The organism is Saccharopolyspora antiqui (assembly GCF_052246905.1).
GTDB lineage: Bacteria > Actinomycetota > Actinomycetes > Mycobacteriales > Pseudonocardiaceae > Saccharopolyspora.
Genome location: NZ_JBQQBO010000014.1, coordinates 1 through 54769, shown reverse-complemented (window position 1 = coordinate 54769; position 54769 = coordinate 1). Strand labels below are relative to the sequence as shown.

Sequence of the window (54769 nt, the reverse complement as noted above, 5' to 3'; positions counted from 1 at the left end):
GTGATTCGACGTGACCAGTAGCCTTGAAACCCGTGCTTCAGCGCCTCAGGCTTTCCGATGCCGTCGTTGCCGTTGCGGCTGATGTCTTTGATGAGCGCGTTGATGCGCTTCAGGACTTTTCGGTCTTCGGTCTGCCACCAGATGTAGTCGTCCCCGGCGAGCTCATCCCAGATCAGTTTCATTCGGCGAGCTCGCGTTGGGCACCGCCACCGGATTCCAGCCGCTCGATAGCGGTGATCAGACGCCGTGCGTTCGCTGGACTGCGCAGCAGGTAGGCGGTCTCCTTGAGGGACTGGTAGTCGTCCAATGAGACCATCACGACCGGCTCGTGCCCAGCGCGGGTGATCACGATTTCTTCGCGATCATTGACTACCGAGTCCAGGGTCTCGGCGTACTTCGCCCGTGATTCCGAGTAGCTCATCGTCTTCATCGGACACCTCCCTACGTACAAATTGTTGTACGTATCGGGGGTGGTGGGCGCAACCAGTCGCGACGGGGTGATGGGCCACATGTGCACTCGGCGGCACCGCAGCCTCCTGCTCGATGGGCCTCGACGTTCGCGGCCACGGCTGAGCAGCGTTTGCTACGCGGCTTGTGATCGGATTTCTGCGCCAGGCCCGGAGGGTGGGAGCAGCGCGATCGCCCTGCCCGGGGGTGGGCAGGGCGATCGGAGATGCCGGTTCTGCGCTCGCGGATCAGTGTTCGATGCGCCAGACCTGTTCGGCGGAGTTGTCCCTGTCCCGCAGCACCAGGTCGGACGGGTTGGCCGCCGCGATCTGCGGAACCAGCGCCAGGTGCGGGCGCCAAGCGGGCAGGATCTGCACGTCGTCCCGGCCGCCGTACTTCGCGTCGGGGAGGATCCACTGCTGTTCGCCGGAGCCCTGGCTGCACGTCACCTGCCAGATCCGGACGTCGTTGAGGACCGGCGACGGCTGCAGGCACCGGTTGCTCTTCACGTTGCGGATCGTGTAGGTGCGGAAACTGGCCCCATCCATGAACTGCGTGCCCGCCCGGGAGATTGCCCACTCGTGGGTGCTGAGGGAATCCCCTTCCCAGATGCGGACCGGATAGTCGGCCGTGGTGACCCAATCCGCGGGCACCATCCGCTTCCTGGTCTGCTCATGCCGGATGGTGGCGCGCTCGGTGCCGTTCCAGTCGACCCAGTCCCGCGCGGCGACGGCCGTTGCGCCGTCAGGCGCGACTGCGGGGTGCCCCGGCGCGGCCGAGGCCGTTGTCCCGACCAAGGCGAGAAAGCCGGTGAGAACGGTCGCGGCGGCCAATGTCGTGCGTGTCGTCATGCGCCATTTGCGCATCGTGCCTCCTGCTTGGTTGGCGGATCAGGGGAGATCCGACGACAAAATCATGCGAGATCCATTCCGCAGGGGCTGACTTCGAAGAACACGCTTCACCGGTTCGGATTCCCACTTAAAGCGCGTCGAGTGACGAACACATCCCAATCGAGGGTAGAAACTCAAGCCCCACCAGCTCCAACCACCAAGAGCAGGTGTTTCTGCCGTGGAGGCTTGCATTCGTAGTTGCTGGGGGTGCGGCAGTTGGTGGTGAACCGGCCCCGGCTGGTCATCGACTCCCTTGAACAAGGGTGAAGTGCTGGACTGTTGATGTCCGGCCGCGTTCGCGGGTCGTGTTGCAGTTGGTGGCGACCTGGTGGTCGCCGGTGGCTCTGCCCGGAGTCAGGGGTGGGGTTTCTTCGTGCGTCGTTGTGGATAAGGCTGTGGACAGGCGCAACGCTGCAGGCCGTTGGCGGTGCTGGGGCGTGCGCTGAGGGTGCATGCTCGGTCTGTTCGGTAGCGGGAGAAGGCCATGGAAGCTCGAATCAGCACCTATGCGGGCCCGTCGGAACGTCGTGAGGAATTGCTTCACGCTCTTGGCCGGATCGCGCGTGAAATTCAGCAGCTCGATGGATTTCAGGATGCCTATGTCCTCATCGGGCGCAGCTGCGGCCAATTGATGACGATCACGGTTTGGGAGAGCGCGGAAGCCGCGCAGACCAGCAGGGCAGAGGCGAACAAGATACGCACCCAGGTTGCCCAGGAAAGCGGCCAGACGATTGAGAGCGTGGAGAACTACCAGGTCTGGCTGCACCTCAACACAGCCCGATGACCTCACGAGGGGCCAGGTTGACGGAATCGCCGTGCGTGGTGCTGGCCGCGTTCGAGCTGGAAAATCAAGGACACCTGCCGCCTGGACGGCCCGCAGTGCATGAGGGAGAACAAGGCGGAGTTGGCCGACCTGATGGCGGATCCAAAGCTGAAGTCCTCGGACCAACTAGCTCTCCTGTACGAGCAGCTGCAGAACTACGGCTGACTCCCGACGCGGGCCCGTTCGGGAGTGCTCGGCGGATTCTGCTCGGCACCGGTTGGTTCCGTTCGGGCGAGCTACTGCTCGCGGGCTCGTTGGGCTGCGGTTGCTCTCAGCCATTTTCGGGCCTGCGTTGCGAGATCTGAGATGTCGGACCAGCCTTCTTGGCGCACTTCGATCCGTCCGACCCGGTGGTCGTCTTCGTGGGTCGCGTCGACGTCGCCCGCCAGCACGTCCATGTACTGGTCGCCTCTGCCCCAGCGGAAGGTGTGGCCGCCGAGGTACAGCCATGCGCACGGCAGACGTGCCATTTCCGCTCCTGGGGGGAAAGTTGGATGTGACCGGTCGACGCACCTGTGGCGGGGGGTCCTGGGAGGGCACGTCGACCGGTCACGCGGTCCGGTGTCCGAGGTCGGGGCTCAAGCGACACCGAACCGGTCTTGGGGCTCGCGGCGGCGAGCAATTCCTAGTTCGGATCCAGCGGCTTCGGCAGCCGAAGCAGTGGCGTTACGTCGGCCACCCCTTCATCTCCTTCAGCTTCGAGTTGCAGGCCTGGCAGGTGGGCGCGTGAATCCAGTCCACTTCGGACGGAATGGCCAGTGCGAAGGTCTCGCCGCAATACCCGGCGTCCGCCAGGCCAGCTGCCAGGCGGGTACCGGGGAAGGCGTGGCGCGCGAGCCCGTAGGCGCTCGACTCGTCCGGAACCGGCAGCCAGAAGTACCGCTGCGTTGCTGTCCCTGATGTGTCGATCATCTGCGCCTCCGGCGGTGTTGCACGTGTGGTGGAACTGTTTCCGTTGCAACCTGTGAGACATATGATTGATCTTGTGGAAGTTACACGCAACTTTTTTGGAAGTAGTTCCACCGATCGAGTGTGCCTTGATGGTTGGCAGCCAGCGGCGCGCCGAGCAGACTGATCGCGATCACTCACTTCTGGAGGTGTCATGGCCGGGGTAGCCCCGACGATGGGACGGCGTCGACTGGGCGGTGTGCTGAAGGCGCTGCGTCTCAGCGCGGGGTTGAGCAACGAGCAGGCCCGACAACGTGCCGATCTGTCCACCGCGAAGCTCTCCCGGCTGGAGTCCGGCCACAACGTGGTGCTGTTGAAGGACATCCGCGCACTGCTCGACGCTTACAACGCGGACAAGGGGACGCGCGAAAAGGTGCTGAAGCTCGCCCAACTGGCCGAGCAGCACGGCTGGTGGGAGGAGTTCGATGACGTGCTGCCCGCTGACTTCGACCTCTACCTCAGCGTTGAAGAAGCAGCCGCGTCGCTCCTGGTTTTCGAAACCTCCATCATGCACGGGCTGCTGCAAACCGAGGACTACGCGAGAGCCTGGATCCGTGCCGAAGATCCAGGCACGCCGAATGCCGAGTTGGAGCGACTCGTCGGCCTGCGGATGGCGCGTCGGCAAGCTCTCGCCAGGGACGAGGAACCAATCACGCTCTGGGCTGTGCTCGATGAAGCGGTCATCCGCAGGCGCGTGGGCGGTTCCGAGGTCATGCGGGAGCAGCTCGAACACCTGCTCAGCCTCAGCGAACGTCCGAATGTCACGATCCAAGTGCTGCCATTCGGAGTTGGGGCGCATGTCGCCGCCAGCGGTTCGTTCACGGTCGTCGAGTTCGCCGAGCCGACCGATCCCGAGATCGGCTACGTGGACTGCGCGGCAGGTAACGTCTACCCCGAGAAGCCGTGGCAAGTTCGCCGGATGAAGACGCACTTTCATCACCTGACCAGCGCCGCGCTGGAACCGACGAAGTCGCTGTCGTTCATCCGCAAGGCACATAAGGAGTTGACGTGAGCCACGTTGACCGGGCGTCTGATTTAGCAATCCGGTGGCGCAAGAGCAGCCGCAGTGCCCAGGGATCGCAGTGCGTTGAGGTTGGCAGCACGGCGGAGTTCACCGCCGTGCGGGATTCGAAGGATCCGGCGGGGCCCGCGTTGTTGCTCGCGCCCCGCGCGTTCGGTGTTGTGATCGAGTCCATCAAGTCGGGTCGCTTCGACCTGGCCTGAGATCGTCGGCGGGGAGGCTTTCCTGCGGGAGTCTCCCCGCCGTTCGCGGTCTTCCTCCGAGGATCGACCTCGCGGTCAGAGTTCGTGTTGTCGGCCGTAGGTCAGGATGTGGGCTGGTAGGGCTTCGGCTTCGGTCGGGTTTGTGCAGCCGGTCATCATCAGGGTTTGGCCGAGTTCCGCAGTCATCCGGCGCAGGACACCCAGGACGCCCTGCATGCCGCCGCGGGCCAGGCCGTAGAGGACTTGGCGGCCGACCAGCACCGAGGAGGCGCCGAGCGCCAGCGCCTTCACCACATCCGAACCGGTCGTGATGCCGCTGTCGACCAGCACGTCGAAGGGACGGCCGTTCTCCGGCAGCGCGCGCCTGACCCGGGGCAACGCGAGCGCGGTCGGCAGCGCGCAATCCAATTGCCGCCCACCGTGGTTGGACACCACAACGCCAGCCGCGCCCGCCGCATGGGCCCGCTGCGCCGCCTCCGGGGCCAGGATTCCCTTGACGTAGACCGGCAACGACGTCGATTCGACGAGCTGCTCGATGTCCGCCCAACCCAGCGAAGGGTCGATCTCGGTGTTGTCGGTCATGGCCGGTCTGACGTCCCCACCGGGACTGAACTCGGCAGCCCGCTCGCGTTCACTACCGCGCCGCACCGGCGCATCCACCGTGACCACCAGTGCGGCACAACCGGCCTGCTCAGCACGATCGACCAAGTCCCGCCGCACCGCGGAGTCCCGCAACCAGTACAGCTGAAAAGCGCACTGCGCCCCGGATTTCACGATGTCCTCGACCCGAGCCGAAGCCATCGTCGACACCACCACCGGCACCCCCACCTCGGCACAAGCCGCAGCGATCTCCAGATCACCATGCGGCCAAACCAACCCGGACAACCCCATCGGAGCCACCGCGATCGGAGCCTCCGCCGCAACCCCCAACACGACCGCATGGGTAGAACTACGCGACACATCGACCGGCAACTGGTGCTCAACGAACACGCTGTCCCAAGCAAGCCGGTTGGCAACCTTCGCACTCTCCCGCGCCCCAGCAGCCCCACTCACGAAAGCCCAGGTGGGCTCGGTGAGAACAGCCCGAGCAGCAACTTCCTCAGCCTCAGCAGTCAAAGGCGCAGGTGGATTCTCGGTCATCAGCCAACCCCTCTCATCAGCCGACAAACCATGATGACCCCACCCACCCCCCACCAAAAGGTCCAATCAGCTAAACCCAACAACCAAAACGCAAAGCCCAACCAAAACCCACCAATAACGAAACCAACCACCCACAACCAAAACCCGCCAAAAACACGGCCGAAGGCCGCCCAAAACCACAACACGGCCGAAGGCCGCCCAAAACCCCACGGCCGAAGGCCGACCACCACCCAACACGGCCGAAGGCCGACCACAACCGGAACCCACCCCACACGGCCGAAGGCCGACCGACCACCACCCAACATCGTCTTGCGCCCACCCCCAATCCCCTCAACCATCAACCCATGACGGACAACGTATACCGAGTGACAGAAGTAGTCGGCTCGTCAAAAACAGGAGTAGACGACGCAATCAGAAAAGCGGTAAACCGAGCATCCCAAACCCTGAGAAATATAGATTGGTTCGAGGTAATAAACGTAAGAGGTCACGTAGAAAACAACGAACTAGCCCACTACCAAGTAACCCTGAAAATAGGATTCCGCCTGGAAGGCTAGGCGACAGCCGAAGGCTGGAGCCCACACCAAGGGTCATCCGTACGAGGGGCGCTGGTCAATGACCAGGCCGAGAAGCCCAAACCGCAAGGAGCAAAACGAAAGGTGACCACCGCACCGTAGGGGGTTTGGGGGATTCGATCCCCCAAAAAATGACGAGGGGACAAGGTCCACGCCCTCCGTGGACACAAGTCCCCCATCCCCGAGCGGATGACGGGACTCGAACCCGCGACCCTCACCTTGGCAAGGTGATGCGCTACCAGCTGCGCTACATCCGCATCTTCAGTGCCCTGCCGGGCTGTTGGGGACTACTTTAACGCATCGTTTCAACCTTGCTGGCCTGGGGGCGTCATCGGGTGGGGGAGTCGACGGCGCGGGTGAGGGTCAGGCGCAGCAGGACGCGGTGTTCTTCCTGCATGGCTTTGCGGTATGCGGCCCAGTCTTCGTGTTCGCCGGAGATGCTGCGGTAGTACTCCTCCAGGAGCGGTAGTGCGGTGGGGAGGTCGACGATCTCGACGTCGCCTTCGACTTGGATCCAGTGGCCGAAGAACTGGTCGGGTAGGACACACAGCCAGGCGCGGGGGTGGCGGCGCAGGTTGCGGACTTTGGCGGAGCCAGCGACAGTGCTGACGGTGATGTGTCCGGCGCTGTCCGTGGTGGCCAGCACCGGTGTCATCTGGGGTGTGCCGTCGGCGCGCAGGGTGCTGAGCACTGCGCGGTGCTGTTTGCCGATCACTTCGCGGGCTTCGTCGAGATCCACTGCGACCTCCGTGTTGTGCCTGGTACCACCGTGCCTCGGGCACGCCAACGGTAGCGATTTCGCCGGTCTCGCGATATTCGTCGTGCCGGTCTGGGGGGAGATCATGGGGATGATCGATGATGTCGGGGTGGGTCCGCCGCCGGATGACCGGGCGCTGCTGGCGCGGTTGCGGGCGGGTGATGATCTCGCTTATGGCGATCTGTACCGGCGGCATGCGCCTTTGGTGCGGCGGTTCGCGTTGAGCAGGCCGCGGCCGGGGATCGACGTGGATGATGTGGTCGCCGAGGTGTTCTTGCGCACGTTGCGCGCGGTGCGCGCCGGGCATGGGCCGAGGGAGACGATCCGCCCCTATTTGTTGACGGTGGTGCGGCGGGTTTTGGGGGAGTGGTCGGCGGCTCGTCGGGATGAGCCGATGAATGCCGATGAGCTCGGTGAGCACGCGCCGCGGCAGCGTGATCATCAGTTCGTGCAGGCGGAGGGCGAGTTGTTGGCGCGCGCGTTCGACCGGTTGCCCGCGCGGTGGCGGGAGGTTTTGTGGCGCACCGAGGTGGAGGGGCACCGCCCGGCGAGCATCGCTGACCAGCTGGGGCTGACGCCGAATGCGACGGCGGTGTTGGCGCATCGCGCGCGGCGTGGGCTTCGGGAGGCGTACCAGCAGGCTTCGGAGTTGCCGGTGCGGTGTTTGCGTCGCGCTTGAGTTCGCGTTCGGGGTTGGCCGCAACGCCACGCATGATCGACAATGGGTTCGTTCGGCATGACTATCACCCGTCGGGCCCATGACGCGCGCGGTACGGTTGCTTCACGCTCGGTGACCGACGGGATTCGAGTGGCGAGGCGATGTTCCGAGGCGACCAGCCCGGGTGGGCGGGGAGGCGACGATGAACCGGGTGGTGCGGGGCTCCGACGGCCGGGAGTGGACCATCAAGGCGAGCCTGGAGTGGTCCAACCCGATCGCGGCGGATGAGTTCGAACACGACGTCAACGGGGGTCCGGCACCGGCCATCTTGATGGGTGGGGCGTTGTTGTTCCTGGTCGTGATGTTCGTGGTGTGGACGCCCGCCGGGGTGATCGTGCCGAGCTGGTTGATCTTGCTGCTGGTGATCGCCGTGCTGTTCTTCCCGGTCCGCTGGGTTTTGCGGCGGCCGTGGACGATCACGGCGGCGACGCCTGGTGATCAGGATGAGAACCCGCCGGAGACCTGGGTGGGCGTGGTTCGCGGTTTCCTCAGCGTCCGCCAGGAGATGTCCGTGGTGGCGCGGCACATCGAGCTGTACGCGGAGCCGGACATGAACGGCAGCCTCCAACCGGTGGAGTAGCCCGATCAGGGCGAGGTGAAGGGCACCTTTTACCAACTAAGTTGGCGAAAGGTGCCCTTCACCTCTGAAGTGCGCGCGGGTTGTTGCTGGTGGGGCACACTGGTGTGGTGCCGGAACTTCCCGAGGTGGAGGCGTTGGCCCAGCACCTCCGCGATCACGCCGTGGGCCGGACCGTTGTTCGTGTCGATGTCGCTTCGATGAGCGTGTTGAAGACCGCCAGCCCGCCGTGGACGCAGCTGCACGGTCGCACGGTCACCGACGCGGTTCGGCACGGCAAGTACCTCGATCTCGACTGCGACGGGCTGCACCTGGTCTGCCACTTGGCGCGGGCCGGTTGGATGCGCTGGTCGGACAACCTCTCGCCGGTTCCGCCGAAGCCGGGCAGGGGGCCGATCGCGCTCCGGGTGAACCTGGGTGGGGTGGGTTTCGACCTGACCGAGGCCGGTACCCAGAAGAAGCTCGCGGCGTGGGTGGTCGCCGCACCCGAGGAGGTGCCGGGGATCGCGAAGCTGGGTCCGGATGCGTTGAGCCTGGACGTGGCCGGGCTGACCGCGGTTCTGGCGGGTCGGACGGAGCGGCTGAAGACGCTGCTCACCGATCAGTCCGCGCTGGCCGGGATCGGCAACGCCTATTCCGACGAGATCCTGCATGCCGCGAAGCTGTCGCCGTTCGCGACCGCGGGCAAGCTCGACGCCGCCGCGATCGAGCTGCTGCACGCCAGCTCGCAGAAAATCTTGCGGGACGCGGTGTGGCGTTCGCTGAAGCAGGACGCGGCGCGGCTGAAGGCGGAGAAGCGCTCGGGGATGCGGGTGCACGGACGCACCGGGCTGCCGTGTCCGGTGTGCGGTGACACGGTGCGGGAAGTGTCCTTCGCGGACCGGTCGATGCAGTACTGCCCGACTTGTCAGACCGGTGGGAAGCAGCTGGCGGATCGTCGGATGTCCCGGCTGCTGAAGTAGTTGTCCACAGGCTGTGGACAATTCGCCCAGTTGCGCAGTGGCCCATACTCGCTGGTTGAACCACTTTCTTCCGCTGAACGGAAGAGTTGGGTACCGCTCACCGACGGAAAGCGTGCACTGAGCGTAGCTGCCTTGATTCCAAGCGTGTCGGTCGTGAAGATTGATGTTGTGCCCGAGTTGTTGACTGAGCGGACGGTTCTGACCACGCTCGCCGCACTTGCCGTGCTCGGCATGTTCGTGCTGCTGTGCCGGGCGCGTCGGGTGAGCACCTCGGTGGAGGACGCCACCCTGGCGGCCCTGCACCGGGTGACGAGCGCGGCCCCCTTCCTGCGAGCGGGGCTGAACCAGGAATCCGCCGACGAGACCGCCCCGCACCTGCGGGAGCTGCTGGCCTGCGTCGCCGTCGGGATCGTCGACGCCGACGGCACCCTGCTGAGCTGGGACGGCGAGGCCAACCACCACTACGCGGACCTGCGCACCAAGATCGAGCAGGTGCTGCGCACCGGCAAGCGCGAGTTCCTCGACCACGGCGATGTGACCTGCGATCACCGGCCCTGCCCGATGCGCCACGCGGTGGTGGTGCCGCTGGAGGTCGAGGGCGAGAACCGGGGCGCGCTGGCCATCATCGCCGGTGGTGACCGCAAGCGGCTGCTGCGCGGCGCCGCCGAGGTCGCGCACCACGTGTCCACCCAGCTCGAACTGGCCGAACTGCAGGAGTCCAAGGAGCGGCTGGCCAAGGCCGAGGTGCGCGCGCTGCGGGCGCAGATCTCGCCGCACTTCATCTACAACGCGCTGAACACCATCGGCTCGCTGATCCGCACCGACCCGGAGCACGCGCGGGACCTGCTGCAGGAGTTCGCCGATTTCACCCGCTACTCGTTCCGCACCAGCGGGCTCTACACCACGCTGGCCGACGAGATCCGCAACATCGACCGCTACCTCACGCTGGAGAGCGCCCGCTTCGGTCCGGACCGGCTGAACGTGCAGCTCAAGATCGCCCCGGAGGTGCTGCCGGTGGTGGTGCCGTTCCTGGCTCTGCAACCGCTGGTGGAAAACGCCGTCCGGCACGGCCTGGCGAACAAGCCCGGCGGCGGGACCGTGTCGGTGATCGCCGAGGACAACGGCACCGAGGCGTTGATCAGCGTGGACGACGACGGCGTCGGGATGGATCCGGAGCTGCTCGACGCGGAGCTGGCCAACGCGCACCTGACCGGCGCGCACGTGGGGCTGGGCAACATCAACAACCGGATGCGGGCCACCTTCGGCAACGACTACGGCTTGGTCGTGGAGACCGAGAAGGGCGCCGGGATGAAGGTCATCATGCGGGTGCCGAAGTTCGCGCCGGGGGTGCGGCCGGTGCCGCCGCAGGCGATCGACGAGCCGGGCATCGGATTGGCGGCCGGGCCGCAGCTGAGCCGGTAACGTCGAGGTATGGACGAGAAGGCGCCGCAGAAGTTCACCGACCTCCTGACCGAGAAGCTGTCCGCGAAGTTGCCGGGCAAGCTCGCCGAACGCGCCGAGCGCGGGCCGGTGGTCGCCGTCGTCAAGCTGCACGGCGTCATCACGCCCACCCCGTCGCCGATGAGCCGCCCGACGATTTCGCTGCAGACCGTGGAATCCGCGCTGACCCGGGCGTTCGGGCACGACCGGCTCAAGGCCGTGGTGCTGTCGATCAACTCGCCGGGCGGGGCGGCGACCCAGTCGGCGTTGGTGGCGGACCGGATTCGAGGTCTGGCCGAGGAGAAGCAGGTGCCGGTGCTGGCGTTCTGCGAGGACGTCGCGGCCTCCGGCGGGTATTGGCTGGCCTGCGCCGCCGACGAGATCTACGCGCACCCGACTTCGCTGGTCGGTTCGGTCGGCGTGGTCAGCACGAGCTTCGGGCTCACCGGCTTGTTGGAGAAGCTCGGTGTGGAGCGCCGGGTGCACACCGCCGGTGCGCACAAGGTGCGGCTCGATCCGTTCCGCCCGGAGAAGGACGAGGACGTGCAGTGGTTGCGCGGGTTGCAGGACGAACTGCACGAGCAGTTCCGCGACTGGGTGCGCAAGCGCCGGGGCGGCAAGCTGACCGGTTCGGACGACGACGTGTTCTCCGGTGAGGTGTGGACCGGGGTGAAGGCCGACGAACTGGGCTTGGTCGACGGGTTGGGCACCTTGCGGGATGTCGTGAAGAAGAAGTTCCCGGACGCCCACCTGGTGACCGTGGAGCCGCGCAAGGCGTTGCTGGCCCGGCTGGGCATGGCGTCGTCGGTTCGCCTCGGCCGAGGTGGCGCGGACTCGGTGCTGTCCGCCGTGGAGGCGCTGGAGCACCGAGCCATGTGGAACCGCTTCGGCCTCTGAGCCTGTTTCCAGACTCGGTTTGCGGCGGGTGGCCCCCTGTGGGAGTTGCTGTCGCCGTCTCGACGCCGCCGACGTTGGGGGCCGACGTTGGGGGCCGACATCGGGTACGTCCGATGCACCAGGTCGGGGCAGGTCTCGCGGAGAACGCAGAACCCGCCGCGCGAGTGGGCTGGGCGGCTGCGCCGCCCCAAAGGCAAATCCCACTTCAGAGACAGGCTTTGCAGCCCCGAAGCACTCACGGGACTTGACCAGACGGAACCAGCTTGTGGCAAAACCTGTGCGTGGCAAGCGAACGTGTTGTTCAGGGACGAACGAACGCAGGGTAATCAGCATGATCGCGCTGTGTAGGTAGTCGCATTATTGGATCACTCGTTCGGCCGCAGTTGATCGGCTGAACGGGCGAAAATTGGCTCCGCTGAGCGGAATTCGGCGTTGCCTACCCCCTGGTGTCCAGCGCGCTCTGTTAGCAACTAGCTTTGTTGGCAGGCGTGACTGACCTCACTCGTCGGCTGGTGCGGTGCGATGCCGCTTCAGTGGGTGGGAGCCGACTTTTGATCATGGACAGTGCGCCACCGGCGCGGCAGGATATGGCGTTGCAGTGAGTACACGAGAGAATCCAGCGGGTCTCGTCGTTCTGGCCGTCGATGACGAGATGGCCGGGCTGGACGAGATGAAGTACCTGCTCGGCAACAATCCTCGGGTTGGGCGGGTGCTGACCGCGTTCGACGCGGCCGAAGCGCTGCGCCTGCTGCGCAGCGACGACCCCGAGCTGCTCGGCCGCCGCGACCAAGATGAGTCCATTGTGGACGCCGTGTTCGCGGACGTGTCGATGCCGGGGCTCAGCGGGATGGAGCTGGCCAGGGTGCTCACCGCGTTCCGCAACCCGCCCGCTCTGGTGTTCATCACCGGACACGAGGAGAACGCGCTGGAGGCCTTCGAGGTGGGCGCGTTGGACTACATCATGAAACCGGCCAACGCCGAGCGGGTGGACCGCGCGCTGCGGACGGTCGAGAAGAACAAGCTCCAGGCGGCCAAGGGCCCCCGCGCGCTGGAAGCCGCCGCGCCGGACGACGACGAGGTCATCCCGGTGGAACTCGCGGGAACCACCAAGATGATCCCGCGCAAGAACGTGCGCTGGGTCGAGGCGCAGGGCGACTACGCGCGACTGCACACCACCGACGGCTCGCACCTGGTGCGAATTCCGTTGGCACAGCTGGAAGAACGCTGGGCAGAGGCGGGGTTCCTGCGCATCCACCGGTCGTTCCTGGTGTCGTTGTCGCTGGTCACCGAGCTGCGCATGTCGTCGTCCGGGTATTCGGTGGTGCTCGGCGGCGGACCGCCCCAGGAACTGCCGGTCAGCCGACGGCACACCCGCGAGCTCAAGGATCGGCTGGTCCGGGCGCCGCGGCAGGGCTGGGGCCCGCAGTGAAACCCGGCTCGCCGGGATGAGCCCGGACCACGGCTTCGACATCCGCGGACGACTCGGGGATTCCACACCTCGACCGCGCCGCAAGCGGGTGGTGCTCGCCGATCGCCGCACCCGGCAGGTCGCGCGCACCATCATGGAGTTGGAGGAGCAGACCAGCGTCGGCGAAGTGCTGGTCCGCCACCTAGTGAAGGTGCAGCTGCGCAGCGCGCTGTTGCTGACCGGGGTGGTGGCGGTCGTGCTGCTGGGGCTGCCCGCGCTTTTCTGGGCGGTGCCGTCGATCGGGGATGTGCAGCTGTTCGGCATCCGGCTGCCGTGGTTGCTGCTCGGTGTGCTGGCGTATCCCTTCCTGGTGGTGATCGGGTACCTGTGCACCCGCAGCGCCGAACGGCACGAGCGCGATTTCATCCACATGGTGGAGCAGTAGCGCGCATGATCGACGACGGTTGTCCACACCTAGGCGGCACGGTGCGATGGATGCATTCTCTTGGCCTCTCTTAGGGGCGGTACTGATCGTCGCGGTGACCTTCTGCATCGGGATCTGGGGTTCCCGTTCGGCGCGCGCCACTTCCGACTTCTCCGCCGCGCGACAACTGGTGCGCGAGGAGCACAACGCCGCCGCCATTTCCGGTGAGTACCTCTCGGCGGCGTCGTTCCTGGGCATCGCCGGTCTGGTGCTCAAGGACGGCGTGGACGCGCTGTGGTACCCGATCGGCTTCGTCGCGGGCTATTTGGCGCTGATGCTGTTCGTGGCCGCCCCGATGCGCCGATCCGGGGCGTACACGCTGCCGGACTTCGCCGAGGCACGGCTGGATTCGTTGCGGTTGCGCTCGCTGTGCACCGCGCTGGTGGTGCTGATCGGCTGGTTGTACCTGGTGCCGCAGTTGCAGGCCGCTGGCCTGGGCCTGTCGTCCATCATCGGAAGTCCTTACTGGGTGGGCGTTTTCGCGATCGCGGTGATCGTGCTGACCAGTGTGGCGACCGGCGCGTTGCGCGCCGTCACCCTGGTGCAGGCCTTCCAGTACTGGGTGAAGCTGTTCGCGATCATGGTGCCCGCGTTCGCGTTGTTCATGGTGTTCTTCACGAGTTCGCCGCACCAGGCGCTCGACGAGCCGGCGCCGCCGGTCTTCCCGCAGGAGACGACGGTGTACATCGACGCCGATGTGCGGCTGCAGGTCAGCGAGCCGGTGTGGCTGGCCGACGGTGCCGGGACCGTCTACCTGCAGCCCGGCGAGTATTCGATGGCCGCCGGTACCGAGCTGCGATTCCCGGCGGGCGCCGCGGCTCCGGTGGTCGCGGGCGCCGAGGCGGACAACGCCGGTTGGCTGCGACCGCAGAACGACGGGATCTCCGGCCTGCTCGAAACGTACTCGGTGATCGTCGCGACCTTCCTGGGCGCGATGGGCCTGCCGCACGTGCTGGCCCGCTTCTACACCAACCCGAGCGGCCACGGCGCGCGCCGCACCACGCTCTACGTGCTGGCGATGCTCGGCGCGTTCTACCTCTTCCCGACCATCTTCGGCTTGCTCTCCCGGCTCTACGTGCCGCAGCTGCTGGTCAGCGGTGAGACCGACGCGGCGGTCGTGCTGCTGCCGCAAGCGATGCTGGGCAACTGGGCGGGTGGGTTGCTCGCGGCGATCACCGCGTCCGGGGCCTTCGCCGCGTTCGTGTCGACCTCGTCGGGTCTGGTGGTGAGCGTGGCCGGGGTGCTGTCGTCGAGGGAGGTGGTGCGCGGCCGGACGCTCGACTTCCGGTTGGCCGCCCTGGCGGCCTGCCTGGTGCCGACGCTGCTCGCGCTGCCCGCCGACAACCACGACCTCGCGCGCAGCGTGGGGTTGGCGTTCGCGATGGCCGCCTCGACGTTCAGCCCGGTGCTGGTGCTCGGGATCTGGTGGCGCGGACTCACCGCGGCCGGGGCCGCCAGCGGCATGGTGGTCGGCGGCAGCCTGGTGCTGGCCGCGGTGGTGTGGACCCAGTTCGCCGAGTACTCCGACACGTGGTGGGCGACGCTGGCCAGGCAACCTGCGCTGGTCACGGTGCCGATCGCGTTCGCGGTGACCTATGCGGTCAGCCGGGCCACCCGCGCCCGGATCCCGGCTGGGGTGGGGCGGGTGATGTTGCGGCTGCACGCGCCTGACCGGCTCGGTTTCTTCGACGATCGGCTCACCGCGGGGGCCGTCGAGCAGCCACCGAGCGGCGGTCGCCATCAACGCTGAGTGCGGTCACGCAATGCCCGCACTGGGCCGTTCGGTCTAATTTTTATCAAAATTAAACTACTTTGTGTCCAAATTGGTGCAAACCAATTGTGAATCAATAGGCCAACCAGGTGGAAAACTTCCGAACGGGAGCAATTCGGTTCATCCGGATGGGCTTGACAGCTTCACTCGATCGTTAGATTGCGTACGTCTAACGGGCCTTCACAGCGGACTCCGAACTACGTAGCGTTCCCGCGTTGAATTGATCAGCAGGCTCCCGCACCGGCGGCATCCGGCGGCGGAGCCTTTTCTCGTGGGAGGAACACCTTGAGCGCCACGGACCAAAACGGGTCCGGGTCCGGTATTGACGCCGAAACCTGGGCCGCTGCCCAAAGCAGCCCCGAATTCGCCACGCTGCGACGCAAACTGCGCACCTTCGTCTTCCCGGTCTCGGCATTGTTCCTGGCCTGGTACCTGGTCTACGTGCTGCTCGCCGACTACGCCCATGGCTTCATGAGCATCAAGCTGGTCGGCAACATCAACGTGGGTCTCGTGCTGGGTCTGCTGCAGTTCGTGTCCACTTTCGCCATCACCACCTGGTACGTGTGGTACGCGAACAAGAACCTCGACCCGATCGCCGAGGAGATCCGGGACGACGTCGAGGGAGGCAAGAAGTGATCGCCGCACTACCCCCGCTCGCTCAGAGCGACACCGCTGACCACAGCGTGCTGAACATCAGCATCTTCGGGCTGTTCGTCGTGGTCACCCTGGTCATCGTGTTCCGGGCCAGCCGGAACACCAAGACCGCCTCGGATTACTACGCGGCCGGCCACGCTTTCACCGGCCCGCAGAACGGCGTCGCCATCGCCGGTGACTACCTGTCGGCCGCGTCGTTCCTCGGCATCGCCGGTGCCATCGCGGTCTACGGCTACGACGGCTTCCTGTACTCGATCGGCTTCCTGGTCGCCTGGCTGGTGGCCCTGCTGCTGGTCGCCGAGCTGTTGCGCAACACCGGCCGGTACACGATGGGCGACGTGCTCAGCTTCCGGATGAAGGAACGTCCGGTGCGCACCGCCGCGTCGATCTCCACGTTGGCCGTGACGTTCTTCTACCTGCTGGCGCAGATGGCCGGTGCCGGTGGCCTGATCGCGCTGCTGCTGGGCATCACCAACAAGGCCGGGCAAGCTGCGGTGATCGCCGTCGTCGGCGCGTTGATGATCCTGTACGTGCTGGTCGGCGGCATGCGCGGCACCACGTGGGTGCAGATCATCAAGGCTGCGCTGTTGATCGCCGGTGCCTTCGTGATGACCGTCTGGGTGCTCGGCCTGTACGGCTTCAACCTGTCCGGGCTGCTCGGCGCGGCCGCCGACTCCGCGGGCGAAAGCGTGCTCAACCCGGGCGCGCAGTACGGCAAGACCGCCACCACCAGGCTCGACTTCGTGTCGCTGGGCATCGCGCTGGTGCTCGGTACCGCGGGTCTGCCGCACGTGCTGATGCGCTTCTACACCGTGCCCACCGCCAAGGAAGCTCGTCGCTCGGTGGTCTGGGCGATCTGGCTGATCGGCCTGTTCTACCTGTTCACGCTGGTGCTGGGCTACGGCGCGGGCGCACTGGTCGGGCCGGATGCGATCAAGGCCGCGCCCGGCGGGGTGAACTCCGCCGCGCCGCTGCTGGCGCTGCAGATCGGTGGTCCGCTGCTGCTCGGCTTCATCTCCGCGGTCGCGTTCGCGACGATTCTGGCGGTCGTCGCCGGTCTGACCATCACCGCGTCCGCCTCGTTCGCGCACGACATCTACGCGAACGTGATCAAGAAGGGCGAGGTCGACGACAAGGCCCAGGAGGTCCGGGTCGCCCGGATCACCGCGGTGGTCATCGGCATCGTGTCGATCTTGGGCGGCATCGCCGCCAACGGCCAGAACGTGGCGTTCCTGGTGGCGCTGGCGTTCGCGGTCGCCGCCTCGGCGAACCTGCCGACGCTGCTGTACTCGCTGTTCTGGAAGCGGTTCAACACAGGCGGCGCGCTGTGGAGCATCTACGGCGGTCTGGCGGTCACGATCGTGCTGATCGTGTTCTCGCCGGCCGTTTCCGGTGCCTCCGACGCGATGTTCCCGTCGCTGGACTTCGCGCTGTTCCCGCTGAAGAACCCGGGCCTGGTGTCCATCCCGCTGTCGTTCCTGCTCGGCTACCTCGGCTCGGTGCTGAGCAAGGACACGACCAACGGCGAGAAGTACGCCGAGATGGAGGTCCGGTCGCTGACCGGTGCCGGTTCGGAGAAGGCGATCTCGCACTGAGCTCGTCCGACGCGAAGGCGCCCCGTCCGGCCGCAGCCGGGCGGGGCGCCTTGCCGTTCACGCCGCGGTCAGTTCGGATTCGGCCGCGGTGAAGTGCACTTCCCACATCTCGTCGGCGGCCCAGCGTGGCTCGATCTTGGTCAGCAGAGCGGCCACCCGAGGGTCGGTCATGCGCACGAATCCGGCGAACCGGGGTAGGCCGCCGTCTTCGGGCACGGTCGCCAGATGTCCCCAATCGCTGCCGTTGGGCCAGCGGAGAATGGCTCGACTGGACACGGACTCCCCCTCGGTAGTATTGGAACTGAATCGAACAAGTACACCCTGGCACAAAACGGTCGTGCCGCCTCTGATGCGCCGCAATCTCCTCCAAAAGCGTGATCAACTGCGAACCGAACTCGCATTGCCGCTGGTCAAGGCCACTTCCATCGCTCATTCGCGGATTTGTCCCAGCTCGCCGCCCCTACCGCTGCGGGCGCGGTGGTGATTCCTCGCGAAGTCGCCGATCCTGCGATCCGCACCGGCGCGGGCGAGAACTCGGCGGGCGGGCGGCCGGTCGGCCCGGCGGGGTCTTACGCGGGCACCACGGCCCGCGTGGCAGCATCGGGGTGTGACTACCCCAGTTCCCGGTCATCAGGTGCCCGGCGTGCAGCCGGAACAGCTACCCGCCCAGCTGCCCGCGGGCAGCGTGCTGCTCGATGTCCGCGAGGCGAACGAATGGCAGGCCGGGCACGCGCCCGAGGCCGTGCACATCCCGATGAGTGAGCTCGTGCAGCGGCTCGACGAGATCCCGGAGGCCGACCAGGTCTACGTGATCTGCCGCTCCGGCGGCCGGTCGGCGAAGGTCACCGCGTACCTCAACTCCAACGGCTGGGACGCGGTCAACGTCGAACGCGGCATGAACGGCTGGTCGGCCACCGGTCGGCCGCTGGTTTCCGACGACGCCGACAGCGAGCCGTACGTGCTGTGAGCACTCGACCGCCCGGCCCGGGGTCGCGCATGGAGTGGGTCGCCACTCCACCTGGCGGCCCGCGACGGATCCGGCCGCCGCGTCGGCCGCAGCGCTACACCGGACCACCGGCCTACCCGGCGGTGCCGAGGTGGGGCTTCCCGCTGCTGGCTTGGCGGTGGCCGCTGGCGCTGCCGCTGCGGCCGCACGCGGATCCGATGGTGCGGGCGGAATCGGCGGCCGGGACTGCCATCGCGACGCTGTGGATCACCGCGGCGGTGGCGGTGGTGGCCACCTTCGCGGAAGGCTGGCGGTACGTCCTGCTGGTCATCAGCCGAGGTCAGGCGTTGCCGCGCATGACCCTGGCGATCTCCGACGCCCTGGTCGGCACCACCGGCCTGATCCTCTGGCTGCTCGGCGTGCTCTGCGGTCTGTTCGTCGTGCTGTGGGGTCTGCGGGCGCGCGCCGCGGCCGCCGAGCGCATCGGAGTGCACAGCGCTCGGCCGGATTGGCAAGTCGTCGTCGGGGTGCTGGTACCCGGGCTGAACCTGTTCGTGCCGGGTTCGGTGCTGGCCGAGCTGGAGCATTCGGTGCTGGTGGCCGAGGGCGCGCGCAAGCGCGGTGCCCGACCGTTCCCGACCCTGCGGGTTCGGCTGTGGTGGGCGGTGTGGGTCGCCACCCTGCTGCTCGGCTGGCTCGCCTTCGGCTGGGGATTCCGCGACAGCGTCCAGGCATTGGCCGACGGCGTCGTGCTGCACGCGATCAACAACGCGCTGGTCGCAGTTCTCGCGATCGGGACCGCGAAGATGATCAAGTACCTGATGCGGCTGCTCGCCCCGGCGGACCCGACCGAGCTCAAGCACCTCCGCGTCCGCGAGGTCCGAGCGGCACCCCCGCCGCCGAAGGCGAAGCGCCCCGGCACCGCACCCCGCTGAACTTCAGCTGAGAAGATCAGGATCGCTTTCGGCCGCGGTGCGTCACAAATGACGGCAGCGGGTCGCCCGGCGCCCGCATAATTGGCCGCGTGCGGCAGCCGAGCCCTGACGTTGTTGCGCACCGGGGAGCCTCGGCACACCGCGCCGAGCACACCCGCGGTGCCTACGAACTGGCCCTCGAACAGGGCGCCGATGCCCTCGAATGCGATATCCGGGTCAGTCGGGACGGCCAGCTGGTGTGCGTGCACGACCGGCGCGTCGACCGCACCGCCAGCGGTCGCGGCGTGGTCAGCGAGCTCACCATCGCGGCGATGTCCGAAATGGACTTCGGCGGCCACCGCGAGCTGCCGGAGTCGGCCGACGAGCTGATCCGCCAGCCGTCCGCCGCGCCCGAGCAAGGCGTGCTGACCCTGGACGAACTGCTCGGCATGATCCGGGAACACCCGCGTCCGGCCCGGCTGTTCGTCGAGACCAAGCACCCGGTGCGCTACGGCGGGCTGGTGGAGCAGAAGTTGATCGCGCTGCTGGCCAGGCACGGCTTGGCAGCGCCGGTGGATCGGGAGAGCTCGCCGGTGCTGATGATGTCGTTCTCCCAGTTGGCGCTGCGCCGGTTCCGCGCGGCCGCGCCCGGTGTGCCGACGGTGCTGCTGTTCGACCGGTTCCGCGGATCGTGGTGGTCCGGGGTGCTGCCGCCGTGGGCGGACCTCGCCGGTCCGGGCATCCGACTGCTTCGCGAGCACCCGGGATTCGTCGCCCGCGCCGCCGCGCTCGGCACCGAAACCTACTGCTGGACCGTCGACGATCCTGTCGACGTGGCGCTGTGCAGCAGTGCCGGAGTGCGCTACGTGGCCACCAACGCGCCCGCGGCCACCCGCTTCCACCTGGCCGGTGCTCGCCGCCGTTCGCCTGCGCGGTGACGGGTTGGGACCTGCCCGAGCCGGGAATTCCGCAGGTGATCCGCTGGGTGGCCGCGGACGCGAGCCGATCCACGCACCCTCTAAATCGGATTCTTCGCAGTTCGGTAGCGTCACCGCGAAGTGACCGCGAGCGAGGGGATCTGCAGTGTCGAAGCGAACCGCACCCAAGCCACCGGCAGACACCGGGATCAAACCGCGGCAGCCCTGCCCGTGCGGTTCCGGCAAGCGCTACAAGGCCTGCCACGGCGCGGCCGGTGGCGCTGCCGACGTGATCGTGACCAGGCCTTTCGAGGGTTTGGCCGCCGAGTGCGAGTTGGTGGCGCTGCGCGAGTTCGTGCCGTCGGCGATCGCGAAGCTGCCGCTGCGCGACGACGGTGAGGTCACCCTCGCGACCGTGCTGCCGATGGCCGCGGCGGCCTTGCGGCGGAGCGACGACAAGGCCTTCGTCGGGCTCCAGGTGCAGACCCATTCCGGTGATATCAGCCGGGATCTCGCGCGGGCCGTCGAGTGGGTGCGCTCGGCCGAGGCCGGTGCGTCGCTGTCCGTGGTGGGCCCGGAGACGGCCGAGGTCGGTACCATCCCGACCCGCCTGCAGGACCTGCTCGACCCGGCCGCGCCACTGGACGTCGAGCTGCACGAGGATTTCGCCTGGTGGCTGCCCGATGACGTGGAGCCGACCGGCGATGTTGCGCTTTCCCTGGAGCGGGCGAACGCCGCGATCATGCCCACCGACCGGCTGACCGGAGAAGGTGTGGAATCCGCGTACTGGGTGGACGCCGGGGAGAAGGCCCATCTGCGGTGGGTGCGCCCGGAGCCGGAGGAGCAGCTGCTCGCCGCACTCGCGCGGTTGTCCGCCCGCGGCGAGCTGGCGCTCGGCGAGGACAGCAGGTACGCGGGGTCCTTCCGCGCGCACGGCCTGCTGGTGCCGGTGTGGGACCTCGACCGCGAGAAGCACGCACGCGAGTGGGACGAGCCCGCCGCCGAACTCGGCCGTCGCCTGCGCGAGGCCCTCGGCTCGCTGGACGCGCAGCCGCTGGACACGGCGGAGCGGCGGGCCCGCGACGGGCTCCGAGGCCGCCAGATCACCATCCGCTGACCGGCGATCCGCTTCGGTGGTGTCGGCGATTTGGCGCGAAATCGCTCGTCCCGCCCGTGATCCGCTGGGCCGAACGGGTGATCAACGCCCGAAGAAGGCAACCCGACTTCGCGTTGTGGCGTTCCCTCCACGGCGATATCCGACCTGGAGGGGGTGAAGGGGTGACCGCGCACCTGCCCGCAGTACCGACCGCCGCCGAGGTGACCGGTGTCTGCCAGGGGCGGGCGCGTCAGGGGGATATGGCGACAACAGAAGATGACTTCGCGGAGTTCGTCCGGGTGGCGCTACCCGGGCTGATCCGCTACGGCCACGCCCTGACCGGCAATCCGCACGACGCAGCGGACCTGGTGCAGGCCGTGCTGGAGAAGGTCGGCGCCCGCTGGGCGAAGATCAACCGGAATTGCGAGGACCCCAGCGCCTACGTGCGCAAGGCGATGGCGAACACGCACATCAGCCGCTGGCGCCGAACCCGCCGCGAAACCCTGCTCGCCGATTTCCCGGACGTCCCCGCCGCGATCCAGCACGACCGGCTGGAGAACGAGCCGGTGTGGGTCGCCCTGCGGTCGCTGCCACCGAGGCAACGCGCGGTGGTGGTGCTGCGTTACTACGAGGGGCTTTCCGAGCTGGAGATCGCTGAGACCCTGGGCGTCAGCTGCGGAACGGTGAAGAGCCAGGCCAGCAAGGCGCTGGCGACGCTGCGCAAGCGGCTCGGGCCGTTGGTGGAGGGAGGTGGCGTGTGATGGATCTGGAGGACGAGCTGAAGCGGCTTCTCCGCGACGATCAGCTGGACATCCCGGTGCGCACCGGGGCGGAATGGTCGGTGGTCGCCGGAGCGCGCCGCCGCCGACAGCGCAACGGCATGCTTGCCGCGGTGGGCAGCGCACTCGGTGCGACGTTGCTGGTGGGGGCCGGGGTGGCGCTGGTCAGTGGCCAGTCGGATCAGCCGGTGCAGCCCGCCGTGCCGTCGGTCTCGCAAACGTGGCCGAACCCCGGTTCGACCACGTCACTGGACCCGTCGCAGCTGCAAGGCTCGCCGCCGCAGCCGCAGGTGCCCGGAAATGCGTCGGGAGTGCCGAATCCGACCGGCAAACCCACCCGAACGAGCATCCCGCCGACGATGCTGCGGACGACCACCTCCAAGCCCGATCCGACGAGTTCGGAGCCGTCGACCACCAGCAGTCCGGCCGAGTCTTCGACGCAACAACCCGCGACCGAGCCCAACACGCCGGGTCAGTGATCGCCGCACCGGCTGCGCGGGCGGACCTCAGCGGGCGCCGCCAGCGGTCTTGGGAGCGGTCGCGTCGGCGTCGTCGTCGCCGATCGACTCGCGGGCCATGTAGTTCTCGACGTCGAACATGTTGCCCTTGGACCGGTCCACCACGTTGAGCAGCGTGGACATCGAGGAGACCTCCTCGACCTGCTCCTTGAGGAACCACTGCATGAACTGCTCGCCGAGGTAGTTGCCCTCCTCGCGGGCGGTTCGGGCCAGCGTCTCGACCTCGCGGGTGACCTCGCGCTCCTGCTCCAGGGCGAGCGCGACGAGTTCGCGGGTCTCGGTGAAGTCGTTGCGCACCTGCTCGACGGCCGGGATGGTCGGCTTGATGTTGTTGTCCATCAGGTACTGGACGATCATCATCGCGTGGTTGCGCTCCTCCAGCGCCTGCCGGTAGAAGTGCGCGGCCAGCCGTGGCAGGTCCTCGTTGTCGAACCAGACCGCGACCGCGATGTACTGCTGCGCGGCAGTGAATTCATTTCGGATCTGTTCCTGCAGCAGGTGTTCGAACTTCGATTCCCGGTGCTGAATCTTCTTCGCGGTGACAGCCATGTCGCCAATATACTCTGGAATCAGTCCAGATACATTTCAGGTGAACCAGACAATGATATGGTTCTCCATAGTGTGAACGCGTTTAGCTGAGGCAATCCTCAAATAATTAAGCCAAGCCAAACCTACGCTGTTTTGGCTGGTAGTGGCGTTCCTGTTGCTTCGAGTGACTGCTGTTCCAGTCAAGCTCCAATTATCACCCGGATTGGGAAAACCTTTCCCCGCGAAGGGGCACCCGAGGCGAGTTTCGCCGTTGTTGGGTGCCCCTCGAATCTCCACCCGATCAAGTGGTCGGGAACTGCTCGTCGGCTTTGGGGACCGAGCTGTCCACGAAGTCGTGGAAGCCGTCATCGCTGTCCGGGGTGTTGTTTCCCCAGAAGTTGTAGCCCTCGTAGTACCTGCCGCCGTCCGCGGCGTAGTTCTGCTGGTGGTACTGCTCAAAGCCGAGCGTGCCGCGCATCACGATGCTGCCCGGCTTGCGCACGTCGGAGATCTGCTCGGCGGCGTGGTAAACCCGGCCGCTGCCCGCCGGTTCCCGCCACGGCGGGGCGTTGTCGACGGCCCCCTCGGTGCGGTTCTTGGCGGCTTGGCCCAGGTCGTCGGCCCGACCGCGCAGCGCGGTGCCGGAGTCGGCGAGTTCGTCGGCCCGGCGGCCCAGGTTCGTCGCGGCGTCGGAGACCTTGCCCGCCGCCCCGCCGAGGTCGCCGCCCCTGGCCAGTGCGCTGCCGGTCGAGCCGAGCACAGCACCGCCCTTGGTGATCGAGTTGCCCGCCGCACCGAGTTTGCCGCCCGCACCCGCGAGTTTGCCGCCGACCTCGGCCATCGCCTTGGCCATGTCGTCGGTCGCCTTGGCGAGGTAACTACCGGCCTTGCCGAGCTTGGCCACCAGTTGGGCGATCTTGGCGGTGCACTTGCCCACCGTCATGCCGATGCGGCCGACCGCGTAGGCGAGGTAGCCCGCCACCGTCGCGCCGAAGCTGATCACCGAGCCCGCGACGGCCGCGAGCGCGCCCTTGACCAGCTCGGCGACCACCGCGGCGATGATGTCGCGGATCAGGCCCCGGCAGGTGGCGACCATGGTGCCCGCGGTGGCGATGGTGGCCGAGGCGGTACCGGCGGCGATGGACATCGCTTCGACGCCGCTCGCGAGTTCCTGGGACCGCTGCCGGTAGGCCTCGCCGGCCGGGCCGGACCACTCGGCGGTGTGCTGGTCGACGGTGCCGGGGATCTCCCCGGCCAGCTTCTCCAGATCGCCCCGGACCTGCTGCCAGGTGTCGGCACCGGCCTTGATGCCCACCGGGTCACCGGCGAAGAAGTCGAGGATGTTGCGGAACACGAAGAAGTGCTCCATCAGCCAACCGACTCCGGCGGCGAGCGCGACACCGATCGGATCGATCGCGGTGATCAGCCCGTCCAGCGCCAGGATGCCCGCGCTGGCCGCGAACTCGCCCCAGTCCTCGTTGCTCAGGGCGGTGAAGGTGGCCCGCGCCGAGTCGACGGGTCCGGCGCCGGAGGTGAGCCCGGCGGCGGTGTTGACGTCGCGGAAGACATCGGTCACGGCTTGATCCCTTCGAGGCACAACGCGACGTCGTCGTCGGTCTGCCGGTAGTCCGCGGCGCAGTCGTTGACGCCGGTGGCGAGCTTGCGGGTGTGTTCGGCGAACTTGCCTATCTCGATGGCGGCCCGCTGGGAGGTCTCCCGGGCGTCCACCGAGAAGACCTGGCCGACGATCCCGAAGCTCTCGATGCCGAAGTCGACGCCGCCGCCGGACTCCCCGGCTGCGGCGATCCGGTCGGCGAGTCCGTTCAGGTACTCGCCGTGCGTGGCCAGGTGATGGGGGGTGACGGTGAAGATCATGGTGGCTCCAGTGGTTCAGCGCAGGAACGTCTGCGGCATGTCGTCGTCGTAGTCGTCGTAGTCGGCGGCGCCGCGTCGCGGTGCCTGCCGGGGGGCCGGGCGCTGCTCGGGCGCCGCGGCCGGTTGGCTGGTCGCGGCGGTTTCTTCGGCCTCGGTGATGCGGCTGCGCAGGAACTGCATGGCCTCCGCACCGGCCACCGGTTCCACCGCCTGCGCCATCCGCCGCGCGACGCCGCGCTGAGCTGTGCCGCCCAGCCGCAGGATGGTGGCGCTCAGTTCGGTGGGACCGCGCTGCATCGCTTCCCGGGTGATCTCCAGCGCTTGCAGCGCACCGCCTGCGTTGACGGTGACCCGGACGCCGCCCGCGCTGGCGGTTTCGGTCAACGCCGCCAGCTGCACCTGCAACTGCTCGGACTGCTGGATCATGGACTCGGCCTGGGTTTGCAGCGACGCGAGCCACTGCTCTGCCGTTTGGTCATTCACTGGTGGTCCTTCACGTCTTTCGGGGGGACTCGCCTTGTGATGATCACTTTGCAACGGCGGTTCAGGGGCGCCGAATTCTTTGACGAATCATTAATGACCACAACCAGATTCCCGCCCCGAGGCAGACGGCCGGGAGCGCGACGAGTGCCATGATTCCGGGCCATTTCGGGGAAAACAGCAATGCCACGGCGATCCCGCAGCCACCCGCGAGCAGCGATGTCCAGCGATAGCGGGATCTTTGCGCGAATTTGACGGGTGCGCCGGGCGGTGGGTAACCGCCCCGGCGGCGGCCGATCGTCAGCACGGCTGCGACGACGAGCACCAGGTGTCCGGCGATGATGAGCAGCAGCCCCAGCACGGGCAGCGCGCGGTACCCGACGCCACCGGCGATGACCAGCCACCAGCCCGCTGCTAGCACCGGGAGCAGCGATCGCTGTTCCGGTACCCGCGGCGGGATCCGGACCCCCAGGAAGGCGAGGCCGAGCAGGGGGATCAGCAGCGCCCAGCCCAGCGCGGCGTACGGCGTCGGCTCGGCCACGACCACGTCGAAGCCCCGGTCGGATTCCCGGCGGACCACCGGTTTCCGGGGCTCGTCCGGGGTCAGCGCGGAATTGCCGAAGTGCCACCGGGTTTCGCCGCCGTCGGACCAGTTGACCACCGCATCGCAGCTCCACCAGAAGCCGAGGCCGGAGGTGCTGATCGGGCCGACGCGCTGGCAGTTCGTCGCCGTCGCGGTGCCGTGCCTGCTCGCCATGCCGTCCGCGGCGGTCATCCCGGTCGCGCCGAGCACGGTCAGGAAGATCAGCGCGACGAACACCCGCACCAGGATCTGCGCGCCGAGGTGCGCGGCGCGACGGGATATCGACGCCGGGGTCACGGGCTTCCTCTCGCCGCCGGTTGATCAGGACAACGCAATCACCGACGACGCCCGGAATCCCGTTTACTTACGCACTCTTACCGCGCTACCCGCCGGTGGCTCACAGCGCGGCTCGGATGATCGGGCAGGACATGCAGCGCGGCCCGCCGCGGCCGGAGCCGAGCTCGGAGCCGCTGATCCGCAGCACCTCGATCCCGGCATCCGCCAGCCGGGCGTTGGTCTCCGCGTTGCGCTCGTAGGCGACCACGACGCCCGGTGCCACCGCGAGCGTGTTGTTGCCGTCCTCCCACTGCTCGCGCTCCGCGGTGACCGGGTCCAGGCCGGTGTCGATCACTCGCAGGTGGTCGATGCCCATCGCCTCCGCCGCCGCGGTCAGGAACGGGCTGGGACCGGAAACCGCCAGGTCACCGTCCAGCGGGCGCAGGGTGTAGGCGTGCAGCGAATCCTGGATCGCCGGGTACATCACCACCGCGTCGCGGTCGACCATCGTGCAGACCGTGTCCAGGTGCATCGACGACCGGGTCTGCTCGATCGGCACGGCCAGCACGGTGTGCGCCAGGCCGTCGGCGAACACCGAGCGGGCGAACGACTCCGCACCGGCCGGGGTGGTGCGCTCACCCACCCCGATGGCCACCACACCCGGCGCGAGCAGCAGCACATCGCCGCCCTCCACGGGCGCGGAGTGCGCGCCGTAGGCGCGGGCGGCGTGCGAGAACCGCGGGTGGTAGGCGTAAACCAGGTCGGTGAGCGAGGATTCGCGGCGGCGCGCGGGCATCGCGAGGGCCGCGATCGCGACCCGGCCGCCGACCCACACCGACGAGTCGCGGGTGAACAGCAGGTTCGGCAGCGGGTCGATGGCGAAGTCGTGCGGGTGGTGCATCCGGCGGACCAGCGACTGCCCTTCGGCGGCGGGCAGTTCCTCGAACGTCATGCCAGCGATGAGGATCTCGGCCATCGCGGCGTCATCCACGCTGGATAGGTGGGAGCGCAGCGTGTCGGAGATGTCGGCGCCCAGCTTGCGTTCGTCCACACCCGTGAGCACGGCCGCCGCGCGAGCGCGGGGGTCGTGCAGCGCCTCGGTGATCAGCTCGCGCAGCAGCAGCACTTCCACGCCCCGGTTGCGCAGCAGCTCGGCGAACGCGTCGTGCTCCTCCTGCGCGCGATCGACCCAAGGGATCGCGTCGAACAGGAGTTGGTCGCTGTTGCGCGGCGTGAGCCGCTTCAGCTCGGTGCCCGGTCGATGCAGCAGCACCGCGTGCAGCGGGCCGACCTCGCTCTGGACGTGTGGTTCGGTCACGACGTGCAGCCTAGCCGCGACGAACCAAAACGTCCGTGGTCAGCGGAGATTTCGATTGTTCATTAACCAAATCAGGGTTGGAACAGTCGAATCGTTGCGCATTCCGAAGCTCGCGATAGCCCGCCGGGACCCGACGTTCCCGGTACGACCCGCGCCGGGTGTGTCAGGGCAGCCAGCCGACGCGACCGCGCAGCGCCGCGTACCCGACGAAGGCCACCACGTCGATCAGCGCGTGGCCGATGATCAGCGGCCACAGCCGGTTGGTGCGCTGCCAGGCCCGTCCGTAGACCAGGCCCATCACGATGTTGCCGACGAAACCGCCGAAGCCCTGGTAGAGGTGGTAGCTGCCGCGCAGCACCGCCGAGAACCACAGCGCACGGTTCTCCGACCAGCCCAGCTGGCGCAGCCGGGTCAGCAGGTACGCCACCACCAGGACCTCTTCGGCGAAGGAGTTGCCGAACGCGGCCAGCGTCAGAACCGGCGCCCGCCACCACGCGGAGTCCAATGTGGACGGCTCGACGGTCAGGCTGACACCCAGCGCGTGGGCGATGAGGTACAGGCCGAGGCCCGGGATGCCGATCAGCGCGGCCAGCCCCATTCCACCGGCGAGATCCCGACCGGGGCGGGACCGGTCCAGGCCGACCCGCCACAGCGCCATCCCGCCGCGCCACAGCAGGAACGCCCCCAGCCCGCCCCAAGCGCACAGCCGCAGCACGTTCGCCAGCTGCTGCAGCAGGTCCAGCAGCCCCAGCTCGGCCTGCGGAACGTTGATCGCGACGTGCTGATCGGCCAGCGGCTCGGGGCGCAGCAGGGCGTCCAGCAGGGACAGCAGGCTCTGCAGGCCGGAGAGGCCGAGCGTCACGGTGAACACCACGATCAGCTCGATGCTGATCGCCTTGCGCTCCCGCCGATCGGTGATCGCCGCTGGTTCACCGGGCCGGGTCGGGGTCAGCCATGCGCGCAGGGTGCTCACGCGACGAACGGTACCCGGATCGGTGACACCGGCCGCCAGCTGCTCGATGTCTGGCAAAACCGGGAAAGTCGTCGCGGAACTGGCCGGCGATGCCGCGGCGTCGGATCGGTGTCGGCCCGGCGGAGGTGGGGCATGGACGTCTTCGTGTGGGGCGGAGCGGACACCGCGCACGCACTGCGCGCACTGCAGGCGCTGCGCTGCTTCGAGGTGCTGGACGGGCCGATCGGACCAGCGGACGTGGTGGGGGTCCGGGACGGTGTCGTGGTGGAGCTGCGGTACTCGGATCCGGGCGGGCTGCTGGTGCGGTTCGTCGACGGGCGGCGGCCGGGCCAGGCGTCGATCGTGGCGCACTCGTTCCTCTGGATGATCACCCGCCGGGCGCCGGTGGAGGAGGCGATGCTGGTCGGTCCGGGCATCGAGCCGCTGCGCTTCCGGGACGGCCGGATCCAACGCCTCACCGTCCTCGGCGAATGCTGCACCGACGAGTGACCGGCGCATCGTCGCAGGTGAGACCGATTCTCCGGCGGGCAGCCGGAACCGGCGCTGCCCGGCGGCAGGTCAGGCCGAGGGCTGTTGGGCGAGGAACGGGCAACCGACGAGGCGGCGGAGTTCGGCGCCGAGGTGTTCGGTGGTGCTGACCGGTCGGGAGAACGCCAGCCGCACGTCGTGATCGCCGTCGGCGGACTCCACCCGCAGCCGCAGCCCGTACTTGTCCAACCCGAGCGGCCGGATGTGCCCGCCGCGCAGCTGTTCCGGCAGGTGCCGGGCCAGCAGCCCGACCACATCGCGGTGCGACAGCTCCAGGTGCCGCAGCCAGCCGTCTTCGTGCAGGCAGAACGGATCCGGGGCGGCGGCCTGGAATTCCGCCGGATCCACCGAACTGGTGCCCTCCGAGTCGGCCAGCACCAGCGAGGCCGACTCCAACCGCAGCACGCTCGCGCCGTGCCCGGCGTCCAGCAGCCGGGGGTCCGGCCGCTCGTCGACGACCGAGAGCACCGCGGCGCGCGCCTCGGCCGGGTCGAGCAACCGCACCCAGCCGGTCAGCCACAGCAGACCGCGCACCGGCTCGCGCAGCCGGACCGGGGTCGGGTCGGCGAGTTCCAGGACCGCGGCGAGCTCGCCGCGCGGCGCCTGCCAGGAGGCGGCGATCAGCGGGTGCTCGTCGGCCAGCAGCATGGTCGCGGTGCCGTCGGAGTGCACGTGGTGCAGCAGCGGTGCGATGCGCGCCGAAGTCTCGCCGGACGGCAGCAGCGCCGCGCGGCCACCGCGCTTGGCAATGCTCCTGGCTCGTTCCGCGGGGCTAGGCGTCGCGGGCCGCCGGATGGTCGTCTCGCCCACTGCTCACCTCCAAGTTAGGCAAACCTAACTTAAATGCTGGGTGCGGGGAAGTCGTTTCCTTCGAGTTCGCTCGGAACGGGAAGTACGACATGCCCAACCGAACCGTTCGGTCCAGTCGCTTCGCGCTCACGCAAAGTGACCACCGACAGGTGCTCCGACATCGTCTCGCGAGGACGGTTCGACCGGGAATGCTCGGGTCGGCGATCCCGTGATCGAGACGTCCGTGGCTGGCGCCAGGCGATCGAACCGATCCACGCATCTCTCTTATTACCAGCTGGAACGCCATCGTGGGACGCCAACCGGAGTAGTGCGCAAGGGTCCGTGCGACCGCTGTCGGCGACGGGTGGATGATGATGTCCAAACCCGGCGAGGGAGGCGCGAATGACCCCGCCAGTCGTCCGCTTATCGGGCACCTTTGTTCACTGGCCGATACGGCATTAGCGTGTCTGCCGTGTCAAGCGCTGTTGAGCTTCCCGCGCCCGGTCCGCGCGGCATCCCGCCCCTGTTCGCCCGACTGGTTGACGACGCGGCGTTGTTCCCGCCCGGGACCGCGGCGGTACCGCAGGCGGTGGCCGACCACCTCGAAGCACGCGACGGCGAGTACACCGGTCTGCTCGGGCCGATGCTGTGCCAGGCGTCCAGGCTGGCCGAACTGATCACCGAACTGGCGAAGGTGAAACCGAGCGTGCCAGTGCCGCTCTCGCTGGTGTGCGACACCGGATTGGGTGGCGTGCCCAAGGCCCTGTCGATCATCGAGGGACGGCAGGAGCTGCTGGCGCTGCGGATGGTCGAGATGCCGGCGCCGTCGGACGTCGACGACATCTGGCTGGAGCGGGTGTCGGAGTTCGTTCCCGAAGACATCATCCGAGTGGTCGAGCCACGCCGCGGCGGCAACGGCTGGCTGGACGGCATCCGGCGGGTCGCCGAACACGGCTGCTGGCCGAAGCTGCGCTGCGGCGGGCAGACCGCCGAGTCGGTGCCGTCCGTCGACGTGATCACCGATTTCCTCGCGGTGGCGGGCACCCTCGACGTTCCGTTCAAAGCCACCACCGGGCTGCACGCCGCGGTGCGCAGCGCCGATCCGGAGACCGGGTTCATCCACCACGGCTTTCTCAACCTCCTGGTGGCGACCGCCCGCTCGCTGTCCGGCAAGGACGTGCGGGCGGCGCTGGCCAGCACCGACGGTGCCGCGCTCGCCGAAGAGGCAACCGCGCTGTCCGACGACGCGGCCAACGCGGTGCGCGACGTGTTCGCCTCCTACGGCTCGTGCTCGTTGCAGAACCCGGTCACCGACCTCGAAGGATTGGGGCTGCTTTGACCTGGATCGAGGACCCCGAGTTCGCCCCGGACAAGCCGTTCGGCCCGCAGACGCTGCCCTACGGGGTGCTGGTGACCGGCGGCGGTCCGGTCGTGGCGGTGCGGGTCGGGCGGCATGCGCTGCCGTTGCGCGGCATCGCCGGGGCGCTGGGTCCTCGATCGGCCGAGCTGGTCTCCGGAGGCTCGCTCGACCCGCTGCTGGCCGCGGGCCGAGCGCACTGGCAGGAGCTGCGCGAGCGGCTCACCGAGATCGTCACGGCGGACCGCGCGCCCACCGGTGCGGACCTGGTGCGCACCGACTGGCACACCCTGGTGCTGCCGTTCACCGTCGCCGACTACGTCGACTTCTACTCGTCGCGCCACCACGCCGAGAACGTCGGGCGCATCTTCCGCCGCGGCGCCGCGCCGCTGGCGGAGAACTGGGCGTACCTGCCGGTGGCCCAGCACGGCCGGGCGGGCACGGTGTACGTCTCCGGTACCGACATCCACCGCCCGAGCGGACAGCGCAAGGCGGCCGGTGATCTGCAGCCCGCGTTCGGCCCGACCCGGCGGCTGGACTTCGAGGTGGAGGTCGGGTTCGTCTGCGGCGGCGAGTCGGCCAGCCGGGTGCCCACCTCGGAGTTCGCCGAGCACGTGTTCGGCCTGGCGCTGGTCAACGACTGGTCCGCGCGGGACGTCCAGGCCTGGGAGTCCAAGCCGCTGGGGCCGTTCCTGGCCAAGTCGTTCGCCACCTCGGTCGCCGGGTGGATCACCCCGCTGGCCGCGTTCGAGCACGCGCGGGTGCCGGTGCCGGATCCGGAGCAGGCGTTGCAGCCCTACCTCGTCGAGGACGAGCCATGGGGGTTGGACCTCCAGCTGGAGGTGCGGTGCAACGAGACGCTGCTGTCCCGGCCGCGCTTCGAATGCATGGCCTGGTCCCCAGCGCAGCAGTTGGCGCACATGACGGTGAACGGTGCGCCGGTGCGCCCGGGTGATCTGTTCGCCTCGGGCGCGGTGTCCGGGCCGCAGCGCGACCAGTGGGGCTGCCTGCTGGAGCTGACCTGGGGCGGTGCGGAACCGATCACGCTGCAAGACGGTGAGCAGCGCACCTTCCTCCAGGACGGGGACCGGGTGACACTGAGTGGCAGCGCGCCGGGGCCCGACGGCTCGGTGGTCGGGCTCGGCGAGGTGACCGGCACGGTGCTGGCCGCGGCTCGGAGGTGACGCGATGGCCCGACCCAGCCCCGAGCCGATCCGCGCCCCGATGGGCCTGCCACGGGAGGCCCAACCGGCCACCAAGGAGAGTTCGCTGACCCTGGAACGCGGGCTCAGCTTGCTGCAAGCGGTGGCGGACGCGGAGAGCGAGGCGCCCAGCATCAGCGACCTGGCGGCGACCGTCGGGGTCAGCCGGGCGGCCGTGTACCGGCTGCTCGGGCCGTTGCAGAGCCGGGGCCTGGTGCGCCGGGAAGGGTCGAAGGTGCGGCTCGGTCTCGGCGTGTTGTGGCTGGCCGGGCGGGTGTTACCGCAGTTGCGCGTCGCATCGCTGCCCGCGCTGCGCGCGCTGGCCGAGAAGGTCGGTGCGACGGTGCACCTGACGGTGGCCGACGGCAGCGAGGCGCAGGCCGTGGCGGTCGTCGAGCCGTCTTGGACGAGCTACCACGTGTCGTACCGGGTCGGCACCCGGCATCCGGTGCAGCGCGGCGCGGCCGGTCGCGCCGTCGACCTGCCGCCCGGCGGGCCGCGCTGGATCACCAGCAGCGGCGACTTGCAGCCGGGGGCTTTCGGGGTAGCCGCGCCGGTGCGCGGGGTGCCAGGGCTGCGCGCCAGCGTCGGCGTGGTGGCCCTGCAACCGCTGGCCCCGGAGGAGATCGGCCCGTTGGTGCTGGAAACCGCCGAAGCAGTAGCCGAAGCCCTCCGCTGAACCCGAAACCCCTGATCAGGTGAGCAGTGAAGGGCACCTTCGACCGGCATAGTCGGTCAAAGGTGCCCTTCACTCGGCACGATCCACCCGGTGGTGAGGGGCATCCGTGACCCAGTTACTTGGGCACGGGTGCCCCCCACCGGGTTATGAGTTGAGGGCTTGGTTGATGTCGGCCCAGATGTCCTCGGGTTGTTCGATGCCGACCGAGAGGCGGATGACTCCTTGGCCGATGCCCGCCGCGCGGAGCTGTTCGTCGGTGAGTTGGCGGTGCGAGGTGCTTGCCGAGTGCATGGCCAGGGTTTCGACGCCGCGCGGCCCACCGCGAACATCTCGGGGAGGTCGGCGACCTGCACCATCGGATTCGAGATCGTCTCCACGTAGAGCATCCTGGTGTTCGCTCGCAGCGCCTGGCGCGTCTCGTCGGGCCCCGACACGTAGCTGACCTCGATGCCCCAGCGGTGTGCCAGGTTCTCGAAGGTCGCGAACGTGCCGCCGTAGAGGCTGCGCTGGGCGATTACGTGGTCGCCGCTGCTCAGCTGCGTGATCAGCACCGCGTTGATCGCGCCCATGCCGGATGAGGTCGCGAAGGCGGCCGCACCGCCTTCCAGATCCATGACGGTGTCCTCCAGCGCCCGCACGGTCGGGTTGCCCATGCGGGTGTACACCGGCTGGCCGTTCGGGTCTGCCATGCCGTCGGCGAATGAGTCCGGATCGGTGAAGGCGAAACCGGAGCTCTGGTAGAGCGGCACGGTCAACGGTCGGCTCGCCGGGATCTCGGGGGTGCGGACGTGGACGCATCGCGTGCTCTCGTGGGTCATGCGCCCAGGCTTCCGGCCGCTGCCGCGCGGAGAAAGCGCCAATTCCGATGGATTGGCTCCTTGGTGGAACCAATGTAGGTGCCGGTTCCGGTGGTGCCGTCGAAGATCCCCATGCGCTGGACGCTCGGGCCACAGGTGGGACCAGGACTGCCGTGGCCCGGTGGCGAGCCAGATCGCGGTGCCCTCGTAGTAGGTGTCCACGCCGCGTCGGGTGTCCACAGTGGTCAGTGGTCGGACGTCGCGGAAGTGGCGCGGCAGGTGTTCCCGCGTGGAGCGCAGAACGCCTCGATCTGCACCACGCCACCGGGTGCGCGGTGTCCGGTGTGACGCGCACGTAGGACTGCGCCGGGACCCTTCGGCCAGCGCGCTGGGGAACCAGGACACCCGCCGTCGTGCCGACGATGGAGAGGCCGCCGAGGACGCCGAGAATCGTCTTGCGCATGAGCATTTCCCCTTCGAACCGCCCCAGCCGCTTTGCTCCGGAATACGCATCGGTTAGCGTTTCGGATTTTGACGCAGTGTGTTCTCAGCCACTTTCGTGTCATTCATTTGTCTAGTAGGAACGGCATTCCGGCGGCATTTGCTGCGCAGCGTGGTCGGGACCAAGGTCCCCTTGAGTACAGGACTCTCGACTGGCGGAAAGGGGGCCCTTGCCTCTGCGGAACCTGACGTCGGGGCGGCAGGGTGGACATCGTGGATCTGCTCGACATCGCCCGCTGGCAGTTCGGGATCACCACCGTCTACCACTTCCTGATGGTTCCGCTGACCATCGGGTTGGCGGTGCTGGTCGCCGGAATGCAGACCGCGTGGTATCGCACCGGCAAGCAGCGCTACCTGAAGATGACAAAGTTCTGGGGCAAGCTGCTGATGATCAACTTCGCGATGGGCGTGGTCACCGGAATCGTCCAGGAATTCCAGTTCGGCATGGCCTGGAGTTCCTACTCCCGCTTCGTAGGTGACGTCTTCGGTGCCCCGCTGGCGATGGAGGGACTGCTCGCGTTCTTCGTCGAATCGACCTTCCTCGGGCTGTGGATCTTCGGCTGGGACCGGCTGTCCAAGGGCGTGCACCTGGCCTGCGCGTGGGCGTTCTCGCTGGCCACCGTGCTGTCCGCGTACTTCATCCTGTCCGCCAACTCGTGGATGCAGCACCCGGTCGGCATCGAGGTGGTCGACGGTCGGCCCCGGCTGACCTCGATCTGGGCGATGCTGGGCAACAGCACCGTGCTCGCCGCGTTCCCGCACACCGTGTTCGGCTGCTTCGCGGTCGCCGGTTCGTTCCTGATCGGCATCGCCGCGTGGCAGATCGCCCGGCACCACGGCAAGTCCGATCCGGCCGACGAGGACCGCCGCGCCTGGCACGCCTCGATGCGGCTGGGCGCCTGGGTCGCGGTGTTCGCCTTCGCCGGGCTGGCGATCTCCGGAGACGTGCAGGGCAAGCTGATGTTCCAGCAGCAGCCGATGAAGATGGCCTCCGCGGAGGCGTTGTGCCACACCGAGGCGCCCGCCAGCTTCTCGGTCTTCGCCATCGGCGACGTCGGCCGATCCGACTGCGAGGCCGTCAAGAGCATCACCGTGCCCTACATCCTGTCCTACCTCGCCAAGGGCGATTTCAGCAGCGAGGTGCGGGGCGTGCAGGCGCTGATCCCGGAGTACCAGGCCAAGTACGGCACGCACTACCCGGACGATCCGCGGCTGGGCGCGTTCGCGGGCCAGCCGATCGACTACGTGCCGAACCTGCCGGTGACCTACTGGGGTTTCCGGATGATGATCGGATTCGGCGGCCTCGCCGCGCTCGGCGCCGTGTTCGTGCTTTGGCTGACCCGGAAGCGGAGATTCCCCGAGGGTCGCGCGTGGGCGCCGTTGGCGGTGCTGAGCATCGCGCTGCCGTTCCTCGGCAACATCGCCGGTTGGGTGTTCACCGAGATGGGCCGCCAGCCGTTCGTGGTCGCGCCCAACCCGGACGCATCGGGCGTCGACGCAGTGTGGATGTTCACCGCATCGGCCGTGTCCGCGGGAGTTGCGCCGGGCGAGCTGCTGACCTCGGTGATCGCCTTGACCGCGCTGTACGGCGTGCTGGCGGTCGTGGAGGTCTTCCTGATCGTCCGCTTCGTGCGCGGCGGCTTCGCCGGGGTGATGCCGCCCGAACCGCCGGAAGGCGAGCCCGAATCCGGCGAAGCCCTGTCGTTTGCGTACTGACGAGCTGAAGGGGATCTGCGATGGATCTGCCCACCTTCTGGTTCTGCGTGATAGCCCTGTTCTGGCTGGGCTACCTGTTCCTGGAGGGTTTCGACTTCGGCGTCGGGATGCTGCTGCCGTTCCTGGGCCGAAACGACACCGAACGACGGGTGCTGATCAACACCATCGGCCCGGTGTGGGACGGCAACGAGGTGTGGCTGATCGTCGCGGGCGGCGCCACCTTCGCCGCGTTCCCGGGCTGGTACGCGTCCCTGTTCAGCACGGCCTACCTGCCGTTCCTGGTGTTGCTGCTGGTGCTGATCGGGCGCGGGGTGGCCTTCGACTACCGCGGCAAGGTGGACACCCATCGGTGGCGGCGGAACTGGGACCTGGTGATCGTGCTGGCCTCGTGGATCGCGCCGCTGGTCGTCGGCCTCGTGCTGACCGCGAACGTGTTCGGCCTGCCGTTGGACGTGCACGGGGACCGGGTCGGCGGCTGGTGGACGATCTTCACCGTGCCCAGCGTGATCGGTGCGCTGGCGGTGTGCGGGTTCGCCTTGCTGCACGGCGCGATCTTCCTGGCGCTCAAGACCGAGGGCGAGATCCGGGAACGGGCCAGGCGGTTCGCGCTGCGGGCCGGGGTGCCGCTGCTGCTGCCGGTGATCGCGCTGGTGCTGATCGCGCAGTTCGCGGAGGGCTCGTCGTGGACCTGGGTGCCGCTGGTGATCGCGCTTCTCGCGGCGCTGGCCGGGCTCGGTCGGCTGCTGCGGGGCCGGGAGGGCCAGGCGTTCGCGCTGCAGGGCGTGGCGCTGGCCGGGGTGGTGGTGACCCTGTTCGGTGCGCTGTGGCCGAACGTGATTCCGTCCACTTTGGACGCAGCGTGGTCGCTGTCCGTCGCGGACACCGCGTCCAGCCCGTACACGCTGACCGTGATGACCTGGGTCGCCGCCATCGGTGCCCCGGCGGTGCTGATCTACCAGGGCTGGACCTACTGGGTGTTCCGCAAGCGCATCGGCACCAAGCACATCCCGCCGGTGCACGCCCCGTCGTGACCGGTTCCGGTTGCCAGCCGCCGATTTCCCGCAGGAGTACCTGATGAGCCCGTTGGGAGCGCTGCCCCGGCTGTCCGGGTCGGCCCGACGTGCGCTCGTCGCGGCCGGGCTGCTGTCGGTCGGCGGTGCGATCGCGCTGATCGTGCAGGCCTGGGCGCTGAGCAGTGCGCTCGCGGCCGTGGTGACCCGAGGTGCGGAACCGGCGGCGATCAGCGGTCCCCTCGTGGTGCTGGCCATCGCGGTGGTGGTGCGGGCCGGGCTGGGCTGGGCGACCGAAGCGGTATCCGCCCGGGCGGCCGCGGGCGCGAAGGAGGAACTGCGCGGCCTGCTGCTGGATTCCGCGCTGCGGCGCGGCCCGGAGTGGATCCACCGGCACGGCCCGGCGGAGCTGACCTCGCTGGCCACCAGGGGCCTCGACGCGCTCGACGCGTACTTCACCAAGTACCTGCCCGCGCTGGTGACCGCCGCGGTCGTGCCGCCGCTGGTAGGTGCCTGGATCCTGTTCTCCGACTGGGTTTCCGCGCTGGTCATCGTGATCACCGTGCCGCTGGTCCCGCTGTTCGCCTGGCTGGTCGGCAAGTACACCGAGCAGCGCACCTCGCGGGCCGCCGATGCGGTGCAACGGCTGTCGGGGCAGCTGCTGGAACTGATCCGGGCGCTGCCGGTGCTGACGGCCTTCGGGCGGGCGCGGGCGCAGGGCGAAGTGGTCCGCCGGGTAAGCGATGCGCATCGCCGCACCACGATCGCGACGCTGCGCATCGCCTTCCTCTCCGCGCTGGTCCTGGAGCTGCTCTCGTCGCTGTCGGTAGCGATGGTGGCCGTCGGTATCGGTCTGCGGCTGGTCTCCGGCGATCTGGACCTGGCCACCGGATTGTTGGTGCTGGTGCTGGCCCCGGAGTGCTACCTGCCGCTGCGGGCCGCCGGAGCCGCGCACCACGCCAGCGAGGACGGTGTCGAGGCCGTCCGCCGCGTCGACGAGATCGCGCAGCAGGCCGTGCGCGGCAACGCCGGTTCGCACCGGAACAACCGCTCACGAGAGCTTCGGGATGCGACGTTGCGGGTGGTGGGGTTGCGGGTCCGGCGGCGCGACGGGTTCGCGCCCGACGGGTTGAGCTTCGTCGCGCGACCCGGCGAGATCGTGCGGCTGGAGGGCTTCGGCGGCATCGGCCCGAGCGGCAGCGGGAAGTCGACGACGATGTCGGTGCTGCTCGGCTTCGCCAGCCCGGAAAGCGGCACGATCACCTGCGGTGACGTGGACATCGCCGACCTCGACCCGGCCGACTGGCGGCGCCGCGTCGCATGGGTGCCGCAGCGCCCCACCTTCACCGGCGGCACCGTCACCGACGAACTCCTGATCGCCACCGCCGACCAACCCGACCTGGCGGATCAGCTGGCGGTTGCGCTCGACGCCGCGGCCGCCACGCATCTGCGCGATCGCCGCATCGACGAACTGTCCACAGGGGAGCGTCAGCGGGTCGCGGTGGCGCGGGCCCTGCTGCGGCTGCGCGGCGATGCGACGATCCTGCTGCTCGACGAACCCACCGCCCACCTGGACACCGCGACGACCCACCAGATCAACACCGCCATCCGCGCCGCCGCCGACGCGGGCGCGACCGCGGTGCTCGCCAGCCACCGGCCGGAGGCCGTCGCGACCGAACCCGAACCGGCCCGCGCGGCCGTCCCGACCGCCGTGGCCGACCTGCCCGCGACGCGGGGCCGCGTCCGGGACCTGATCACGTCGCGCACCCTGCTGGGTGCCGGGCTCGGCGCGCTCTCGCTGCTCTCCGGCCTCGCGCTGACCGCGACCTCGGCGTGGCTGATCGCCCGCGCCTCGCAGCAGCCGCCGATCCTCACGCTGTCCGTCGCGGTCGTCGGCGTGCGCACCTTCGCGCTGTCGCGCGCGGTGCTGCGCTACGCCGAACGACTCGTCACGCATGACGCCGCCTTCCGGCTCTCCGGCCGCCTCCGGCAGCGACTGTGGGATGCCCTGGTGCGACTCGGGCCGGTGCGCACCGCCGGGCTGCGCCGCGGCGAGGGGGTGGCCCGGCTCGTCGACGATGTCGACACCGTCCGCGATCTGGAGCCGCGCGTGATCCTCCCGCCGCTGGTCGCGGTGGTCGTCGTGGTCGCGGCCGTGGTGTTGCAGGCGCTGGTGCTGCCCGAAGCGGGCGTGGTTCTCGCGGCGGCACTGCTCGTCGCGTGCTTCGCCAGTCCGCTCGTGGCCCTCGCGGCGGAGCGGCGTGCGACCACCGCGGTGGCCGACGGGCGGCGCCGGGTGGCGGCTCAGGTGCTCGCGCTGCTCGACGGTTCGGCGGAGCTGCTGGCCTTCGGCGCGCACGCGGTCCGCCGCGCCGAACTCGCCGCCGAGGACGCGCGGTTGGCCTCCCGCGCTCGTCGCGCCGCCTTCGGGGTGGGCGCAGCCACCGCCGTCAACACGCTCCTCGTCGGTATCGCGGTGCTCGGTGGCGCCTGGCTCGGGGCGTCGGCGGTGGCCGACGGTCGCCTGGCGCCGGAACTCGCCCCGCTGCTGGGCTTGGTGCCGCTGGCAGCGGCGGAAGCCGCCGCGCTGTTGCCCCCGGCGGCGCAGCAGTGGCGATCGCTGCGCGCGGCCCAGGCGCGGTTGGCGCCGCTGTTGGCGGCAGGCGATGAGCCCGCTGCCGGTGGAGCCGGGCCGATCGAGCACGCCGGTGGCGTTGAGCTGGTCGGGGTGCGGGTGCGTTGGCCGGGCACCCCGCAGGCGGCGCTGCGCGGTGCGAGCGTGCGGGTGCCGGTCGGGGCGCACGTAGCGGTGGTCGGCCCCTCGGGCAGCGGCAAGTCGACGTTCTTGGCGCTGTTGCTGGGGTTCTTGCGCGCCGAGCGGGGCGAGGTGCGGGTGCCGCGGCGGATCGCCTGGTGCCCGCAGGAACCGCAGCTGGTCGCCACGACGGTGCGGGAGAACCTGCGGCTCGCCGCGCCGGGGGCCAGCGAGCGGCAGTTGGCCGAGGCGCTCCGGTCGGCTGGGCTGCCGGGTTGGGGCGAGCGGCTGGACGCCGTGGTCGGTGGCGGCGGCACGGCGCTGTCCGGCGGCGAGGCGCAGCGCCTCGCGCTGGCGCGGGCGCTGCTCGTCGAGGACGCGGAGCTGGTGCTGCTCGACGAGCCGACGGCGCACCTGGACGTGCCGACCGCGCAGGACCTGCTGGTCAGGCTGCGCCATGCGCTGCGGGGCCGCACCGTGATCCACGTGACGCACCGCTGGTCGGAGACCGAATTCGCGGACGTCGTGCTGCGCGTCGAGGGCGGCGAGATCACCGTCGTGCGCGAGCCGCAGCCGACCGGTGCTCACCGATGAGCACCCGCAGCGCATCGGCGCACTTCCCAACGGTGTCGTTGCACCCCGCTGGCCCAGTTCTGGCGCCTGTCCTCGAATTCATCCGGCGTTTTGCTGCGGGTTGCGCAGTTGTCGTCCGGCCGGGGTGCTGTGAGCTGCGTCGTCCGCACCCGACGTCACGCTGCTGGGAGCTATAGCCTCGTGCATGTCATGGAATCCACCCTCGCCAGGCGAATGTTGGCGGCGTCCACCGAGATCACCAGGTTGGCGCTGTCCGCGGAGGACCCGGAGGCCGTCCTCCCGCTGGTGGTCCGGCGCGCCGCCGAACTCGCCGAGGCCGATCTCGGCGTCGTCACCGTGCGAGCCGATGACGGCCGCCTGACCGTCGAAGCCGCCTACGGGTCACCGAGCGCCACCGGTCCGCTCGGTGATCCGGTCGGCACGGTCCTGTCGTCGCGTTCCGCTGCGGCGCGGGTCGCCCGCAGCGGCGTGCCGGTCGTCGTCGACGACCTCATCGACGACCCGTTGACCGCCCCGTACGTCCCCGCCGCGCTGCGGGTTTACGGCCCGTTCGCGGTAGCGCCGTTCGGCACCCGCGAACGTCGGCTGGGCGCGCTGGCCGTGTACCGGCGGCGCGGCGCGAGCACGTTCACCCGGGTCGCGGTGGACGTGCTGACGTCGTTCGCGGCGCAGGCCGGTCTCGCGCTGGTGCTCGCGGAAGGCTCCACCGCGCGCCAGCGCATCGCGGTCTACCAGGAGCGGGAACGCATCGCGCGCGATCTGCACGACGTGATCGTGCAGCGGCTCTACGCCACCGGGGTGCAGTTGGAGGTCTTGCAGCGACGGCTGTCCGGCCGGTTGGAGACCGCCGATGCGGCCCGGTTGGCCGAGACGATGGAGCAGATCGACCAGGCGATCGCCGAGGTCCGCGCGACCGCTCGCACGCTGCGTTCCGCCGACCCGGAAACCCCTGGTCACGCGCCAGCTTTGGACGATTCGATGCGGTCCGAGGTGCAGATCGCCGGGGAGCTTTTGGGGCGCCCGCCGCAGCTGGAGATCGATGGCGATCTCAGCGACGTCCCGGTGCCGATGGCCGACCACGCCCGAGCGGCGCTGCGCGAAGCACTGTCCAATGTGGTCAGACATGCCGGGGCGCAGACCGTGCTGGTGCGGGTGCGGCGCTCGGAGTCCGGCCTGCTGCTGCAGGTCGTCGACGACGGCTGCGGAATTCCGCGCGATGTCAGCAAACGCGGGCTGCGCAACCTCGAAGAGCGCGCGGTCGCGGCGGGCGGCCGCTGCGCGATCACCTCGTCGCCGGACAGCGGCACCACGATCACCTGGGAAGTCCCCCTCACCACGAACCCCGACTGAGCGACCAACCGGGTACTGCTCGGTGTGCGCCGGGCGAGGTCGATCCGGACAACGGTGAATCCTTTCCGGTGTGCCCGCCTTCGACAGGAAAGGGATCACCGCCGCAGTCCAGGGCCACGCATGATCCAGAACCGATGCCGTTCGGTCGGGCGTGCTGCACGCCCGACCGGGCTGGTTCGTCGTCAGTTCTGGCTCTGGCGGCGGGCGACCCAGGCGGCGGCCTGGGTCCGGCGCTCCATGCCGAGCTTGGCCAGCACCGAGGTCACGTAGTTCTTCACCGTCTTCTCCGCCAGGAACAGCTGCTCGGCGATCTGCCGGTTGGTCAGCCCCTCACCGATCAGTTCGAGCACCCGGCGCTCCCGCTCGGTCAGGGCGGCGAGTTCGTCCGGCTCGGGGCTGGCGGACTGGCGCAACTTCGCCAGCACCCGGCCGGTGGTGATCGGATCCAGCAGCGATCGCCCGGCGGCGACCTCGCGCACGGCGTTGACCAGATCCTGCCCGCGCACCTGCTTGAGCAGATAACCGGAGGCACCGGCGTTGATCGCCCCGACCAGTGCGCTCTCGTCGTCGAAGGCCGTGAGCACCAGGCAGTACGGCGGTTCGGCCAGGGCGCGCAGCCGACGGCACAGTTCCAGGCCGTCGCCGTCGGGCAGCCGCATGTCGATCACCGCGACGTCGGGCCGGGTCGCCTGCGCGCGGACCAGCGCCTCGCCGACACCACCGGCCTCGGCCACGATCGCCACGTCTTCTTCGGTGTCCAGCAGATCGCGCAGACCGCGCCGGACCACCTCATGATCATCGACAAGCAGCACCCTGACTGGCACGAACACCACGCTACGTTCGTGCTCACCAGCGGCTGCGCGGAGGGTCGCCTTGGTGACCGGGAATCCGCGGTTACTTGCGCTTCCTGGCCTTCCTGCCGCCCTTGACCGCGCCCACGGTCTGCTGGGTTTGCGCGGCGACCAGGTGCGCTCGGCGTTTGGCGCGGTAGCCGACGGACGGCTTGCCCCCGGTGTCGACCGCGGTGATCAGCAAGCCGCCGAGCAGCCCGACGTTCTTGAGGAAGTGGGCCTGCTCGTTGGCCCGCCGCTCGGGGTCGTCGATCTCCCAGAACGCGTGCCCCACCAGCGTGGTCGGCACGATGCTCCCGGCCAGCAGCAGCGCGGCCAGCCGCGGGAACTTGCCGATCGCCAGCAGCGTCCCGGCCCCGATCTTCACCGCGCCGTCGATGCGCACCAGGGTTTCCGGATCGGTCGGGAACCGCTCCGGCAGCGAGTCCTTGATCGGGGTCGTGGTCCGCTCCAGCAGCGGGGCCGCCGCCTTGGCGTGGCTCGGCGTATCGCGCAACGCCCCGATCCCGCCGTAGATGAAGATCGCGGCGAGCATCGGCCGGGCCAAACGGCGAATGAGCATGTGGACCTCCTCGGTCGTCTGCCGGTGCGGCCGACGGTACTCACTTCCACCCCGGTCCGCCTGATCATCAAAACATGCGCGGATACGACTCAACTTTTATTCATCGATCGGGAACAAGGCGTCGACAAGCTGTCGAGTGCCCCGGCCAAGATCGAGATCCGCGGGAAAATCCCGATTCGCACCGGAACGAACTGCTAGAGCTGTTCGACGGGGGCGAAGGCTTCGTCCCACGCCGCGGCCACCTGCCGCGCGCACAGATCCGGCGCCACCCCGCCGATACCGGTGCCCAGCCCGGGCATCGCCACCGACCGGACCACCCGCCGGACCAGCGCGCCGTTGTCCAGAACGCCGCTGGACCACAGGCGCAGCACCGCCCGCGCCGCGAGGTAGGGATGCACCGTGTCGACCGGCAGCCGTTCGCCCGGTTCCCGCATCGTCGGCGCGCTGATCAGCCAGATCGGGTTCGGCGCTCCGGTCGGCACCAACAGCGCCTCGCCCACCGGCAGCTCACCGCCGTGGTAGGCCAGCACCGCGCTGCGCACCTGCTCTTCGACGGCGGGGAACGTGTGGGCGTACACGGCGTCGATGCCGCCGCGCATCCAGCCATAGGAGTTCGCCGGGCTCACCACCGCGTCCACCCGCAGGTCCAGCACCGAACCCTGGTGCACGGTGAGGCCGGCTCTGCTGTCGGCGATCTCGTGCCAGGCGGCGGCCAGCGGCTCGTCCAACGCGCACAGAACGAGCTGCAGGTCCGGCTCCGCTCCATCCGCTGAGCGCTCCGAATCTGCGGTCACACCCCACAGCATCGCAGGAATGCGTGGCGCGGTGGCATTGGGTAGGTCACACCTTCGCCGAAACCGGGACGGCGACAGCGATTCCCGCGGCGGGCCGACACCCGCGCCGCCCCGCGGCACGAGTTCGAGGGCGGGCTCCTAGTCTGGGCGGGTGCCACAAATCGCGTACCTCGGCCCGCCGGGCACCTTCACCGAACAGGCCACACGGCTGTTGACCAAAGGATTCGACGCCGAACTCGTGCCCTACGAGACGGTGCCGATGGCCTTAGCCGCGGTGCGCGCCGGAGACGTGCTGGCCGCTGGGGTTCCGGTGGAGAACTCCGTCGAGGGCTCGGTACCGGCCACGCTGGACGCGCTGACCACCGGCGAACCGCTGGTCGCGGTCCAGGAAGCGGTGCTGCCGGTGCAGTTCGACCTGCTCGGCAAGCCCGGTACCGCGCTGACCGAGATCGGCACCGTGGCCAGCCACCCGCACGCCCTCGCGCAGGTCCGCGGCTGGCTGGCGGCGAACCTGCCCGACGCCCGCACCCAGGCGACCAGCTCGACCGCCGCCGCCGCAGCCGCCGCGGCGGCCGGTGAGTTCGACGCGGCGATCTCGGCGCCCGTGGCGCTGGAGTACTACCCCTCGCTGGAGCGGCTGGCCGGTGAGCTCGCCGATGTGCGCGACGCGGTCACCCGCTTCCTGCTGGTCCGCCGACCCGGTGTGCCACCGGAGCCGACCGGCGCCGACCGGACCTCGGTGTGCGCGGTGATCAGCGACGAGGTCGGCACGCTGACCGAGATGCTGGCCGAGCTCTCGCTGCGCGGGATCAACATCAGCCGCATCGAGTCCCGCCCCCTCCGGGACCGCTTCGGCGAATACCGGTTCTTCCTCGACTTCGACGGGCACGTCGCGGATGCCCGGATCGGTGACGCGTTGACGGCGTTGCGCCGCCGGTGCAGCGTGGTCCGGTTCCTCGGGTCCTACCCGAAGGCCGATCGCTCTCCGGCCAGCGTGCGCCCGTCCGCCTCGGAGCAGGCGTTCCAGTCCGCGGCGAAGTGGCTCGAAGACCTCCGCGCGGGGCGGCTGGCATGACCGACCTCGAACTGGTGGCGCCCACCGGATTGCGCCTGGTGCTGGCCCGCCACGGGCAGACCCCGGCCAACGTGCGGCATTTGCTCGACACCCTGCCGCCCGGCCCGGCACTGACCGACCTGGGCCAGCAGCAAGCGGATCAGCTGGCCGAGCGGCTCGCCGAGGAGAAGATCGTCTCGGTGCACGCCAGCCGGGCACTGCGCGCGCAGCAGACGGCGCGGCCCTTGGCGCAGCGGCACCGCCTACCACTGCAGATCGTCGACGGCACGCACGAGATCTACGTGGGCGAGTTGGAAGGCCGCGGGGATCCGGCGGCGCTGCGGATCTTCGACGACGTCTACGCCAGCTGGCACGCCGGGCAGCTCGACGTGCCGATGCCGGGCGGCGAAACCGGTCGCCAGGCGCTGACCCGCTTCGTCGCCGGGGCGCGCCGCGCGGTGGACGGCGCCAGCGCCGGTGCGGTGGCGTTGATCAGCCACGGTGCGATGCTGCGGCTCGCGGCGAGCGCCCTGGCGCCGAACGTCGGGGGCACCGAGGCCAACTCGACGTACCTGCCCAACACCGGCGTGATCGTCCTCGAAGCCGACCCCGATTCCGAAACGGGCTGGCGCTGCCTGTCCTGGGACGGCCTGGACCAGCGCTGATCAGCGGTTCAGGCCCAACCCAGGGCGTGCAGCTGCTCGTCGTCGATGCCGAAGTGGTGGGCGATCTCGTGCACCACCGTCACGGCGACCTCGTCGACCACTTCGGGCTCGTCCGCGCACATGTCCAGCAGCGGCTGGCGGTAGATCGTGATGCGGTCCGGCAGCACCCCGCTGTAGGTGCTGTCCCGCTCGGTGAGCGCGATACCTTCGTACAACCCGAGCAGCGACGGATCGTCGGCGTTGGCTTCCTCCACGAGCACCACGACGTTGTTCATCGCGGCCGCGAATTCCACGGGCAGCAGGTCGAGGGCGTCGGCCACCAGTTCCTCGAACCGGGTACGGGTCATCTCAACCGGCATGACCCTGTTCTACCGCATGACCAGCCGCACGTCAGCGAGGTTCGGTGGCGGGCACGCCCGGTTCGTTCGGGGCCGTGCCGTGCGGTGCCGGTGCGGTACCGACCTGCACCTGCCCCTTGACGCTGCCGGTCACCGGCGCCAGCCCGCTGCCATCCGGCAGTTGCGCGCTGACCTTGCAGTTGACCTGCCGCGAACCGGCGTCCCAGCTCTCCTGCGCCAGCGTGTCCCAATAGATGATCAGGCCCTTGTCCTTGGCCGCCGTCGGGCCTCCGGCGTACTGCGCGGTCAGATCGGCGCACCTGGTCGCTAGCAAACCGTCCTGATCGGGCTCCGCCGGATAGCCGCCGGGGAACTGCTCGCCGAGGTTGACCACGCCGGTGATCTCCACCGCGTGCGGCCGGGCGCAGTCCGCCGGATCCCACACCGCGGTGCCGTTGATGCCCAGGCAGCGGCCGACCGGATAGGTGTTGGACTGGTCCAGTTGGGCCGCGCTGCCGGTGATCGGGTAGAGCTTGCCGGAAGGCCCGGGCTGCTGCAGACCGCAGTGCAGCACGCGGTCCCCGTTGCTCCAGCCGTCCTCGCTCGGGGTGAACGCCCCGACGCTGAACCGGCCGTGCGGGTCGAACCGGTTGGCCAGGAACTGGTTGGACACCTCGATGCAGCGCTGCTGCTTGATCTCCTGCCAACGCTCGGTGTCCGGGAAGGGGGCGTTGTCGCCGAACTCGTCGCGCAGGTCCGCGGTGCCGGTGACCTCGAAGAGGTGCCGCTCGGCGCAGGTGACCTGGCTGATGTCGGCGGCATCCGGCTCGGTCCAGTTCAGGCAGACGCCCGGTTCGGCCTCGAACACCACGCGCGGGGCGGGAGCCGAGCCGATCCGCCCGGATCCGCCGACCCCGGTCTCACCGCCGGTCGGCCAGTTCATCACCGCGCTGATCACCAGGACCAACAGGGCGCCGATGGCGGCCGAGATCATCAGCAGCCGGGTGTGGGGCTTGTTCCGGCTGGACTTGGGAGGTGATTCGGGCGCGGCCATCGATCACATGATGCCCGCCCACCACCGGCCCTGCGCGGTCCCCATGGACTGCGTGACGCCTGGGGCTCGTGAGGGATTGGTCCGGTGAGAACCGGGATTTTCACGCACGAGCAGTGGGCTTCGGAACCGATTCGTTGCCGCGACCGGTGCTGGTATGGGTAATGTTGCTCTTGGGAGTTGGGGGCTATGACGGAAGATGGCAAGCCAGTGGCAGACGACGACCGGCCGCAGCGGGCCGAGGGGACCCCGCACGACCCGCTGAAGCAAGCAACTGAACCGGTGCAGCCCGAGCCCGCCGAGGAGGCGGGGCAGGGTCGGATCCGCTACCAGGATCCGGAGCACACAACCGCGCGCGAACCGACGCTGGCCGAAAAGCGCGCCCGCGTAGCCGCCGAGAAGCGGCGCGACGAGCAGCACAGGGCCGAGCGCGAAGCCGCGGCGCGCAAGACGCAGAAGCGGCGCCGCATCATGATCGGCGGCGGCGCGACGGTCGGCGTCGTGGCGCTGGTGGCGGCGATGTACTCGGCGTCGGAGATCAGCAACCAGGCCAACGCCAGCGAGCAGTACTGCGCCACGGAGCAGTCGGGCCAGCCCGGTACCCGGGACCAGGACCAGAACTGCGACGAGAACTACGTGAACTCCCACCAGGGCTACACCAGCGGTGGGATGTTCTTCATGCCGATCTTCCTGCCGGGTGGGGGGATCGGCGGTTACAACTCCTACCGCTACGCCTACACACCGGCCGGTGTGTCGGCGCCGCCGGTGGGCTCGCCAGCGTCCGGCTCGTCCTTCAACAGGCCGAGCGGTTCGACGATCAAGGACACCACCGGCAAGACCGTCCAGCGCGGCGGGTTCGGCATCAGCAGCAAGACGGGCAGCGGCGGGAGCTGACGGGTGCGGCGCAGGACTTCAGCGCGACGGCCGGACTGGCAGGCGAAGGTCGAAGAGCTCGGGCTCGTCTTCGGCACCCCGGCACGCGCGGCGGACGGCACGGACCGGCCCTACTGGGACGAGGGCGTGCACTACGAGTTCGGCCTCGACGAGGTGCTGTCGTTGGAGGCAGACGTCGAGCTGCTGCACTCGATGTGCTTGGACGCCGTCGATCACGTCGTCACCACCGAGCGCTACAAGGACTTCGGGATCCCGGAGTGGGTGTGGCCGCACATCGCCGAGTCCTGGCGGCGGCACGACCCGCACCTCTACGGCCGGTTCGACCTGCGCTACGACGGCACCGGCCCGGCGAAGCTGCTGGAGTACAACGCCGACACCCCGACTTCGCTGCTGGAGGCGGCGGTCGTCCAGTGGCACTGGCTGACCGAGTGCCACGAGGGCGACGACCAGTGGAACTCCATCCACGAGAAGCTCGTCGAGCGCTGGAGCGAGATCAGCGAGCAGCTGGCCACCAACGAGGTGCACTTCACCTGGTCGTCGGCGGACATCACCGGCGAGGACAACCTCACCGCGGCCTACCTGCAGGAGACCGCGGCGGAGGCCGGGCTGAACACCGTCGGTCTGGCCATCGAGCAGATCGGCTGGGACAGCCTGCTGGAGCGCTTCGTCGACCTGGAAGAAGCGCCGATGAACTCGGTGGTCAAGATCTATCCCTGGGAGTGGATGGTCGACGACGAGTTCGGCAAGCACGCCATCAAGACCCTGCCCGCCACCCAGTGGGTCGAACCGCTGTGGAAGATGCTGCTGTCCAACAAGGCGTTGCTGGCGGTCCTGTGGGAGATGCACCCGGGGCACCCCAACCTGCTGCCGACGTTCCTGGACCAGCCCAGCCTGCTCACCGAGTACGTGCGCAAACCCCGGCTCGGGCGGGAGGGCAACAACATCGCGGTCGTCGCGCCGGGCTGGGAGACCGAGACCGGTGGCGTGTACGGCGAGGAGGGCTACGTCTACCAGGCCTTCGATCCGCTGCCGGAGTTCGACGGGATGCGCCCGGCGCTCGGTGCCTGGGTGGTCGGCGACTCCTCGGCGGGCCTGGGCATCCGCGAGACGGCCGGTCTGATCACCGACGACGGCGCGGCCTTCATCCCGCACCGAATCCCCGCCAGTTCCTAAAGCCGTCACCCGCTGCGCACCCGGCCCCCCGCTCGTGTGAGGTGCAACCGGGTAGAGCTAGGCTGACCAGCTGTGATCGACCTGAAGACGCTACGCGAAGATCCGGAAGCCGTGCGCGCTTCGCAGCGCGCGCGAGGAGAAGACGCGTCCCTGGTGGACGCGCTGCTGTCCGCCGCCGAGCGTCGCAGGTCCGCGGTGTCCCGCGCGGACAACCTGCGCGCCGAGCAGAAGCAGCTCGGCAAGCAGGTCGGCAAGGCCAAGGGCGAGGAACGAGAAGCGTTGCTGGCCCAGGCCAAGGACCTCGCCGCGCAGGTCAAGGCGGCCGAGGCGGAGCAGACGGCGGCCGAGGAAGAGCTGCTGCGGTCGCAGAAGGCCGTCTCCAACATCGTCGAACCCGAGACCCCGCCCGGCGGTGAGGACGACTACGCGGTGCTCAAGCACGTCGGCGTGCCCCCGGAGTTCGACTTCGAGATCGCCGACCACGTCGACCTGGGCACCTCGCTCGGCGCCTTCGACATGGAGCGCGGCGCGAAGGTCTCCGGCGCCCGCTTCTACTTCCTGACCGGGATCGGCGCACAGCTGGAGCTGGCGCTGCTGAACATGGCCGCCGCGCAGGCCACTGCCGCCGGTTTCAGCCTGGTCGTGCCGCCCGTGCTGGTCCGCCCGGAGATCATGGAGGGCACCGGATTCCTCGGCGCGCACGCCACCGAGGTGTACCGCTTGGCGGAGGACGACCTCTACCTGGTCGGCACCTCCGAGGTCCCGCTGGCCGGTTACCACGCGGGCGAGATCGTCGACTTCTCCGCCGGTCCGCTGCGCTACGCGGGCTGGTCGACGTGCTTCCGCCGGGAGGCCGGGTCCTACGGCAAGGACACCCGCGGCATCATCCGGGTGCACCAGTTCAACAAGCTGGAGATGTTCGTCTACTGCCGGGAGGAAGAGGCCCGCGACGAGCACCAGCGGTTGCTGGCCTGGGAAGAGGAGATGCTCGCCAAGATCGAGGTGCCCTACCGGGTGATCGACACCGCGGCCGGGGATCTGGGGGCCAGCGCGGCCCGCAAGTTCGACTGCGAGGCGTGGGTGCCCAGCCAGCAGACCTACCGCGAGCTGACCTCGACGTCGAACTGCACCACGTTCCAGGCGCGGCGGCTGAACACCCGCTACCGCGATGCCGACGGCCGCCCCCAGATCGCGGCCACGCTCAACGGCACGCTGGCCACCACCCGCTGGATCGTGGCGATCCTCGAGAACCACCAGCAACCGGACGGCTCGGTCCGCGTACCCGAAGCCCTGCGCCCCTTCCTCGGCGGCCGCGACCTCCTCGAACCGATCAAGTAGAGGTGAAGGGCACCTTTTACCAAGTTAGTTGGCGAAAGGTGCCCATCACTGCTCACCCGTCAGGCTGCTTTGGTGATTTCGGCGGCGAGGCCGCGGTCGAGGGTGGTGCGGACCAGGGCGGCGGCCAGCCGGGCCAGGTCGGGGCCTTCGACGAGTTCGGCGAGCCGGTCCGGATCGGTCGGCAGACCGAGTTTTTCCGCACCTGCCAAAGCCTTCCGGTCGAAGAACGGCCGGAGTTCGGGCCACACCAGCTGCACTTCGCGGCAGAAGATGTCCGCGCCCACCGGGCCGAGCCTCGGCAGCTCGGTGAGCTTCTCCCGCAGCAGCTCGACGTCCCCGTCGACCTTCGCCCGCAACCGCCGCAGATCGCCGTGGTAGGTGTCCAGCAGCAGCTGCGCGCCCTTGCCGAGGGCGGTGGACGTGCTCTCGTCGTAGCGGGTGTAGCGCCCGCGGTCCAGCGCCTCGACCCGCTGCTGCCAGGTCGCGTCGCACATCTTCTGCGGGGTGCCGAACTCGGCGAGTTCCCGAGCCGCGGACACCGCCAGTTCAGCCTTGATCCGGGTGGACATCAGCACGGCCAGCACCAACAACCGGTACAGCGGGGCGGGCTTGTTCGCCATCGAGATCCCGGACTGCTCGGCGTAGGTGGTGCCCGCCTCGTCCAGCAGGCAACGCACGATGTTCTGCGTCGACATCACCACCACCTCCTGCCGCGACAGGCCTACCCGGCGGCTGCGGGGGGCACACCTGCGACGACAGCGCGGGCTCGACCGCCGACTCATGGTCGGGCCGTGGCGACCAGCTAGGGTGTGCGCCCGGTCCGGCACGAGGGTCACGACTGGCTCTTCGCGCTCGACGGGCAGTTGCACGTCGAGCACGACCAGGAGTCGACGACCCTGCGCGCCGGGGACAGCGTCAGCGCCCGCGTCCCGCACCGCTTTGGGCGAGCACCCCGCCGAGTTCCTCGCGGTCGGCACGACGCTGCTGGCGCCGCCCCGGTAACGGTGCCGACCCGAGTTGATCACAGCTCGGGGAGCACCTCGGAGGCGATTTCCTCGACGGTGGATTCCTTGCCCGCGTAGGGCCCGTCGGCTCGCGGCCAGTGCGTGATCACGTCGGTGAAGCCGAGTTCCGCGGCCCTGCCGACCACTTCGCGAAAATGGTCCACAGTGGACATCGAGAAGACCGGCGCGGCGTCCACCTGCAGGTAGCGGTCCACCTTCTCCGGATCGCGGCCCTGCGCGGCGAGCACTTCGGCGAATCGCAGCGACAATTCGGCGACCGACCGCCACCAGGACTCCAGGTCGTCGGCCCGTCCTCCGGTGGTCACCCAGCCCTGGCCGTAATGGGCGGCCAGGCGCATCGACCGAGGCCCGTTGGCGGCGATCACGAACGGCAGTCGAGGCAGCTGCACGCAACCGGGCGCCCGGTGCGCCCGGACCGCCGTGTAGTACTCACCGGAATAGTCGGTGCGGTCCTGGCTGAGGATCAGGTCGAGCAGGTCGACGAATTCGGTGAACCTGTCGACGCGCTGCCGGGCGGACAGTTCGGGGTAGCCCAGCACGTGCGCGTCGAAGCCGCCGCCGCCCGCGCCGATGCCGAGGGTGATCCGGCCGTCGGAGATGTCGTCCAGCGCGGTCAGCTCCCGCGCGAAGTGCGCCGGATGCCGGAAGTTCGGCGAGGCGACCAGGGTGCCGAGCCGGATCGTCGAGGTGACCGTCGCGGCGGCGGTCAGCGTCGGTACCGCGTCGAACCACGGCTTGTCCACAAGGGACCGCCAACCGAGGTGGTCGTAGGTCCAGGCGTGGGCGAAGCCGTACTCCTCGGCCATCCGCCACAGTGGCTCCGCGGCCCACCACCGATGTTCGGGCAGTATCACGATCCCAACTCGCACGCTGTCGACCGTACTGGTCGCCTCTCACCGATTTCGACCCGATCGGGTGCGGGCCAACGTGGCGCGGATCGCGCCGACGGGTGCTCGGTTCCGGTTGGGCGGTTCGCACCAGGCAGGATTACGACGTGCGCAAACCTGGCCTGGTGGCATCGGACGTGGACGGAACACTGCTCGACCCGATGGAGCGGGTGAGTTCGCGCACCGCGCGAACGATGCGCCGCGTGGTGGCATCCGGAACGCCGTTGGTGCTGGTCACCGGGCGTCCGCCGCGTTGGATGCCGTCGGTCGTCGATGGGCTCGGGGTGACCGGGATGGCGGTGTGCGCGAACGGTGCGGTGCTTTACGACACGGCCGCCGATCGGGTGCTGCACAGTCACTCGATCGACCCGGTGTTGTTGCACGACGTAGCGCGCGAGCTGCGGCGCGAGCTGCCGGGTTGTTACTTCGCGGTGGAGCGGGCCACCGACGGTGCGCGAGACCGGATCCACGAGCAGTTCCTCGCGGAGCCCGGCTTTCGCCGGACGTGGATGAGTTCGGACATCCGGATGGTCGGAATCGACGAGCTGACCGGCAAGCCCGCGGTCAAGCTGCTGGTCCTGCACGAGCAGTTGACCAGCGCGGAGATGACGGCGGTGGCCGGTGCGGTGATCGGCTCCGAACTGCAGCTGACCTTTTCGACCAGCTCCGGGCTGATCGAGCTGTCCGCGGCGGGGGTGAACAAGGCGACCGGGCTGGCGGCGGTCGCCGAGCAGCTCGGCGTCGACCGGGCCGATGTGATCGCCTTCGGCGACATGCACAACGACGTCCCGATGCTCCAGTGGGCCGGCTACGGGGTGGCGATGCGCAACGCCCATCCCACGGCCTTGGCGGTCGCCGACGAAGTCACGACCACCAACGCCGAGGACGGCGTGGCCCACCTGCTCGACCGCTGGTGGTGACGGTCACGGTTGCTGATCGCGTTGCAGGGTGGTGGCCCGGGATCGGATCGTGCTGAGCTGGTCGTAACCCTGCTGACCCGGGCAGGCGGTCTTGCTGACGTCCCGGTGGCCGAAGATCGTCGGGAGCCGGACCTCGGTGCCGGGCGGGAAGTTGGCGTTGTTCGCCGGCTCCGCGATCAGCAGGGCGCGCCCGTCCGCTGGCACGTCCGCGGCGTCCAGCTTCCACGCGCTGATCTTCGCCACCGCCTCGATGGTTTTGCCCGGCGGCGCGACGCGGTCGTAGTTGCCCATCATCGCCACCCCGAAGGTGTTGCGGTTGAAGCCCCGCGCATGGCCGCCGATGACATCGCCCGCCAGCCCGCCGGCGCGTCCCTCGAAAACCGTGCCGCACTTGTCGACCAGCGCGTGGTAACCGATGTCGCCCCACTTCAGCTCGACGGCGTGGTAGTGGTAGATCGCCCGCACGATGCCAGCCGACTGGTCGCAGGTGTAGTCGTTGGTTTCGGCGGTGTGGTGCACCGTGACCGCCTTGGTCTCGGTGGGCTCCGGTGGCCAGGTCATCAGGTTCTCGTCGGCGCCCCACTCGGCGCGGCTGACGATCGGCGGCTGACCAGCGGCGCGCGATCGGGGCTCCGGGGTCGGCCCGGCACCGGGGTTGATCGCGACGAGCTCCAGCTCACCGGTCACGTCCGCGCCGCCCCTGGTGGCGCGCACCTGCGCGTCGCTGGCGGGCCCGGTCCACAGCGGCTCGCTGCCGCTGGTCGAGTCGATCGGTTCCAGTGACGTCCACTGCCCCCAACCGGCGGTGCTTCGGGTGCGCACCTCGATGCGCTCCGGCCCGACCCCGCGCCAGGTGAAACCGACCAGGTCGAAAGGGGTGTCCGCGTGCACTTCGCGCGTTGCGGAGCGGTTCAGCGGCGCGTCGCGCAACGCGATGTGCGTGCTGGTGGTCTCGGGGGCGGATGTCGCGCCCGCGGTGGGCGGCACGGTGGCGGCCAGCAACAGGGCGATCGGGAAACCCAGCCGGAGACGCATTGGCGATACCTCGCTTCCGCGCGGCGGTGCCGATCCGCGCGGACCAGCACCTGGATCGGGGAGACCTACGACAGGCGAGTATGCGGCCGGTCCGGATCATCCGCTGGTCAACTGCGCTGGACGAGTGACCGCGGCGCCCTGTCCCCAGTGGACAGAACACGAGAGCCAACAGCCCCCGGTCACGAACGAACTCGTGCTCCGCGACGCGAGTCGCGCCGTTCTCCGTTCGAGTGACAGGTGAAGGGCACCTTCTACCAACTTAGTTGGTGAAAGACATCCCAGGAGTTTGAATGTCAAGCGGCGGCTTTCTCGACGCGATGCGACCAGGCGGTGGTCTCGTTGTAGGGGGTGCGGGTTTTGAGGCAGCCGTGCAGGATGCCGACGAGGCGGTTGG

At 69.0% G+C, this 54769-nt stretch carries 60 protein-coding genes, 1 tRNA gene and 1 pseudogene (1 of these 62 cut by a window edge); 35 read left to right on the top strand and 27 right to left on the bottom strand.

Annotation, left to right across the window (positions count from 1 at the left end; genetic code table 11):
- The 3 genes from ACTWQN_RS21970 to ACTWQN_RS21960 all read right to left on the bottom strand — a co-directional run.
- Nucleotides 1–182, bottom strand: partial view of a Txe/YoeB family addiction module toxin gene (locus tag ACTWQN_RS21970; RefSeq protein ID WP_443205411.1) — the 5' portion only. 79 nt of this gene lie to the left of the window's left edge; the window shows 182 of its 261 coding nt (coding positions 1–182); it begins with the start codon at nucleotides 180–182; its stop codon lies beyond the left edge, outside the window.
- The gene (locus ACTWQN_RS21965; protein WP_443205410.1) at nucleotides 179–430 is read right to left on the bottom strand and encodes a type II toxin-antitoxin system Phd/YefM family antitoxin; all 252 of its coding nucleotides are present in this window, start codon (nucleotides 428–430) and stop codon (nucleotides 179–181) included. The genes ACTWQN_RS21970 and ACTWQN_RS21965 overlap by 4 nt, the downstream gene beginning before the upstream one ends.
- Before the next feature lie 265 nt (nucleotides 431–695).
- Nucleotides 696–1298, bottom strand: a complete 603-nt coding sequence (locus ACTWQN_RS21960; protein WP_443205409.1) for an RICIN domain-containing protein — start codon at nucleotides 1296–1298, stop codon at nucleotides 696–698.
- 523 nt (nucleotides 1299–1821) lie between these two features.
- On the opposite strand from ACTWQN_RS21960, the gene ACTWQN_RS21955 reads away from it, so the two are divergent.
- Nucleotides 1822–2121, top strand: coding sequence for a hypothetical protein (locus tag ACTWQN_RS21955; protein ID WP_443205408.1), 300 nt, complete (start codon nucleotides 1822–1824; stop codon nucleotides 2119–2121).
- A gap of 275 nt (nucleotides 2122–2396) precedes the next feature.
- Here the strand turns inward: ACTWQN_RS21955 and ACTWQN_RS21950 are convergent, their stop codons facing one another.
- Together ACTWQN_RS21950 and ACTWQN_RS21945 are read right to left on the bottom strand one after the other, a co-directional pair.
- Entirely contained in the window at nucleotides 2397–2630 is a 234-nt protein-coding gene (locus tag ACTWQN_RS21950; RefSeq protein ID WP_443205407.1) for a hypothetical protein, read from the bottom strand.
- A 196-nt stretch (nucleotides 2631–2826) separates the two neighbouring features.
- On the bottom strand, nucleotides 2827–3072 hold the full coding sequence (locus ACTWQN_RS21945) for an HC3 family zinc finger protein (RefSeq protein ID WP_443205406.1): 246 nt from the start codon (nucleotides 3070–3072) through the stop codon (nucleotides 2827–2829).
- 190 nt (nucleotides 3073–3262) lie between these two features.
- Here ACTWQN_RS21945 and ACTWQN_RS21940 point away from each other — a divergent pair, with 190 nt between their 5' ends.
- Nucleotides 3263–4120 carry a helix-turn-helix domain-containing protein gene (locus ACTWQN_RS21940; RefSeq protein ID WP_443205405.1) on the top strand — a complete coding sequence of 286 codons (858 nt, stop codon included), beginning with the start codon at nucleotides 3263–3265 and terminating at the stop codon, nucleotides 4118–4120.
- Nucleotides 4117–4332, top strand: a complete 216-nt coding sequence (locus tag ACTWQN_RS21935) for a DUF397 domain-containing protein (protein ID WP_443205404.1) — start codon at nucleotides 4117–4119, stop codon at nucleotides 4330–4332. Before ACTWQN_RS21940 ends, ACTWQN_RS21935 begins: the two co-directional genes overlap by 4 nt.
- 75 nt (nucleotides 4333–4407) lie before the next feature.
- Here the strand turns inward: ACTWQN_RS21935 and ACTWQN_RS21930 are convergent, their stop codons facing one another.
- Nucleotides 4408–5472 carry an alpha-hydroxy acid oxidase gene (locus tag ACTWQN_RS21930; RefSeq protein ID WP_443205403.1) on the bottom strand — a complete coding sequence of 355 codons (1065 nt, stop codon included), beginning with the start codon at nucleotides 5470–5472 and terminating at the stop codon, nucleotides 4408–4410.
- Nucleotides 5473–5816: 344 nt separating this feature from the next.
- Here ACTWQN_RS21930 and ACTWQN_RS21925 point away from each other — a divergent pair, with 344 nt between their 5' ends.
- A complete protein-coding gene (locus ACTWQN_RS21925) occupies nucleotides 5817–6026 on the top strand; it encodes a dodecin (protein WP_443205402.1) in 210 nt (69 codons plus the stop codon).
- Nucleotides 6027–6228: 202 nt separating this feature from the next.
- Here the strand turns inward: ACTWQN_RS21925 and ACTWQN_RS21920 are convergent.
- Nucleotides 6229–6301, bottom strand: a tRNA-Gly gene (locus ACTWQN_RS21920).
- A 71-nt stretch (nucleotides 6302–6372) separates the two neighbouring features.
- Nucleotides 6373–6783 (bottom strand): PPOX class F420-dependent oxidoreductase, encoded by a 411-nt coding sequence (locus tag ACTWQN_RS21915; RefSeq protein ID WP_443205401.1) that lies wholly within the window; start codon nucleotides 6781–6783, stop codon nucleotides 6373–6375.
- 109 nt (nucleotides 6784–6892) lie between these two features.
- On the opposite strand from ACTWQN_RS21915, the gene ACTWQN_RS21910 reads away from it, so the two are divergent.
- From ACTWQN_RS21910 to ACTWQN_RS21865, 10 genes are all read left to right on the top strand, one after another.
- Nucleotides 6893–7480: an RNA polymerase sigma factor gene (locus ACTWQN_RS21910; RefSeq protein ID WP_443205400.1), complete on the top strand. Its 588-nt coding sequence runs from the start codon at nucleotides 6893–6895 to the stop codon at nucleotides 7478–7480.
- 181 nt (nucleotides 7481–7661) lie between these two features.
- On the top strand, nucleotides 7662–8099 hold the full coding sequence (locus tag ACTWQN_RS21905) for a DUF983 domain-containing protein (RefSeq protein WP_443205399.1): 438 nt from the start codon (nucleotides 7662–7664) through the stop codon (nucleotides 8097–8099).
- 107 nt (nucleotides 8100–8206) lie between these two features.
- On the top strand, nucleotides 8207–9058 hold the full coding sequence (locus ACTWQN_RS21900) for an Fpg/Nei family DNA glycosylase (RefSeq protein WP_443205398.1): 852 nt from the start codon (nucleotides 8207–8209) through the stop codon (nucleotides 9056–9058).
- A gap of 159 nt (nucleotides 9059–9217) precedes the next feature.
- Complete coding sequence (locus ACTWQN_RS21895) at nucleotides 9218–10480, top strand: GAF domain-containing sensor histidine kinase (RefSeq protein WP_443205536.1); 1263 nt, start codon at nucleotides 9218–9220, stop codon at nucleotides 10478–10480.
- Nucleotides 10481–10489: 9 nt separating this feature from the next.
- Nucleotides 10490–11395, top strand: a complete 906-nt coding sequence (locus ACTWQN_RS21890) for a S49 family peptidase (RefSeq protein ID WP_443205397.1) — start codon at nucleotides 10490–10492, stop codon at nucleotides 11393–11395.
- A gap of 598 nt (nucleotides 11396–11993) precedes the next feature.
- Complete coding sequence (locus ACTWQN_RS21885; RefSeq protein ID WP_443205396.1) at nucleotides 11994–12824, top strand: LytR/AlgR family response regulator transcription factor; 831 nt, start codon at nucleotides 11994–11996, stop codon at nucleotides 12822–12824.
- Nucleotides 12825–12840: 16 nt separating this feature from the next.
- Nucleotides 12841–13248 carry a hypothetical protein gene (locus tag ACTWQN_RS21880; protein WP_443205395.1) on the top strand — a complete coding sequence of 136 codons (408 nt, stop codon included), beginning with the start codon at nucleotides 12841–12843 and terminating at the stop codon, nucleotides 13246–13248.
- Nucleotides 13249–13294: 46 nt separating this feature from the next.
- Nucleotides 13295–15037, top strand: coding sequence for a sodium/solute symporter (locus ACTWQN_RS21875; RefSeq protein ID WP_443205394.1), 1743 nt, complete (start codon nucleotides 13295–13297; stop codon nucleotides 15035–15037).
- Between the two features lie 306 nt (nucleotides 15038–15343).
- Nucleotides 15344–15694 carry a DUF485 domain-containing protein gene (locus tag ACTWQN_RS21870; RefSeq protein ID WP_443205393.1) on the top strand — a complete coding sequence of 117 codons (351 nt, stop codon included), beginning with the start codon at nucleotides 15344–15346 and terminating at the stop codon, nucleotides 15692–15694.
- Nucleotides 15691–17307 (top strand): monocarboxylic acid transporter, encoded by a 1617-nt coding sequence (locus tag ACTWQN_RS21865; protein ID WP_443205392.1) that lies wholly within the window; start codon nucleotides 15691–15693, stop codon nucleotides 17305–17307. Before ACTWQN_RS21870 ends, ACTWQN_RS21865 begins: the two co-directional genes overlap by 4 nt.
- A 57-nt stretch (nucleotides 17308–17364) precedes the next feature.
- On the opposite strand, the gene ACTWQN_RS21860 is transcribed toward ACTWQN_RS21865, so the two are convergent.
- On the bottom strand, nucleotides 17365–17583 hold the full coding sequence (locus tag ACTWQN_RS21860; RefSeq protein WP_443205391.1) for a hypothetical protein: 219 nt from the start codon (nucleotides 17581–17583) through the stop codon (nucleotides 17365–17367).
- A 367-nt stretch (nucleotides 17584–17950) separates the two neighbouring features.
- On the opposite strand from ACTWQN_RS21860, the gene ACTWQN_RS21855 reads away from it, so the two are divergent.
- From ACTWQN_RS21855 to ACTWQN_RS21830, 6 genes are all read left to right on the top strand, one after another.
- Nucleotides 17951–18274: a rhodanese-like domain-containing protein gene (locus ACTWQN_RS21855; RefSeq protein WP_443205535.1), complete on the top strand. Its 324-nt coding sequence runs from the start codon at nucleotides 17951–17953 to the stop codon at nucleotides 18272–18274.
- A gap of 29 nt (nucleotides 18275–18303) precedes the next feature.
- Nucleotides 18304–19188 carry a DUF4328 domain-containing protein gene (locus ACTWQN_RS21850; protein WP_443205390.1) on the top strand — a complete coding sequence of 295 codons (885 nt, stop codon included), beginning with the start codon at nucleotides 18304–18306 and terminating at the stop codon, nucleotides 19186–19188.
- Nucleotides 19189–19277: 89 nt separating this feature from the next.
- Nucleotides 19278–20105 (top strand): glycerophosphodiester phosphodiesterase, encoded by an 828-nt coding sequence (locus tag ACTWQN_RS21845; protein ID WP_443205389.1) that lies wholly within the window; start codon nucleotides 19278–19280, stop codon nucleotides 20103–20105.
- A 145-nt stretch (nucleotides 20106–20250) separates the two neighbouring features.
- The gene (locus tag ACTWQN_RS21840; protein ID WP_443205388.1) at nucleotides 20251–21201 is read left to right on the top strand and encodes a DUF5926 family protein; all 951 of its coding nucleotides are present in this window, start codon (nucleotides 20251–20253) and stop codon (nucleotides 21199–21201) included.
- Nucleotides 21202–21362: 161 nt separating this feature from the next.
- Entirely contained in the window at nucleotides 21363–21941 is a 579-nt protein-coding gene (locus ACTWQN_RS21835) for a SigE family RNA polymerase sigma factor (protein ID WP_443205387.1), read from the top strand.
- Nucleotides 21941–22438: a hypothetical protein gene (locus ACTWQN_RS21830; RefSeq protein ID WP_443205386.1), complete on the top strand. Its 498-nt coding sequence runs from the start codon at nucleotides 21941–21943 to the stop codon at nucleotides 22436–22438. The genes ACTWQN_RS21835 and ACTWQN_RS21830 overlap by 1 nt, the downstream gene beginning before the upstream one ends.
- A gap of 27 nt (nucleotides 22439–22465) precedes the next feature.
- Here ACTWQN_RS21830 and ACTWQN_RS21825 read toward each other — a convergent pair whose 3' ends face one another.
- The 7 genes from ACTWQN_RS21825 to ACTWQN_RS21795 form a co-directional block, all read right to left on the bottom strand.
- Entirely contained in the window at nucleotides 22466–23026 is a 561-nt protein-coding gene (locus tag ACTWQN_RS21825) for a ferritin (RefSeq protein WP_443205385.1), read from the bottom strand.
- A 280-nt stretch (nucleotides 23027–23306) separates the two neighbouring features.
- Complete coding sequence (locus ACTWQN_RS21820; protein ID WP_443205384.1) at nucleotides 23307–24581, bottom strand: WXG100 family type VII secretion target; 1275 nt, start codon at nucleotides 24579–24581, stop codon at nucleotides 23307–23309.
- A complete protein-coding gene (locus tag ACTWQN_RS21815) occupies nucleotides 24578–24880 on the bottom strand; it encodes a type VII secretion target (RefSeq protein ID WP_443205383.1) in 303 nt (100 codons plus the stop codon). The genes ACTWQN_RS21820 and ACTWQN_RS21815 overlap by 4 nt, the downstream gene beginning before the upstream one ends.
- Nucleotides 24881–24895: 15 nt before the next feature.
- A complete protein-coding gene (locus ACTWQN_RS21810) occupies nucleotides 24896–25363 on the bottom strand; it encodes a YbaB/EbfC family nucleoid-associated protein (RefSeq protein WP_443205382.1) in 468 nt (155 codons plus the stop codon).
- A gap of 61 nt (nucleotides 25364–25424) precedes the next feature.
- On the bottom strand, nucleotides 25425–26240 hold the full coding sequence (locus ACTWQN_RS21805; RefSeq protein ID WP_443205381.1) for a DUF6346 domain-containing protein: 816 nt from the start codon (nucleotides 26238–26240) through the stop codon (nucleotides 25425–25427).
- Between the two features lie 100 nt (nucleotides 26241–26340).
- Nucleotides 26341–27537 carry an arginine deiminase gene (locus ACTWQN_RS21800; protein WP_443205380.1) on the bottom strand — a complete coding sequence of 399 codons (1197 nt, stop codon included), beginning with the start codon at nucleotides 27535–27537 and terminating at the stop codon, nucleotides 26341–26343.
- A gap of 163 nt (nucleotides 27538–27700) precedes the next feature.
- The gene (locus ACTWQN_RS21795) at nucleotides 27701–28510 is read right to left on the bottom strand and encodes a CPBP family intramembrane glutamic endopeptidase (protein WP_443205379.1); all 810 of its coding nucleotides are present in this window, start codon (nucleotides 28508–28510) and stop codon (nucleotides 27701–27703) included.
- A 132-nt stretch (nucleotides 28511–28642) separates the two neighbouring features.
- Here ACTWQN_RS21795 and ACTWQN_RS21790 point away from each other — a divergent pair, with 132 nt between their 5' ends.
- Nucleotides 28643–28999 (top strand): hypothetical protein, encoded by a 357-nt coding sequence (locus ACTWQN_RS21790; protein ID WP_443205378.1) that lies wholly within the window; start codon nucleotides 28643–28645, stop codon nucleotides 28997–28999.
- A gap of 69 nt (nucleotides 29000–29068) precedes the next feature.
- Here ACTWQN_RS21790 and ACTWQN_RS21785 read toward each other — a convergent pair whose 3' ends face one another.
- Nucleotides 29069–29848, bottom strand: coding sequence for a DUF2470 domain-containing protein (locus tag ACTWQN_RS21785; protein WP_443205377.1), 780 nt, complete (start codon nucleotides 29846–29848; stop codon nucleotides 29069–29071).
- Nucleotides 29849–30299: 451 nt separating this feature from the next.
- Here ACTWQN_RS21785 and ACTWQN_RS21780 point away from each other — a divergent pair, with 451 nt between their 5' ends.
- From ACTWQN_RS21780 to ACTWQN_RS21770, 3 genes are read left to right on the top strand one after another with little or no spacing between them, the layout of a single operon-like run.
- Nucleotides 30300–31166, top strand: coding sequence for a hypothetical protein (locus ACTWQN_RS21780; protein ID WP_443205376.1), 867 nt, complete (start codon nucleotides 30300–30302; stop codon nucleotides 31164–31166).
- The gene (locus ACTWQN_RS21775; RefSeq protein WP_443205375.1) at nucleotides 31163–32368 is read left to right on the top strand and encodes a fumarylacetoacetate hydrolase family protein; all 1206 of its coding nucleotides are present in this window, start codon (nucleotides 31163–31165) and stop codon (nucleotides 32366–32368) included. Before ACTWQN_RS21780 ends, ACTWQN_RS21775 begins: the two co-directional genes overlap by 4 nt.
- A gap of 40 nt (nucleotides 32369–32408) precedes the next feature.
- The gene (locus ACTWQN_RS21770) at nucleotides 32409–33065 is read left to right on the top strand and encodes an IclR family transcriptional regulator (RefSeq protein ID WP_443205534.1); all 657 of its coding nucleotides are present in this window, start codon (nucleotides 32409–32411) and stop codon (nucleotides 33063–33065) included.
- A gap of 144 nt (nucleotides 33066–33209) precedes the next feature.
- Here the strand turns inward: ACTWQN_RS21770 and ACTWQN_RS21765 are convergent, their stop codons facing one another.
- Together ACTWQN_RS21765 and ACTWQN_RS21760 are read right to left on the bottom strand one after the other, a co-directional pair.
- Nucleotides 33210–33356: a PLP-dependent transferase gene (locus tag ACTWQN_RS21765; RefSeq protein ID WP_443205533.1), complete on the bottom strand. Its 147-nt coding sequence runs from the start codon at nucleotides 33354–33356 to the stop codon at nucleotides 33210–33212.
- A gap of 78 nt (nucleotides 33357–33434) precedes the next feature.
- Nucleotides 33435–33883: pseudogene (locus tag ACTWQN_RS21760) on the bottom strand (PLP-dependent transferase); the annotation flags it as partial.
- A 693-nt stretch (nucleotides 33884–34576) separates the two neighbouring features.
- On the opposite strand from ACTWQN_RS21760, the gene ACTWQN_RS21755 reads away from it, so the two are divergent.
- The 4 genes from ACTWQN_RS21755 (at nucleotide 34577) to ACTWQN_RS21740 (ending at nucleotide 41788) form a co-directional block, all read left to right on the top strand.
- Entirely contained in the window at nucleotides 34577–36079 is a 1503-nt protein-coding gene (locus ACTWQN_RS21755) for a cytochrome ubiquinol oxidase subunit I (RefSeq protein ID WP_443205374.1), read from the top strand.
- 20 nt (nucleotides 36080–36099) lie between these two features.
- Nucleotides 36100–37110: a cytochrome d ubiquinol oxidase subunit II gene (cydB, locus tag ACTWQN_RS21750; protein WP_443205373.1), complete on the top strand. Its 1011-nt coding sequence runs from the start codon at nucleotides 36100–36102 to the stop codon at nucleotides 37108–37110.
- A gap of 43 nt (nucleotides 37111–37153) precedes the next feature.
- Nucleotides 37154–40438, top strand: coding sequence for a thiol reductant ABC exporter subunit CydD (gene cydD / locus ACTWQN_RS21745; protein ID WP_443205372.1), 3285 nt, complete (start codon nucleotides 37154–37156; stop codon nucleotides 40436–40438).
- Between the two features lie 189 nt (nucleotides 40439–40627).
- Nucleotides 40628–41788: a GAF domain-containing sensor histidine kinase gene (locus ACTWQN_RS21740; RefSeq protein ID WP_443205371.1), complete on the top strand. Its 1161-nt coding sequence runs from the start codon at nucleotides 40628–40630 to the stop codon at nucleotides 41786–41788.
- 182 nt (nucleotides 41789–41970) lie between these two features.
- Here the strand turns inward: ACTWQN_RS21740 and ACTWQN_RS21735 are convergent, their stop codons facing one another.
- From ACTWQN_RS21735 to ACTWQN_RS21725, 3 genes are all read right to left on the bottom strand, one after another.
- Nucleotides 41971–42612 (bottom strand): response regulator, encoded by a 642-nt coding sequence (locus tag ACTWQN_RS21735; protein ID WP_443205370.1) that lies wholly within the window; start codon nucleotides 42610–42612, stop codon nucleotides 41971–41973.
- A 70-nt stretch (nucleotides 42613–42682) separates the two neighbouring features.
- Nucleotides 42683–43201 carry a DoxX family protein gene (locus tag ACTWQN_RS21730; RefSeq protein WP_443205369.1) on the bottom strand — a complete coding sequence of 173 codons (519 nt, stop codon included), beginning with the start codon at nucleotides 43199–43201 and terminating at the stop codon, nucleotides 42683–42685.
- A 194-nt stretch (nucleotides 43202–43395) separates the two neighbouring features.
- Nucleotides 43396–44007, bottom strand: coding sequence for a macro domain-containing protein (locus ACTWQN_RS21725; RefSeq protein ID WP_443205368.1), 612 nt, complete (start codon nucleotides 44005–44007; stop codon nucleotides 43396–43398).
- A gap of 139 nt (nucleotides 44008–44146) precedes the next feature.
- Here ACTWQN_RS21725 and pheA point away from each other — a divergent pair, with 139 nt between their 5' ends.
- Both pheA and ACTWQN_RS21715 read left to right on the top strand, forming a co-directional pair.
- A complete protein-coding gene (gene pheA, locus ACTWQN_RS21720; RefSeq protein WP_443205367.1) occupies nucleotides 44147–45070 on the top strand; it encodes a prephenate dehydratase in 924 nt (307 codons plus the stop codon).
- Nucleotides 45067–45714 carry a histidine phosphatase family protein gene (locus ACTWQN_RS21715; RefSeq protein WP_443205366.1) on the top strand — a complete coding sequence of 216 codons (648 nt, stop codon included), beginning with the start codon at nucleotides 45067–45069 and terminating at the stop codon, nucleotides 45712–45714. The genes pheA and ACTWQN_RS21715 overlap by 4 nt, the downstream gene beginning before the upstream one ends.
- Nucleotides 45715–45722: 8 nt before the next feature.
- Here ACTWQN_RS21715 and ACTWQN_RS21710 read toward each other — a convergent pair whose 3' ends face one another.
- Together ACTWQN_RS21710 and ACTWQN_RS21705 are read right to left on the bottom strand one after the other, a co-directional pair.
- Complete coding sequence (locus ACTWQN_RS21710) at nucleotides 45723–46073, bottom strand: metallopeptidase family protein (protein ID WP_443205365.1); 351 nt, start codon at nucleotides 46071–46073, stop codon at nucleotides 45723–45725.
- 31 nt (nucleotides 46074–46104) lie between these two features.
- Complete coding sequence (locus ACTWQN_RS21705) at nucleotides 46105–47106, bottom strand: septum formation family protein (protein WP_443205364.1); 1002 nt, start codon at nucleotides 47104–47106, stop codon at nucleotides 46105–46107.
- A 207-nt stretch (nucleotides 47107–47313) separates the two neighbouring features.
- On the opposite strand from ACTWQN_RS21705, the gene ACTWQN_RS21700 reads away from it, so the two are divergent.
- The 3 genes from ACTWQN_RS21700 (at nucleotide 47314) to serS (ending at nucleotide 50508) form a co-directional block, all read left to right on the top strand.
- Nucleotides 47314–47997 carry a DUF1190 domain-containing protein gene (locus ACTWQN_RS21700; RefSeq protein WP_443205363.1) on the top strand — a complete coding sequence of 228 codons (684 nt, stop codon included), beginning with the start codon at nucleotides 47314–47316 and terminating at the stop codon, nucleotides 47995–47997.
- Nucleotides 47998–48000: 3 nt separating this feature from the next.
- Nucleotides 48001–49170, top strand: a complete 1170-nt coding sequence (locus ACTWQN_RS21695) for a glutathionylspermidine synthase family protein (protein ID WP_443205362.1) — start codon at nucleotides 48001–48003, stop codon at nucleotides 49168–49170.
- Nucleotides 49171–49242: 72 nt separating this feature from the next.
- Complete coding sequence (gene serS, locus ACTWQN_RS21690) at nucleotides 49243–50508, top strand: serine--tRNA ligase (RefSeq protein ID WP_443205361.1); 1266 nt, start codon at nucleotides 49243–49245, stop codon at nucleotides 50506–50508.
- A gap of 59 nt (nucleotides 50509–50567) precedes the next feature.
- Here the strand turns inward: serS and ACTWQN_RS21685 are convergent, their stop codons facing one another.
- Nucleotides 50568–51203: an endonuclease gene (locus ACTWQN_RS21685; RefSeq protein ID WP_443205360.1), complete on the bottom strand. Its 636-nt coding sequence runs from the start codon at nucleotides 51201–51203 to the stop codon at nucleotides 50568–50570.
- 114 nt (nucleotides 51204–51317) lie between these two features.
- Between ACTWQN_RS21685 and ACTWQN_RS21680 the strand changes: the two genes are divergently transcribed.
- A complete protein-coding gene (locus tag ACTWQN_RS21680; RefSeq protein WP_443205359.1) occupies nucleotides 51318–51590 on the top strand; it encodes a cupin domain-containing protein in 273 nt (90 codons plus the stop codon).
- Here ACTWQN_RS21680 and ACTWQN_RS21675 read toward each other — a convergent pair.
- Entirely contained in the window at nucleotides 51530–52402 is an 873-nt protein-coding gene (locus ACTWQN_RS21675; protein ID WP_443205358.1) for an LLM class flavin-dependent oxidoreductase, read from the bottom strand. The two genes, ACTWQN_RS21680 and ACTWQN_RS21675, sit on opposite strands and share 61 nt — an antisense overlap.
- Nucleotides 52403–52527: 125 nt before the next feature.
- Here ACTWQN_RS21675 and ACTWQN_RS21670 point away from each other — a divergent pair, with 125 nt between their 5' ends.
- Complete coding sequence (locus ACTWQN_RS21670; RefSeq protein ID WP_443205357.1) at nucleotides 52528–53340, top strand: HAD family hydrolase; 813 nt, start codon at nucleotides 52528–52530, stop codon at nucleotides 53338–53340.
- Nucleotides 53341–53343: 3 nt separating this feature from the next.
- Here the strand turns inward: ACTWQN_RS21670 and ACTWQN_RS21665 are convergent, their stop codons facing one another.
- Nucleotides 53344–54375, bottom strand: coding sequence for a peptidoglycan recognition protein family protein (locus ACTWQN_RS21665; protein ID WP_443205356.1), 1032 nt, complete (start codon nucleotides 54373–54375; stop codon nucleotides 53344–53346).
- Nucleotides 54376–54769: the final 394 nt, after the last annotated feature.

What these genes read in the sequence shown, in the direction of transcription:
- ACTWQN_RS21965 (WP_443205410.1), bottom strand. Translation starts at nt 430, where the DNA reads ATGAAGACGATGAGCTACTCGGAATCACGGGCGAAGTACGCCGAGACC.
- ACTWQN_RS21960 (WP_443205409.1), bottom strand. Translation starts at nt 1,298, where the DNA reads ATGACGACACGCACGACATTGGCCGCCGCGACCGTTCTCACCGGCTTT.
- ACTWQN_RS21955 (WP_443205408.1), top strand. Translation starts at nt 1,822, where the DNA reads ATGGAAGCTCGAATCAGCACCTATGCGGGCCCGTCGGAACGTCGTGAG.
- ACTWQN_RS21950 (WP_443205407.1), bottom strand. Translation starts at nt 2,630, where the DNA reads ATGGCACGTCTGCCGTGCGCATGGCTGTACCTCGGCGGCCACACCTTC.
- ACTWQN_RS21945 (WP_443205406.1), bottom strand. Translation starts at nt 3,072, where the DNA reads ATGATCGACACATCAGGGACAGCAACGCAGCGGTACTTCTGGCTGCCG.
- ACTWQN_RS21940 (WP_443205405.1), top strand. Translation starts at nt 3,263, where the DNA reads ATGGCCGGGGTAGCCCCGACGATGGGACGGCGTCGACTGGGCGGTGTG.
- ACTWQN_RS21930 (WP_443205403.1), bottom strand. Translation starts at nt 5,472, where the DNA reads ATGACCGAGAATCCACCTGCGCCTTTGACTGCTGAGGCTGAGGAAGTT.
- ACTWQN_RS21925 (WP_443205402.1), top strand. Translation starts at nt 5,817, where the DNA reads ATGACGGACAACGTATACCGAGTGACAGAAGTAGTCGGCTCGTCAAAA.
- ACTWQN_RS21910 (WP_443205400.1), top strand. Translation starts at nt 6,893, where the DNA reads ATGATCGATGATGTCGGGGTGGGTCCGCCGCCGGATGACCGGGCGCTG.
- ACTWQN_RS21905 (WP_443205399.1), top strand. Translation starts at nt 7,662, where the DNA reads ATGAACCGGGTGGTGCGGGGCTCCGACGGCCGGGAGTGGACCATCAAG.
- ACTWQN_RS21890 (WP_443205397.1), top strand. Translation starts at nt 10,490, where the DNA reads ATGGACGAGAAGGCGCCGCAGAAGTTCACCGACCTCCTGACCGAGAAG.
- ACTWQN_RS21880 (WP_443205395.1), top strand. Translation starts at nt 12,841, where the DNA reads ATGAGCCCGGACCACGGCTTCGACATCCGCGGACGACTCGGGGATTCC.
- ACTWQN_RS21875 (WP_443205394.1), top strand. Translation starts at nt 13,295, where the DNA reads ATGGATGCATTCTCTTGGCCTCTCTTAGGGGCGGTACTGATCGTCGCG.
- ACTWQN_RS21850 (WP_443205390.1), top strand. Translation starts at nt 18,304, where the DNA reads ATGGAGTGGGTCGCCACTCCACCTGGCGGCCCGCGACGGATCCGGCCG.
- ACTWQN_RS21830 (WP_443205386.1), top strand. Translation starts at nt 21,941, where the DNA reads ATGGATCTGGAGGACGAGCTGAAGCGGCTTCTCCGCGACGATCAGCTG.
- ACTWQN_RS21825 (WP_443205385.1), bottom strand. Translation starts at nt 23,026, where the DNA reads ATGGCTGTCACCGCGAAGAAGATTCAGCACCGGGAATCGAAGTTCGAA.
- ACTWQN_RS21815 (WP_443205383.1), bottom strand. Translation starts at nt 24,880, where the DNA reads ATGATCTTCACCGTCACCCCCCATCACCTGGCCACGCACGGCGAGTAC.
- ACTWQN_RS21790 (WP_443205378.1), top strand. Translation starts at nt 28,643, where the DNA reads ATGGACGTCTTCGTGTGGGGCGGAGCGGACACCGCGCACGCACTGCGC.
- ACTWQN_RS21770 (WP_443205534.1), top strand. Translation starts at nt 32,409, where the DNA reads ATGGGCCTGCCACGGGAGGCCCAACCGGCCACCAAGGAGAGTTCGCTG.
- ACTWQN_RS21765 (WP_443205533.1), bottom strand. Translation starts at nt 33,356, where the DNA reads ATGCACTCGGCAAGCACCTCGCACCGCCAACTCACCGACGAACAGCTC.
- cydB (WP_443205373.1), top strand. Translation starts at nt 36,100, where the DNA reads ATGGATCTGCCCACCTTCTGGTTCTGCGTGATAGCCCTGTTCTGGCTG.
- cydD (WP_443205372.1), top strand. Translation starts at nt 37,154, where the DNA reads ATGAGCCCGTTGGGAGCGCTGCCCCGGCTGTCCGGGTCGGCCCGACGT.
- ACTWQN_RS21740 (WP_443205371.1), top strand. Translation starts at nt 40,628, where the DNA reads ATGGAATCCACCCTCGCCAGGCGAATGTTGGCGGCGTCCACCGAGATC.
- ACTWQN_RS21730 (WP_443205369.1), bottom strand. Translation starts at nt 43,201, where the DNA reads ATGCTCATTCGCCGTTTGGCCCGGCCGATGCTCGCCGCGATCTTCATC.
- ACTWQN_RS21725 (WP_443205368.1), bottom strand. Translation starts at nt 44,007, where the DNA reads ATGCTGTGGGGTGTGACCGCAGATTCGGAGCGCTCAGCGGATGGAGCG.
- ACTWQN_RS21715 (WP_443205366.1), top strand. Translation starts at nt 45,067, where the DNA reads ATGACCGACCTCGAACTGGTGGCGCCCACCGGATTGCGCCTGGTGCTG.
- ACTWQN_RS21710 (WP_443205365.1), bottom strand. Translation starts at nt 46,073, where the DNA reads ATGCCGGTTGAGATGACCCGTACCCGGTTCGAGGAACTGGTGGCCGAC.
- ACTWQN_RS21705 (WP_443205364.1), bottom strand. Translation starts at nt 47,106, where the DNA reads ATGGCCGCGCCCGAATCACCTCCCAAGTCCAGCCGGAACAAGCCCCAC.
- ACTWQN_RS21685 (WP_443205360.1), bottom strand. Translation starts at nt 51,203, where the DNA reads ATGTCGACGCAGAACATCGTGCGTTGCCTGCTGGACGAGGCGGGCACC.
- ACTWQN_RS21665 (WP_443205356.1), bottom strand. Translation starts at nt 54,375, where the DNA reads ATGCGTCTCCGGCTGGGTTTCCCGATCGCCCTGTTGCTGGCCGCCACC.